This window comes from Parabacteroides sp. merdae-related_45_40, from assembly GCF_001915675.1.
In genome coordinates this window covers 1-49,013 of record NZ_MNQY01000033.1, presented here as the reverse complement: position 1 = coordinate 49,013, position 49,013 = coordinate 1, and the positions used below count along the sequence as shown (strand labels likewise).

Here is a 49,013-nt window from a genome sequence, read left to right as displayed (position 1 = left end):
ACTGTACGGGGAAAACGAGTTTCTGCTTTCATCTTTTTTTGATGACAAAGCTAAATACTCTTGTTTGAAGAACAATGGTAGCATCGCGGAGACGCTTACATAACTATCATGGGCAAAAGCAATAAAGCATTGTATATCAATATCCTGTCAAATTTCAGATATGTTCTGAAGCTGATACAAAATTTTTACCAAAAACAACTTGAAAAGTTTCTTCAGACCCGGGTGGAAGGGCATGGGAGATCCGGGTGTGGAGGAGGTGGAGACCCGGATCTTCGTGAAACCGGGACGGGGATGTGGAGCTGTTTATCTGCCTTGTTTGAGGAGATTTTATGCACTGTTTCTGATTAAAATAACCTTCATTCGCCCATTTCTCCTGTCTTAACAGTCTCCCGCATATTTACGGGGATAATTGAATGTGATAGCCAGCAAAGCTCCGACACCCAACAAATAAGGATAATATAAATACTGCATGATCTCGATGGGAGAGACATGCCCTAAACCTGCCGCCATCAATAATTGCGCGCCGTAAGGGATGATGCCTTGTACGAAGCAGGAAAAAATGTCCAGCAGACTGGCACTGCGTCTCGGATCGATTTTAAAACGATCGGCAATATCTTTGGCTATTGGGCCTGCCATGATCAAAGCGATGGTATTGTTTGCGGTGCAAAGATTTGCAAAGCTGATTAGTGCGGCAATACTCCCTTCGGCTCCTTTGGTGGAACGAATGCGGGAAGTGAGTTTCAAGATGATCCAATCGATACCTCCGTTATATCGTATCATTTCCAGCATTCCACCGGCCAATAAAGTCACGATGATAAGTTCGCCCATATTTGTGATGCCTAACCCCATTGATGCATTCCATCCCCAGATATCGAATCCGCCTGTAAGCAATCCGACGATACCGGAAAGAATGATCCCGGCTATTAGGACCATCATGACATTCACACCGCAGATAGCTGTTATCAGGACAACTAGGTAGGGCAGGACCTTGATCCATTCGATCGGCCCTGTTTCATATCCGCTCCCGACCCCACTCCCGATCAGTACATAGAGAAGACCGGTCAGGATGGCGATCGGCAGAGCAATTCGAATATTCACTTTGAACTTGTCGTTCATATTACAACCTTGTGTGCGGGTGGCGACGATAGTGGTATCCGATATGAAAGACAGGTTGTCTCCAAACATGGCTCCGCTTACTACGACACCCAGCATCAGGGCATCTGGCATTCCGGTTTTGTCGGCGATCCCTACGGCAACAGGAGCCAAGGCAACGATTGTTCCGACAGATGTCCCGACAGAAATGGAAATGAAACAGGCAGCAAGGAATATTCCGGCTGCCAACAAATTGCCAGGTAGGATGGACATGGCCAGATTCACGGTAGCATCGACTGCTCCCATCGCTTTGGCTGTTTGGGCGAAAGCACCGGCAAGAATGAAGATCAATACCATCAGCATGATATTGCTGTTGGCTGCCCCCCGGCAGAATTGCTCGATCCGATTGCTGATCTTACCCCCTTTGGACATGGCGATGGCAACAACTGAGGCGATAACAAAGGCTACGGTAATAGGCATCTTATAGAAATCGCCTGCGATGATGGACACTACAAGGTAAGACAATAAAAAAACAACCAAAGGTGTCAGTGCCCAAGGATTAGGGGCATGGTGTAAACGTGAACTGTTCAGATCTGTCATTCTTAATTAAACCGCATGTTAGAAAGTGAATCTTAATGCAATACGGATACCTCCCTTCTTAATATCAGGATGATCCAAATAAGTTAAGCGTCTGTAATAATCAATGCGCAGGATCTTGAATATATTTTCCAAACCGACGCTGCATTCCATATATGGAGTGCTACCTAATGGCTGCGTCCCATCTGGTAATAGGAAAAGTCCCGGCGTCAAGGTCGGATTATTTTTGTCCGTCAGTCCACCATAGATCATATTAAAGGATAGGACTTCACGCAGACGCAACCACTTGATGCCCGGAATACGGTTCAGAATCCACCCCTTCAGATAATAAGTAGCATTGAACGAGACATATTGGTCGGTCACGAACTCCAACGCGTTCATCATGTGGAATGCTTCCGGCTGGATTGTGACGGATTGGTTCGTATTCGGCAAAATCAACAGGGGGAAAGGTACCTTGTCCCAGACCTTGCCCGCTTTAACCTGTGCATCGATATGCCCAAACGAAGAAAGCCAGATACGTTTCTCGGCACTGATCTCCGTATGGTTGTAATTGTAATCACCGCCTAACACGCCTTTAATACCTAATTGATGGGAGAGCTTGAATACAGGGGCATCTTTAGACAGGTTGAATACGGATTCTTTCCCCGAACGCCCGTTATAAGCGCGTTCACCCGGAGCGAAACGTAACTGTGTCCCGATTTCGGATGTCGTAAAATCTTTTATATGGTATAAATTCCCGGATTCGTCCCGTTTAATATATTGAAGCGTTCCTGCCGCCTCGTTGTTCTGATTCATTATCCAGGACTTCCATGTCAGGCCGTTCAGCCATTCTTTTTCGTATTGCAATACGCTTTTGCGGATATACTGCATCTTGGTCACAGGTTCACCTACTTTCCAGGCAACGAATATGTTATCTTTGCTTGTGAAAAGGAAATCTTGGCCTGGGGTATACACGTCATATTCTTGGATGAACGACAGATTATTGACCGGATTTTCACCTTCGTGATATTCTTTTTTAGTGAAACTGTGTGTTAACTTCAAATTGTATTTGATCTTGCGGTCATTTGTACCGTAAGCCAGATAACCGCTTGCAAACCAATACGGATTGAGGTTGGCAGTCGTCATTCCTCCCACACGCATACGAAAACCTTCCAGATGGTTTGCACTGAAGGTCGTATTCATCGGACCGAAGTCGAATTTGGTCACCTTCTTGTCATTTGCTGTCGGGATATAGCCCGTTATCAGGATCTCTGCGGTTTTGATAATGGCATTGAAAGCCGGAACTTTCCGCAGTTGTCCCAATAAATCTTTTAGCGCATCTTCCTTCTCTTTCAATGGAATAGGGCGGTTGTGCGTCCAGAACGTATCCGGCTGTGCCGTCGCTTCCGGCAAGACATGCAATGCCCCTAAGAGCCCGAAAACGGAATCTGCATTTTGCACGTTGAAATTATAATTGTCATAATTCCTTAGCTGGTGCGCATAGAGCTGTTGCGTCCCCTTTACCACATAGAAATTGACGAAAGTATTCTCTTGGTCGAGCACCCAGGTACTATCTGACATCTGCTTGAATTCCTGCTCAATACGGAGTTTATCCACCCAATTTAGGTTGATGTTTGCAGGGGTGTTCAGCAATACTTTCTTGACCGCATAATTACCGTCAAGCGTGATATAAAGCCGTCCCGTAAAACCGTAGCTTTCGCTGTTTGCCGGAACGAAAGCCAGATCCACACATTTATCTCCTCCCACATCGAGCGTATCCATGATGTAGTAATGGTAATATGTGGTCGCCAATGTCGATGATAATGGGCTGACGAACCGATTCAATAGAATAGGAATATTGTTATCGAAAATATTGATACTCTTAAAAATCTCTTCCAGGTTGGAGGTTATGCCGCCACCGTCATCTAATGTTTTATCGATCCCCTGCATGCGCTTGGCTCTGACAATTGTCTTTTCCGCTTTGGGACTTTTCCGGTAGTAGAAGTCCGATAGGTTTTCACGCACGGAGACGGTCAGGATCGGTTTGCCGTTAAACTCGGACGTGTCCAGATAGTTTTTGATAAATTTGAACTTTTTCAGAAATTTGTTCTTGTCGAGATTCGGATTGAAATTATCCAGCGACAGACTTAGTTTTTCGTATACTTCCGTTTGATATTCCGGCTTTGCCTCGATCCGGTTGTCGTTCTTATGTGCAATTACTTTTTTGATAAGCTCTACAGCCGGATTATCCTTGCGGGTATATTTTTCTCTTTTGGGTTTGACCACGACTTCCGAAATCTCGAAAGCAGTCGGCTTCAACAATACTTCCAAATTGTCATTCTTTTTACCGGGCTTGAGATCGATGAATTTAGTATCGTATCCCAATGAGGCGGCGGCCAGTTTGGTATAGCCCTGATTGTTTTGAAGGGTGAATGTTCCATTGTCGTCTGTCATAGCTCCGATAGTCGACCCGTCAAAATAGACGGATACGAATGGGAGCGGTTCACCGGTAATAGAATCTTTGACAATACCGGATGCCGAGGTAAAACTCTGAGCGTGTGATAGAAAAATTCCTGCTACAGCTTGTAACAGAGCTATTAATATGATATAACGGATAAATCTTACCATGTATTTAACGTTGTTCCTTCTCGGATATGGACAACAAAGATAAGGTTTTTTTGGTTACAGTTTTACTGGCGATATTAATAATCTTTAATCGAAAGATAGTCTGCTGATTAAATGGGGGGGGCTAAATATCAATTATACGTACAAAATCCGAAACATATTTCTTTTTATTTGCTTTTAATTCCGCTAACGGTTTTTATCCTTATATTTGTTCTGCTTGAAAACGTAAAAAACAGGTCCTAAAGAAATGAAAGAACATATTAGAAAAAGAAAAATCATGGCTGTGACCTTGACCGGATCTCTTGCCAACTTTCTGCTATTGGTTTTCAAATTTGTAGCAGGTGTGTTAGGGCACAGTAGCGCCATGATCGCGGACGCCGTCCATTCGTTATCCGATTTTGTGACGGATGTAATTGTTTTGCTCTTCATTAATATATCGTCCAAACCGAAAGACGAAGGCCATGACTATGGGCACGGAAAGTATGAAACTTTGGCTACTACGATCATCGGGATTGTCCTGATGTGTGTAGGAGCCGGCCTTTTCTGGGATGGTGCGAACAAGGTATTTGGATTTTATTTTGGAGGCGAACAGTTGGAAAGTCCCGGCAAGATCGCACTTATTGCCGCCATTATCTCTATTTTGATAAAGGAAACCCTGTATCGTCTGACGCTATATGTCGGAAAAAAAGAAAATAGCCAGGCTGTTATCGCGAATGCCTGGCATCATCGTTCGGATGCTTTTTCTTCTATCGGGACGACGTTGGGTATTGGAGGAGCCATCCTCTTAGGTGATAACTGGCGTGTGCTGGATCCGATAGCAGCCGTGATTGTCAGCATATTGATTGTAAAGGTAGCCTTTCTGTTGGTCATACCTGCAATTAATGATTTGCTGGAGAAATCTTTACCGACTGAGGTCGAAGATAAGATTCTCTCTATAATAAATGAAACGCCGGAGGTCAGGAACCCGCATAATCTATGTACCCGCAGAATCGGTAATGATTTTGCAATAGAAGTGCATATCCGGGTCGATGGACAAATAACTGTAAGCCGTGCGCATGAGCTGACGAAGGAGATAGAAAGTAAGTTACGTTTGAAATTTGGGCCTGCAACCCATATCGTCTTGCATGTCGAACCGATAAAAGAGAAAAAAGATGAGTGAACTGACATTATACCGGGGAGAAGTTTTTGATTTTATCGATTCTCCGTTAAATAGAAAAGATGCTTACCGATATTTTCCCGATGGAGCATTGGTCGTACGGGAAGGAGAGATAGTCGATTGTGGGCCTTTTGAGGATATTAAAGGCCGTTATACCGATTATGAACTGGTTGATTATTCCGGTAAACTCCTGATGCCTGGATTTATAGATTCCCATATCCATTATCCGCAAGCTGAAATAATCGGGATGTACGGAAGGCAGTTGCTGGATTGGCTGGAGGACTATACCTTTCCAGCAGAACAGGCGTTTGTTTCTTCGGAACATGCGGATAGGATGGCCCACTTCTTTGTAGAGGAACTATTCCGGAACGGAACGACAGCTTGCATGGCTTATGCAACGGTACATCCAACATCCGTCACCGCTCTCTTCTCCGTTGCGTCGGAATATAATATGTGTATGCTGACCGGAAAAGTGCTGATGGACCGGAATGCTCCGGCAGGATTGACCGATACGGCGGAACAGGGGAAATCCGAAAGTCGTTCCTTGATCGAATCCTGGCATGGAAAAGGGCGGAACCGCTATGTCATCACGCCCCGTTTTGCCATCTCCTGTTCGACGGAACAACTGATTGCGGCTGGACGTTTGCACGAACAATATCCTGGCACTTATATACAGACGCATCTTTCCGAGAATAAAGACGAGATCGACAGCACGCTTTCCTTGTGTCCCGACTGCCAAGATTACTTGGAAGTATACGAGCGGGCAAGATTGGTTACAGACCGTTCCATCTTCGGACATTGTATTCATCTGTCTGATTCGGAATGCCGTCGGTTGGTCGAAGCTGGTTCTGTTGTAGCCCACTGTCCTACATCCAACCTCTTTTTGGGAAGTGGCCTGTTTGATATGCAACAAGCCAATCGTGTCGGTATGCAAACCGTATTGGCGACGGATATCGGAGCCGGAACCTCTTTTTCTATGCTGCGCACGATGGGAGAGGCGTATAAAGTGCAGCAACTTGGCGGATATCCGATGTCTGTATTCGAGTCATTATATAAATGTACGTTGGGAGCAGCTAAAGCACTTCATTTGGATGATGAAATCGGCTGTTTCGGGAAAGGTCGGAAAGCGGACTTCATTGTTATGGATTATGCCGCCACACCTTCCCAGCAGGTACGCATGGACTATCTGAAACGCCATGGGAAGTGGACGTTGGAAAATAAACTGTTCGGCCTGCAAACGGCTGGAGATGAAAGGAATATTCAAGCTACCTATGTGATGGGGAAAAGAGTATTTACCCTTGCTTAGAATACCTGCATCTCGTTCCTGACAGTCGTGACACCAATTAGCCGATCATAGCGAGCACCCATCGGACGATAATAAACATAGATGCTATATTCATTTTGTGTCTGGTAGTAATTACCTTCTATCGGACCTGTCTGACCGACAGAGGAACCGGTCGGGACAAACAAATACTGGTAATTGTAACTTCCCTGTTTGAGAAGTACGGCTTTTTCGTATTGCTTCGTCTCGAAGTTATAGCCCATTTTGCTCTTTTCATCCAATACATTATTAAATAGCTCACCGTTCAGATATACACTCCCATCGGGCAGCGGATCGCATGCAAGCGTAAAATGCACGATATAATAATCCGCTTCCGTATCCGGATCGTTACAGTCGCTGCAACGAATGAAGAAACGGCCGTCCTGATCCTGGTCATATTGGTAAGTGCCTTTATCCCGTCTGTAATCGGTCATAAGTTCCACATTATAGTAAGGATTGTGGAAGGAGATATTTTCGACGTGCATTCCATTATATTTGTTGCTTAGGAACTCCATGCGACGATACTCATTCCCAGCAGGGAAAATAAGGTTGCGGTTATATGTGTAAGATATTTGGTTTTCCAGAATGCTCATAGGTTGCAAGTCCGTTACGGCATTATCGCGCCGGTTGTCCTGGTAAACGAATATCTTCAGGTCCGTTTGCGGATAAGTGATCGGAAAATTTTTGTTGTTGATGTTGAAACTTACCTGCTGATGGCTCTGGTTGGTGTCGATGTCCGTGTTCCCGCTCACCGAAGCCGAGATATTGACAACCGGTTCTACCACAGAGAAACAGGCTGTAAAAATGATCTGGTCCGGCGTATCCTCGTTATAGACCTGGATGGCATAATTGCCGGAAACTTTAAACTGGACATCGTCGTTCGGAAGCAATAGCCGGTAGTTCGAATATTGAGTCGTAGTCCCGATGGAATTGGCAAAATCGTCGATTGTTGTTCCTTGGAAACCATTCATATATTCGATCGGATTCAACTGCGATTGTGTCCAGTCGGCGTTGCAATGCACCACGTTATAGGCATATCGTGTGTATCCACTCCCCAAACCGTCGAAATTGATTTCGATTTGCTCTTCTCCTCCCAACGCTATGTAAGGTTCGGATATCAACTCTCCGGCAACTTTCACCTGAAGCGTTTTTATCTGCTTGCTATTGACATCGGTGAAGAACTTTACCTGTGCGTTTACCCCGATGGAAAGGGCAAAAAGCATCATAAATAGTAAACTGTACACTCTCATTTTCATATTTCTTTCTTTGTCGGTGCAAAATTATGGAATTATTTCTTTAATTATTTTCCATTCCCTGCTTTAAAGCATAAAAAATTGCTTACTTTTGCGGGAAAATTACATATAAACAATTTTAGTTGTATCATGGCAAATGTGATTAAGATTAAAAAGGGTTTAGACATTAATCTGAAGGGCAAAGCTTCGGACGTACTGTTAAACGGAGGGAAAAGCGATAGTTACGCTATCGTTCCCGATTATTATAACGGTATTGTACCCAAAGTTGTTGCCAAAGTAGGAGAAAAAGTCAAAGCCGGTTCTGTATTGATGATCGATAAGAACCGCCCGGAGATCAAGTTTGTTTCGCCTGTCAGTGGCGAAGTAACTGCCGTAAATCGAGGAGAGAAGCGCAAAGTGCTTAGCGTGGTTGTCAAGCCGGAAGCGCAGATCGAGTATGAAGATTTCGGTAAGAAAAATGTAGCTTCCCTCAAAAGAGAAGAGGTGAAGGAGGCAATCCTGCACGCTGGTATGTGGCCGTTTATCAAACAACGTCCGTACGACATCGTCGCCTCGCCGGCTGACGAACCACGTGACATCTTTGTTTCTGCATTCTATTCCGCACCGTTAGCTCCGAACTTCGATTTCGTCGTGAAAGGACAGGAAGTTGATTTTCAGACGGGATTGGATGCGCTTGCAAAACTTACCGACGGCAAGGTGTATGTCGGCATCCGTAAAGGTTCTTCCGTTAGTGTGAAAGGTGTTGAAACTGTAGAAGTGGAAGGTCCGCATCCTGCGGCCAATGTGGGAGTACAGATTAATCACATTAAACCTATCAATAAGGGTGAAGTGGTCTGGACGGTAAATCCTGCCGACGTGATCGTTATCGGCCGTTTGTTCAATAAGGGCATCGCCGATTTCAGCCGCCTGGTTGTGATAACCGGTTCCGAAACGACAGAGAGAGGATACGTTAAGGCAATTGCCGGCTGTACGATCGCCAGTCTGGTTGACGGAAAGATCATGAGAGGTAACGAAGATATCCGCATTATCAGCGGTAACGTGTTGACTGGTACGAAGGTAGAAAAAAACGATTATTTGGGAGCCTATGACAATCAGATTACGGTTATCCCGGAAGGCGACGAAACACACGACTTCTTCGGCTGGGCGACTCCCGGTTTCGGAAAATTCAGTGTGAGCCATTCATTCCCCGCCTGGTTGATGGGTAAGAACAAGGAATATGTGATAGACGCCCGTATCAAGGGAGGCAAGCGTGCTATGATCATGTCCAACGAATACGATAGCGTGTTTCCGATGGATATCATGCCGGAATACCTGTTGAAGGCTATTATCGCATTCGATATCGATAAGATGGAAAACCTGGGTATATATGAAGTAGCGCCCGAAGATTTTGCCCTTTGCGAATTCGTCGATACGTCCAAACTCGAAATTCAGAAGATCGTTCGTCAAGGTCTGGATGTATTATACAAGGAAATGAATTAATAACATTAAAAATTAGAATACATTGAAAGCGTTAAGGAATTACCTCGACAAGATTAAGCCTAACTTTGAGGAAGGCGGAAAGCTGGCGATGTTCCGTTCTGTTTTTGAAGGTTTCGAAACATTCCTGTTTGTTCCGAGCACAACTTCCAAATCAGGCGTACACATTCATGACTATATTGACTCGAAGCGTACGATGACCGTGGTCATCATTGCTTTGTTGCCCGCTTTGCTTTTTGGTATGTACAATGTCGGTTATCAGCATAACCTTGCAATAGGAGCTGATCCGGGATTTCTCATGACTTTTATTTTTGGTTTTCTGGCTGTATTGCCTAAAATCATTGTTTCGTATGTGGTAGGTTTGGGTATCGAGTTTGCTGTTGCCCAGGTGAAGAAGGAAGAAATCCAGGAAGGTTTTCTGGTTTCGGGTATTTTGATCCCGATGATCGTCCCTGTTGACACTCCGTTGTGGATGATCGCCGTAGCTACTGCATTTGCAGTTGTTTTTGCCAAAGAAGTATTTGGCGGTACAGGTTATAATGTATTTAATGTAGCGTTGGTTACACGTGCATTCTTGTTCTTCGCATATCCGGCGGCTATGTCCGGTGACCAGGTGTTTGTTCGTACGGCTGATACGTTCGGTATCGGTGGCGGACAGGTGGTAGACGGCTTCTCTGGCGCGACTCCGCTGGGACAGGTTGCTATCGCAGGCAAGGAACTGATCGGTTCGTTCCAGGCAGTCGATGTTCTCGGACATCCGATTTCCACATGGGACATGTTCTTAGGTCTGATTCCGGGTTCGATCGGTGAAACATCTGTATTGGCGATCCTGATCGGGGCGGTTATCCTTCTTTTCACAAAGATCGCAAGTTGGAAAACAATGGTTTCCGTATTTGTGGGTGGTGCGGTCATGTCGCTTATCTTCAATATGATCGGAACGACGGTGGCCATGTGTGTATCTCCGTTGGATCATTTGTTCCTGGGTGGTTTCGCATTCGGTGCCGTGTTTATGGCTACCGATCCTGTCACTTCTGCCCGTACGGAAACAGGTAAGTACATCTACGGATTCCTGGTAGGAGCTATGGCTATTATTATCCGTGCATTGAATCCGGGTTATCCAGAAGGTATGATGCTCGCTATCTTGTTGATGAATGTATTTGCTCCGCTAATCGACTATTATGTAGTGGAAGCTAACATCAACCGCAGATTGAAACGTGTAATCAAATAAAGTAAGAAGGAGTATGGCAAAATATAAATGTAAAGTATGTGGATATATCCACGAAGGAAATAAAGCTCCGGATGTTTGTCCTGTATGTGCAGCTCCCGCTTCCGATTTCGAAGAAATGAAAGACGAGGCTGCTGCCGACAAGAAAAAGGGATTGGACAGAGACAGTAACGTGTATACTGTTGTTTATGCTTCCGTAATGGTTGTTCTGGTCGCAGTCGTGCTGGCCTTTACTTCGCAATCGCTTAGAACTTTCCAGCAGAAAAACGAGGAAAACGACAAGAGACAGCAGATCCTGCGCTCCATCAACGTGACGGTTCCGGCAAATGAAGCCGAAGCTAAATATTCGGAATTGATCAAAGAAGCATTTCTGGTAAATGAAAATGGTGAAAAAGTAGAAGGTGACGCTTTTGCCGCCGATGTGGTGAAGGCTGCTGCCGAACACCAGTATCCGGTTTTCGTTGCAAATGTAGATGGCCAGCCTAAATACATCATGGCTTTGCATGGTGCCGGTTTGTGGGGACCGCTGTGGGGATATATTTCTGTAGACAGCGATAGGAATACGGTTTATGGTGCTGATTTCAGCCACCAGGGTGAAACTCCGGGATTGGGTGCTGAAATAGCAAAACCTGCATTCAGCAATGAATTCAAGGGTAAGAAACTGTTCATGGACGGTACATTCAAGTCTATTGCGGTCGTTAAGCCTGGCAAGAGCGTTGCCGGTCAGGATTATGTAGACGGTATTTCCGGCGGTACGATTACAAGCCAGGGAGTACAGGCGATGTTATTTAATAGTTTGAATGGTTATGTTAAGTTTTTAACCTCACAAAATTAAGTAGAAAATGGGATTATTATCTGAAAAGAATAAAGAAGTTCTGTTAGGCCCGCTTAGCGTAAACAACCCGGTCATCGTCCAGATGTTGGGTATCTGCTCTGCGCTGGCTGTAACATCAAAACTGGAGCCGGCTATTGTAATGGGTATTTCAGTAACGGCTGTTGTGGCTTTTGCCAACGTGATCATTTCACTGCTGCGTAATACGATTCCAAACCGTATCCGTATCATTGTGCAGCTGGTGGTGGTGGCTGCATTGGTGACTATCGTGAGTGAAGTGCTGAAAGCGTTTGCTTATGACGTAAACAAACAGCTTTCAGTGTTTGTGGGTCTGATCATTACCAACTGTATCCTGATGGGACGTCTGGAAGCATTTGCACTGGGTAACGGTCCGTGGGAATCATTCCTTGACGGTATCGGTAACGGTTTAGGCTATGCATTGATCCTGGTGATCGTCGGTTTCTTCCGCGAGCTGTTAGGTTCCGGCACGTTGCTGGGATTCCAGGTTATTCCGCAGGCATTCTATGACTTCGGTTATGTGAACAACGGTTTGATGATCCTGCCTCCGATGGCATTGATCGTGATTGCCGTGATTATTTGGGTTCACCGTTCTCGTAACAAGGAACTTCAGGAAAATTAATGCTAACTATTAAAAAAATAATAGAATGGAAGAATTATTAAGCACATTTGTCCGCTCGATCTTTGTAGACAACATGATTTTCGCATACTATCTGGGTATGTGTTCTTTCCTGGCTGTTTCCAAGAACGTAAAGACTGCTTTGGGATTAGGTATGGCTGTGACGTTCATTCTGACATGTACGTTGCCGATCAACTATATGCTTGAAAATTATGTATTGAAGGAAGGTGCTCTGCAATGGCTGGGTGCTGAATTCGCTGGTGTAAACCTGAGCTTCCTTGCTTTCATTATCTTTATCGCCATCATCGCTTCGTTTACGCAGCTGGTGGAAATGGTAGTGGAAAAGTTTGCTCCGGCTCTGTACGCTTCTCTGGGTATCTTTTTGCCGCTGATCGCTGTAAACTGCGCTATCCTGGGTGGTTCTCTGTTTATGCAACAAAAGGCATTTCCTAACGTAGGTGTTGCAACTGTTTATGGCTTAGGTTCTGGTATCGGTTGGATGTTGGCTATCGTCGGTATGGCTGCCATCCGTGAAAAGCTGGCATACTCGGATATCCCCAAACCGTTGAAAGGTCTTGGTATCACCTTTATCATCACAGGTTTGATGGGTATGGCATTCATGTGCTTCTCAGGTCTTAAGATATAATATTAACGCATTAAACTTATTACAGAAATGACTTTATTAATGACGACTGGCAGTCTTACAATCGCAGCAGGTGCCGTGATCTTCTTGGTGATTACGCTGATCCTGGTGGGTGCGTTGTTGGCGGCCAAAGCAAAATTGGTACCGTCAGGAAATGTAGACCTGAAGGTAAATGGAGAAAAAGATATTGAGACTCCGATAGGAAGCACTTTGCTGGCTGGTTTGCAAAGTGGTGGTATCTTCTTGTCTTCAGCTTGTGGTGGTGGTGGTAAATGTGGCCAGTGCCGTGCACAGGTATTGGAAGGAGGCGGGGAAATCCTGCCGACAGAAAAGGGCTTTTTCTCTCGTAAACAGATTAAGGAACACTGGCGTCTGGCATGTCAGTGCAAAGTGAAGGAAGATATGGTCGTTCAGGTTCCGGACGAAGTTTTCGGTGTAAAGGAATGGGAATGCGAAGTCATTTCCAACAAGAACGTGGCTACTTTCATCAAAGAGTTTATCGTGGCGTTGCCTAAGGGTGAACACATGGACTTCCTGCCGGGTTCTTATGCCCAGATCAAGATTCCGGCATACGCAATGGATTACAACAAGGATATCGACAAGTCGCTGATCGGCGAAGAATATCTGCCGGCTTGGGAAAAGTTCGGTTTGTTCACGTTGAAATGCAAGAACGACACACCGACCATCCGTGCTTACTCTATGGCCAACTATCCTGCAGAAGGTGACCGCATCATGTTGACGGTTCGTATAGCCACTCCGCCGTTCAAACCGAAACCCGAAGTGGGCTTCCAGGATGTGATGCCGGGTATAGCTTCTTCTTATATCTTTACCCTGAAACCGGGTGATAAGGTGACGATGAGCGGTCCTTATGGTGATTTCCATCCGATCTTCGATTCGAAGAGAGAGATGATGTGGGTCGGTGGTGGTGCCGGTATGGCTCCGCTTCGTGCTCAGATCATGCACATGACGAAGACACTCAAGACTACGGATCGCAAGATGTCATACTTCTATGGCGCCCGTGCCTTGAACGAAGTGTTCTATCTGGAAGATTTCCTGGAAATCGAAAAGGAATTCCCGAACTTCACATTCCATCTGGCACTCGACCGTCCGGATCCGGCAGCCGATGCGGCAGGAGTGAAGTACACGGCCGGTTTCGTTCACCAAGTAATCTACGATACATATCTGAAGGATCACGAAGCTCCGGAAGATATCGAATACTACATGTGTGGTCCGGGCCCGATGTCAAAGGCAGTGGAAAATATGCTGGACAATCTGGGCGTGCCGCGTGAAATGTTGCATTTCGACGATTTCGGCGCGTAACAGATCATTCGAAACATGACAATAATAGAATCGGGGAAGGATATTTATTCTTTCCCCGATTTTTTTTGAACTATTCTGTGTATTAACCTGTTATCCATAAAAATCAAGGGATAAGGACGAGTTGTTACGAAAGAATTACAAAGAAAATACATTTCTTTTGTAATATAGTGCAGCGTTTTGCGTTTTGAATACATCATACTTATATATGATATTAAAATTGTAATAGAATATGAAAGCATTGATATTATCTTTTTTTGCAGTAATCTTAGGTTATTCACTAATCTTCGATGAGAAGAAAACAACTGACCAACCTGTCATAAAGGATAGTAATTCCGTGTATGTCGACAGACCGGCCAATATGCAGATGTCCGATTCCATTATGATATATAGGGATCAGACCGCATCCGTTCTGTAAGTTTTAGTTAGAGTTTTGTTGTTTACCCGTGTTGTTTTGCTTTTGTAGTATCACTCTATCACCCGGCCGGGCGTTGCCTTTGTTTTTCAATGGCGATAACAAGTGATACTATTTTGTTTTCTCTATCACACTTCTATCACACCCTATCACAAGACATCCGTTTCTTTTTTGAGAGAAATAAAGGGATCCGTTTGTAGAACTAACGGTCTTATTTTTAGTAAACTAACTACATTTGTCCGTAAACATCCGGGTGTAGGGAGGACGGACATCCGGATGTTCAAGGAGCCTACATCCGGGTGTACAGGCGTGAAGATGGGGATGCAGAGGATTTTTTCCGCCCTGTTTTGACAAAAAAGGTCCTGGCATTTGGATGTAAAGGTTTGTATATCGGATGTTAATATCGGTAAAAACGAGGTTTATAATTCGTTGTATGCGGGTATTCCTTCCAAAAAAGTGTATGCCCGGTTGTTATAGTCGATTTTGCAGCAATAGTGGTTTAAGCCATTGCTAACAATCAGGTATTCGACACGTAGCACCATGTTATAACGGGCTATTTGGTCGAAAACAGTGTTGGTAATGTTTATATGGGGAGCCTTGTACTCGACGATGACCAGAGGTTCAAGAAAACGGCTGTAAGCAACCGTATCGCAACGTTTGGAGGTTCCATTCAGCTTGACCAGCACTTCGTTTGCCAGCAGTTCTTTCGGGTAGCTTTTCCGAGTGATCAGATAATTGACAAAATGCTGACGTACCCATTCTTCAGGAGTGAGAGCCACATATTTTTGCCGTACGGGATCGAAGATCGTACGTTTTCCATCTTTTTCTGCTACTTTAGGCGCAAAACCAGGTAAGTTTAATGCAAGCATTTACTATATTTGTTCTTTTATTCTGTGAAAATAGACCATCAAAGGTAGTGATTTATGAAAACAAAACAAGAAATTGTCGAGAATTGGTTGCCGCGCTATACGGAGCGGAAGCTGGAAGACTTCGACAAATATATCCTGCTTACCAACTTCACGAAGTATGTGGAACTGTTTGCCGACCATTTTAACGTGCCGATCCTGGGACTGAAAAACTCCATGCCGAACGCAGCGGCCAATGGCATCACAATTATCAACTTCGGGATGGGGAGCGCGAATGCGGCGACAATTATGGATTTGCTATCGGCGATAAAGCCGACTGCCGTCCTTTTTCTGGGGAAATGCGGAGGATTGAAGAAGGCGAACAACCTGGGAGATTATGTCATGCCGATTGCGGCTATCCGAGGAGAAGGCACTTCGAACGAATATCTGCCGGCAGAAGTGCCGTCGCTCCCGGCTTTCTCGATGATGCGCGCCATCTCGTCCGCCATACGTGACCGGGGGAAAGACTACTGGACCGGGACTGTCTACACGACGAACCGACGGGTATGGGAATATGACAGCGATTTCAAAAACTACCTTCGCCGTACACACGCTACCGGTATCGATATGGAGACAGCAACCTTGTTTACGGCAGGCTTTGCAAACGAGATTCCGACAGGAGCTTTATTGATGATTTCCGACAAACCTATGGAAGAAGCCGGGGTGAAAACGGAAGCCAGCGATCGCGAGGTGACCCGGAATTTTGCGAAAGAGCATGTAATGTTGGGAGTGGAAGCGCTTCGCCAGATTATTGATGGAAAGAAGACGATCCGTCACATCCGTTTCAGTTGGTAATTTTAATTGAGATCGCACACAAATATGGCAAAAAAAGAATATACATACGAGGAAATATGTCGGGATATCGTTGCAAAAAAATTCGCTCCTGTCTATATAATGATGGGTGACGAACCGTTTTTTATGGATCAGATAACAGACTTGCTACTCGAAAATGTATTGGAAGAATCCGAACGGGATTTTAACCAAATTATCATGTATGGAGCAGATACGGATGCAGCATCTATAATTAACGCTGCCCGCCGTTTCCCGATGATGTCAAAATATCAGTTAGTGGTTGTCCGGGAGGCTCAATTAATTCGTGATATCGAGCTTCTGTCGAACTATGTTAAGAACCCTTTAATGTCGACAGTTCTGGTCATCAATTATAAATATAAAAACTTAGATCGCCGCAAGGCGCTGGCTTCCGCAACAGATAAAACCGGGGTGCTGTTCGAGTCCAAAAAGATTCCCGACTACAAGATGCCGGCATTTATCGCCTCTTTTATGCAGATGCGTTCCATAGGGATAGACGGAAAGGCGTCTCAGATGCTTTCAGACTTCCTTGGAAACGATTTAAGCCGTCTGAGTAAGGAATTGGACAAGCTGGCACTGATCCTGCCTGAAAAAGGCGCAAAACGCATCACGCCGGAACTGGTGGAGCAAAATATCGGAATCAGTAAAGAGTACAATAACTTTGAACTGATAAAGGCACTTGCCATGAAAGATATCTTGAAGGCGAACCGTATTGCCCAATACTTCGAGAAGAACCCGAAAAGTAATCCGATCCAGATGACCCTTCCTGTATTATTTAACTATTTCTCGAACCTCCTGATTTGTTATTATACGAAGGATCGTTCCGAAGCCGGCTTGATGACGGCACTCGGACTTCGGGGGACATTCCAGGTTAAGGATTATCTTTTAGGGATGCGAAACTATTCGGCGATGAAAGTGTTCAACCTGATCAGCGATATCCGTATGACGGATGCCCGTTCGAAGGGAGTGGAAAACGCTTCTGTTTCCGATGCCGAACTTTTAAAGGAATTACTCTACAAAATCCTGCATTAAACCGTTTTTTATACTTGATTGGCCTAAAGAAGAGGCTTTTTATCTGGAACAACAGAAAAATTGAACCGGATAAAAAGCCTCTTCTTATTGTTTCTCAATCTTTTATCGTTGATTTTACCCTACTTAGATTTTAATATTTGCCTTTTCCTGAATATCTGTTCACAAAAATCACAAAAATGGAGAGGGAAAACCTTAGCTGCATAAAAGTATGTTCGTCCATAAATCGTACAAGTACAAATTAGAGACACTTTGTCAGTTTATGAAATCAAGTATTTTTAGTTCGGTATTGAATTGTGAACGGAATAGTGCTTGTTAGAAATGTAAACAACCCTTTTTGTACAAAAGATAGCCATTATACGATTCTATTTTGTAAACATATAACAGGGGTGTAACATTTGTTTATGTTTACATTACTATCATAAACCGACAAAAGTAACAATTTTATCTCTACTTTATATTTTTAGCATAAGTAATCATATACCAAATGATTATACAGGATTATTAATTTAATGCATTAACTATTTTGTTACATATGCGTACAATTATGGCTAAATAGGCGTGTTATCTCAATCTCGTTTTCTATTAATTAAAAGATTAACAGTAAAATATATCCTATCTATTAAGTAATACTTTAATATGATTTTTACATTAAAACAACCTGTTCACAATCTTAACGGAAACAATTGTTATCCATGTGATACAAAAGTATTAGTTTAAGTTTATATAATTAAATTGTACAATTGAGAATCATTGTGTATATTTGTATCGTTATTGATTTGTATACATTCCTTCCATGTAAACAGACATAATGGCAGTATTTCTATAAACAAATTCGGATTTACAAAAATGATAGGACGTATTACTCAAATAATGGAGCGTGAAGGCTTGACCCCTTCTAAATTTGCAGAAGCAATCGGTATCCAGCGTTCAGCAATGTCGCATATTTTGAACGGAAGAAATAATGTAAGCTTGGATGTCCTTATAAAAATTCTGGATCGGTTCACTTATGTCGATTCCGACTGGCTCCTTTTCGGTAAAGGCGAAATGGTGCGAGATCATATGTCAACACAACCCGATTTGTTCTCAAATACGGCGATAAATCCGTCCGGAGGGCAAGCTGCTCTTGAATATCGCAAGGAAATGAGGGTTGATACACCTGTAAACACTGTAAAACCTACTGTTGTTGAGCAAATTATACAGCAAGAAACAGCAACCAGAAAAGTAAGTAAAATAATGGTATTCTATTCCGATAATACATTTGACACTTTTGTTTCTGAAAAAAATAAGAAAGAATAGCTTGTTTTGGTTTATATACCATATTCATGTATCTTTGTATAGAATTAGACTAATCATATTATATGAAGAAGTACATGCTTGACATGAAGGTGACTGAAAACTGTAGCCTTCACAAAAATTATTGCCTGCTCAAACTAACATCTGATCAGATCCTGCCGGAAATGTTGCCGGGACAGTTCGTACAGGTACGTGTGGATAACTCTCCTACAACATTTCTTCGTCGTCCGATCTCAATTAATTATGTCGACAGAGCGACCAATGAACTGTGGTTGCTCGTCCAGTTGGTCGGTGACGGAACACGCCGGATGGCTAAGTATAAACCGGGTGATGTTGTTAACATCATGTTGCCTTTGGGAAACGGTTTCACGCTGCCTGCCGATAAAGAACAAAAATTACTGCTGATCGGTGGTGGTGTCGGGACAGCCCCGATGTTGTATTTGGGATCCATCCTGAAAAAAGCCGGTTACGCACCTACGTTCCTTTTAGGAGCCCGTTCAAAGGAAGATGTGTTACAATTGGAACAGTTCGAACAGTTTGGAACAGTCTATGTTACAACAGAAGACGGCTCATTGGGCGAAAAGGGATATGTGACCAACCATTCCATCTTGAAAGATGTACATTTCGACCGGATTTACACTTGTGGACCTAAACCGATGATGGTGGCTGTTGCCAAATATGCCCATGCAAACTCTATTATATGCGAAGTCTCTCTTGAAAATACAATGGCTTGTGGTATAGGAGCTTGCTTATGTTGTGTGGAGAAGACCAAAGATGAGCATCATGTGTGTGTATGTACTGAAGGACCTGTATTTAATATTGAAAATTTGACATGGCTGAATTAAACGTAAACATTGGTAATTTGCAATTGAAGAACCCGGTCATGACGGCGTCGGGTACTTTCGGATATGGCATTGAGTATTCGGACTTTATGGATATCTCCCGCTTGGGTGGTATTTTTGTGAAAGGAACAACGATCCAGCCACGCGAAGGGAATTTGTATCCCCGTATGGCGGAAACCCCTTCGGGAATGTTGAATGCCGTAGGTTTGCAGAATAAGGGTGCACAATATTTCGTCGATCATATCTATCCGGAGATTAAGGATATCGACACGAACATGATTGTAAACGTGAGCGGTTCCTCTGTGGAAACGTATGTGGAATGTGCTGAGAAGATTGCAGATTTGGACAATATTCCGGCGATCGAACTAAATATTTCTTGTCCGAATGTAAAGCAGGGAGGTATGGCTTTTGGAGTGACGACTTGTGGGGCAAGTGAAGTGGTGAAGGCTGTCCGCAAGGTTTATCCGAAGACCCTTATTGTAAAACTTTCCCCTAATGTGACCGACATTACGGAGATTGCTAGAGCGGTCGAAGCCGAAGGAGCAGATTCCGTTTCATTGATTAATACTATGCTGGGGATGGCCATTGACGCGGAGAAGCGTAAACCGGTATTATCTACAATAACCGGTGGTCTTTCCGGTCCCTGTGTAAAGCCGGTTGCCTTGCGGATGGTATGGCAGACTTATAAGGCTGTAAAGATTCCTATTATCGGTTTGGGAGGTATTTCGAACTGGAAAGATGCGGTGGAGTTCATGCTGGCCGGAGCTACAGCAATCCAGATCGGAACCTACAATTTTGTAGATCCAGCTGTTGGTATAAAGGTTATCGAAGGGATGAACGACTATTGTGACAGACATGGTTTTTCGTCTGTCCGCGAACTGATCGGAGCTTTGGAAGTATAAAAACAGGATGAGATAATCCTTTTCGGAATAAAAATTAAAGAAAAGCCTGTAAAACGACTTATTTTATGCGTTTTACAGGCTTTTTCTTGTAATTTTTATTCGTTTGGACTATCATTATTCCAATAATTATAATATCTTTGTTCGTATATAAAATAAACCTTGAATTTGTAATATCTAAATTAATAAATTATAGAAGAAAAACATGAAGATCAGACATCTTTTTTTGCTATGTCTAATAGCGATATCAGCGACGCTGAGTGCAAATGGAAAAACTGTAATTCCAATTACAACCGATGACATTAGCCTTATTTATAAGGTTGATGATAAAAATGGCCGCCTGTATCAATCTTATCTGGGACAAAAACTGTCATTCGATTCGGATATCGTACAATTACCTCTCGGTAATGAAGCCTATCTGACACATGGCATGGAAGATTATTTCGAGCCGGCTATCCGTGTTTTGCATAATGACGGTAACTCGTCACTGCTCCTGAAATATATCTCCCACGAAAACAAACAGCTTCAGCCGGGAGTTGACGAGACGGTAATTCTTTTGAAAGATGATAAATATCCGGTCGAAGTGAAGTTGCATTTCATCGCTTATCCGAAGGAAAACATCATCAAGGAATATGCGGAGATCTCGCATCAGGAGAAGAAGCCTGTCACCCTTTATAACTATGCTTCCTCTTTGTTGCATCTGAACGGCAGCAAGTATTTTCTGACCGAATTTGCAGGAGACTGGGCACATGAAGTCAATATGAAGGAAACCGAGCTGGCTTTCGGTAAAAAGATGTTGGATACCAAGTTGGGGAGTCGTGCCAACATGTTTTGTTCTCCGTTTTTTTTGCTTGCTCTGGACAGGAAAGCGGAAGAGAATGCCGGAGATGTATTATTCGGAACTATCGGATGGACAGGAAATTATCGTTTTACGTTTGAAGTGGATAATGAAAATGGCTTGCGCGTACTTTCCGGTATCAACCCGTATGCATCGGAGTACTCGTTGAAACCGAATGAAGTGTTCCGCACACCGGAGTTCATTTTCACCTACAGCACGGAAGGTAAGGGGAAAGCCAGCCGCGATTTCCAGCGTTGGGCACGCAAATATCAGTTGAAGGACGGTGAGAAATCCCGTATGACATTGCTGAACAACTGGGAAGCGACCTATTTTGACTTTAATGAAGATAAACTGGTGAATATTATGGATGAAGCCGTTGCATTAGGAGTCGATATGTTCCTGCTCGACGACGGCTGGTTCGCCAATAAGTATCCTCGTAGCAGTGACCGTCAAGGCTTGGGGGATTGGGAAGAAACCGTAACCAAGCTGCCTAACGGTATCGGAAAGTTGGTGAAGGAAGCGACGGACAGAGGCATTAAGTTCGGTTTGTGGATCGAACCGGAAATGGTAAACCCTAAAAGCGAGTTGTATGAGAAACATAAGGACTGGGTGATTCATTTGCCGAATCGTGACGAGTATTACTTTAGAAATCAGATGGTTTTGGATTTGACTAATCCGAAAGTCCAGGATTATGTATATGGTGTGGTAGACAATCTGATGACGAAATATCCGGGTATCGCCTATTTCAAGTGGGATTGCAACAGCCCGATAACGAATATCTACTCTCCGTATCTGAAAGATCAGCAGTCCCATTTATACATTGAGTATGTACGCGGTCTTTATAATGTGCTGGAACGGATCAAACAGAAATATCCGAATCTGCCGATGATGCTGTGTTCCGGTGGTGGTGGACGTTGTGACTATGAAGCGTTGAAATATTTCACCGAGTTTTGGCCGAGCGATAATACGGATGCCGTAGAGCGCATTTTTATCCAATGGGGTTATTCTCACTTCTTTCCCGCTAAAAGTATGGCTGCCCACGTAACGAGTTGGGGTAAACAGCCGGTTAAGTTCCGCACAGACGTAGCCAGTATGTGTAAGTTAGGTTTCGACATCCGTATTCACGAAATGAACCAGGCAGATCAGCAATACTGTAAAGAGGCGGTGGCTAACTTCAAACGTTTGGATGATGTTATTTTAGACGGTGACCAATACCGTTTGCAGTCGCCTTATGAAAGCCAGCATGCTGCTGTTATGTATGCCAACGACAATGCAGACAAAGCTGTTCTGTTTGCCTTCGATATCCATCCGAGATACGCAGAGTCGATACAACCCCTTCGTTTAGAGGGCTTGAAGGAGGATGCCCGTTACGAATTGAAAGAAATCAACCTGATTCCGGGTACGCAATCCAGGTTGGCCTGCAACGGTAAAACGTTCTCCGGAGAGTTTCTGATGAATGTAGGCATTCCTGTGTTTTCAAGTCGGCCGACAAATAGTCATGTGATTGAAATTACAGAGGTCAAGTAATCAAACAAATGTTCATATTTGTGTGTTACTAAAGCAATAAGTATGTTAGAACAGATAAACGACATATTACAAAACACGGTTATTACTCCTTATACGGCAACTGTAAAGTTGTTGATCAGTTTTCTCTTGGGAGCTGTCATCGGGATAGAGCGCCAGTTCAGAAGACGGGAGGCGGGAATGCGTACCTTTACATTGATTTGTATGGGTTCGACTGCAGCTATGCTGGTCTCTATCTGGATTCCGCAATGTTATCCTAACTTCTTGAATGGCGATCCGGGACGTATTGCGGCACAAGTGCTTTCGGGTATCGGTTTTCTTGGAGCTGGAGCAATTATCCAAAGTCACGGAAGTGTTCATGGGCTGACGACGGCAGCTTGTATCTGGGTAATGGCAGTAATAGGTTTGGCAGTGGGAGCCGGAATGTATATTCCGGCTGCTATTGCAACTGTCATAACACTTTTTATTTTGGTCAGTCTGGAACGTTTGGAGAGAAGAATGTTCTTGAATGGTGTCAATAAGATCCTGACTATCACCTGTTCTACGGCGACCCCCGATTTGAAGGCTGTCCGGAAGATATTGGAAAGTAAAGGCGTTTTTATCGTAAGTGTCTCTTTCGAGACGTTTTATAAAGAGGATCGATCTGTTATCACATACAAAGTGAATGTAAAGGCGATCTCTTCCTATACGAACTTATTCAATGAAATACGGAGTTTAGGCATTGTTACACAAATCAGATTGATGGCATAAGCCATCAATCCAATTCTCCTTTCAGCATTCTTCCTGCAATGCGAGCCGAATCTCCAACGAATCTTCCGCAAGGGCGCTTCTTATAATATTCTTGCGTACGGGCGGCTGGTGCCGGTGTCGTAGCTGCTGCGTCTTCAGGAGGCAAAAGGTTGCGGCAGATGATTGTCCCGTTTTTCTCCTTGAACATGTCAGCCATTTTCTGTACCATTGCATAATTCCTGGTGCGGGCTTCCTGATCGGAAATGTCCTGAACCGGATATTTGAATCCCGCTAACATAGCCATTGCGCTGACTGTTCCGCAAATTTCGCGCATACGACCTACACCTCCTCCAAAAGAGACAGACATTTTCTTGGCTGTCTCCATATCCAATTCAAAGATATCCGAGTAAGCCAGAAAGACAGATTGTGCACAATTATAACCTGCTTCGAAATTCTGAACTGCACGGTTTACTCGTTCTTCAAGATCAAAGTCTTTCATGATACTCTTCGCTTGTTAATATTCATAATCGACGCAAGCTCTGTCTGCCTTGACGGGACCGATGATGCCCTTGGATACGGCTACATGTTCGGGATGGTTGGCATACGTTCCGACATCCTCAAGTGTATCCAGCTCCGTAGTAAGGATGATATCCCATGTCTCTGCCGGATTCACGTTAAAATCTACGCGGATCATGCGCAAGACGTCGATTTTGTCGATCAATGCTTCTAATCCTGTTTTGATTTCCTGCATTTTAGCCTGCTTGTCGGCCGGAGTTGCAAACTCCTTCAATTTAAACATTACGATGTGTCTGATCATTTTACTATTTATGATTATTTATCTATATAATAAATCAATGTCACATTTTTTCATCCAGATAGGAATCTTTATAGCCCAAGAAATACAGGATACCGTCAAGCCCGATCGTTGAAATGGACTGTTTGGCCGTAGCCTTTACTTTTGGTTTGGCATGGAAAGCGATTCCAAGACCGGCAATACTGATCATCGGCAAGTCGTTGGCTCCGTCTCCGACAGCGACCGTCTGGCGGATATCCACATTCTCGACTTGTGCAATAAGACGGAGCAGTTCCGCTTTGCGTTTCCCGTCCACGATGTCGCCGACATGACGTCCGGTCAGCTTTCCATTTTCCACTTCAAGCTCGTTGGCGTAGACGTAGTCAATGTTGTATTTCTGTTTCAGATAGTTGCCAAAATAAGTAAATCCTCCGGAAAGGATCGCAATCTTGAAGCCTACCTTTTTCAATATACGCATCAGACGGTCTACCCCTTCGGTAATCGGCAGGTTCTCGGCTATTTCCTGCATAACGGAGACATCCAAGCCTTTCAACAAGGCACAACGTTGACGGAAACTTTCGCAGAAGTCAATTTCTCCCCGCATGGCCGCTTCGGTAATGGCTTTCACTTGATCACCGACACCGGCTCGGATAGCCAGTTCGTCGATAACTTCCGTTTCAATCAATGTCGAATCCATATCGAAGCAGATCAGGCGACGCATGCGTCGATACATGCTTTCTTCCTGAAAAGATATATCCATCTCCTGCTCGGCAGAGAGTTTCATGAAATCGGCCTTCATCTGTTCCTTGTCCCTCGGTGTACCGCGCACGGAGAATTCTACACTGGCTTTCGGCGTCCGGGCATTCTCGTCCAAAGGGATACGTCCCGTCAAACGCTTGATGTCGTCGATGTTCATGTCCTGGTCGGCAACAATGCGTGTAACACCTGCGATTTGTCGGGCAGTCAGTTTCCGGCCCAGAATCGTTATTATATACCGGTTCTTGCCTTGCATGGAAACCCATTGGTTATAAGCTTCCTCGGTGATCGGGTTGAAACGGATATTTACATCAAGCTCATAACTTTTGAAGAGTAACTCTTTCAGAATATCCCCCGAATTGCCTTCGCTACTTTGAAATAAGATGCCTAAAGAGAGGTTGTTGTGGATATCAGCTTGACCGATGTCCAGGATAACCGCGTTGTTCTTGGCCAGTATCTCGGTAAGGGCGGCGGTCACCCCCGGACGATCCGTACCATTTATGTTTATCAGTATTATTTCGTCTTTTTGTCCCATACGATTGTAATTGTGAGGCGAAGGAACGAATAATTATTTTAAGTAAAAAGTGTTTTCTTAAAATAATACCGTTTTATCAGAGATATGGAACAATCGTCCCTCATGCCTTCGGTGCGCTTGTCCTGATCCTGCACGAATAGGCAGATCAAGGGATAAAAGTTGTAAAAAATCAGGCAGAAATGACGAGGATGTATCCCGTTAATACAACAGGGGCACTCTCGTCATTTCTGTTTTGTTTTTATTTTCTTATCGCTTCGACCTCTTCAGCACGGACGGGGATCTTTTTACCTAACAGGCGGGCGCCGTTTTCGGTGATCAAATAGTCCTCTTCGTTGCGGATACCGCTGAAATCTTTATATGTGAACAGCTTGTCGTAATTGATAAATTCGGTGAACTTGTTCTGGCTTCTCCAGAGATCCATCAGTTCGGGGATAAAGTAAACGCCCGGCTCGATAGTCAGGACAAAGCCCGGTTCCAACTTACGTCCGAGGCGGAGAGACTTGCGTCCGAACTCCGTGCTCTTCGGTTGGCCGTCATATCCGACGTAGACTTCGCCTAAGTTTTCCATATCGTGAACGTCCAGTCCCATCATGTGTCCCAGGCCACAAGGCATGAACATGGCATGAGCACCGGCTTTGACCGCTTCCATCGGATCGCCTTTCACGAAGCCCAACTCTTTCAGGCCTTCCATGATCACTTTGCAGGACAATTCATATACATCGACAAACGGGATGCCCGGACGCAAAGCTGCAACAGCCGCTTCGTGGGCAGCCACCTGGATATCATAGATCTCACGTTGGCGAGTTGTAAACTTGGCATCGGCAGGAATCGTTGACGACATATCGCCGGCATATCCCATCTCCGTTTCGGCGCCGGCATCGAGCAGAAGCATGTCGCCACTCTTGATCAAATTGCTATGATCATGGTTGTGCAACGTCTGCCCGTTGATCGTCGCGATGATCGGGAAAGAGAGTTCGTAATTGTTGGCATAAGCAACTTCGGCAACGGCGGCGGCCACTTCGCTTTCGCGGATGCCCGGACGAACGGTGCGCATGGCGGCCAGATGCATGTCGGCTGTCACGATACAAGCCTTTTCTATTTCGGCAATTTCTTCTTCGCTCTTATAGTTACGCTGGTTGACAACGCCCATAATAAAAGGTACGGAAGGTTTTTCGGCTCCCGGAACGACGCCTAACCACTGGAACAGCTTGATCTGGTGTTCGGCGCGGTAAGTCGGCAGGTAATGAATCGGTTGGCCTTTCTGCTGCGCATTCTTCAGATAGGTTTCGATTTCCTTGAACGGACGTACTTCGGTGATACCGGCTGCTTCGCTCTTTTCCTTCAGCGTCGGCTGTGTTCCCATCCAGACGATTGCGTCGATCGTCAGTTCGTCGCCGAAAATGATCTCACGGTTGTTGTCTATGTCGATGATGGCGGACAGCCCGGCGTAGGGAAGCCCGAAGAAATACAGAAAAGTGGAATCCTGGCGGAAATGGTATGTGTTATCGGCATAGTTCATGCCTGACTCATCGTTACCCAAAAATAACAGCAGGCCGGAACCTATCGTCTGTTTTAATTTAGCCCTGCGGGCGATATAAGTTTCTTTTGCGAACATGATATTATAAATTTAATTTAATGCAACCAAAGGTAAGCATAAATTGGAATCCTAACCTATTCGTATCCTATTATTTTTGTCGTTACTCGTATCTTTTTGTCAGCCTTTGGAAAGTTTCACCGATTTCCGCCTGCCGGCTTGCGGCGGGAACGAATTATCGTACCTTTGCTATGTAATCATTAAAATACAAGAACTATGATGAAAGACACATCTTATTCTAAAATTCCTTCTAATTACGGTTTATGTGCGGCAGACTGTCCTCGCGGCGACACTTGTCTCAGGCGGATCGCATACGACCGTATTCCGGCAAATGTTGTTTTTCCTCCGACATTGCATCTGAAAGCGATAGAAGCGATGGCGGGGAAGTGCAAGTATTACCGTTCCAACGAGAAAGTGCGTTATGCCAAAGGGTTCCTGTGTACGGCCGGAGCCTTGGCGGTCAGTGTGTCGGGTACGTTCAGGTGTCGTCTGATCGGTAGTTGGGGAGTCAGGAGATATTATCAGAAGCGGAAAGGAGAAACGTTGCTGTCACCGGCCGAGCAGCAGCAGGTGGTTGCGCTTGCCAGGAAGTTAGGCGTGCGGTTGGACGAATACTTTGACGGATATGTGGAGGAATACGACTGGTGACCGGGCATCTGCTGTCTTTTACATGCCCAGGTAAAAGACGTTACATGCCGACGTAAATGCTTTTACATGCCGATGTAAATCCTTTTACATGGGAACGTAAATGCTTTTACATCGGCATGTAAATGACATGTAAATGCAATGAGCTGACAGTTAACTGATAATCTTTTTACCGCTTTATTTGATCGGATGAATCGGTGCCCCGTCCATATAGGTGAGGGCGGCGCCTATGGCTGTCCTGTATTCCGAATATTTGGGGATTAGGAAACGGACGCCATACATTTCTTCCAGCTTAGGGAAGATATCCTTGCACTGGGGCAGTTGCGTCAGGTTGCCGATCAGGACGAAATCGCGGATCGGGCTGTTGAGAGCCGACAGGATGGCAGCCTGGCCGATCGATTGCAAGACCATGTGGATAATCCCGGAAGCAATGTCTTCGGGAGAGGCGTTGCCGTCCGCCTTTCCGAAGTTGGAGGCGGTGGCGTCCAGCGGTAGGTCGGGCAGGGGCCTGTTGCAGATGTCCTGTATCTGGAGGTCGATATTCGTCAGGGTCCCTTTCCGGGCCATTTCAGCGATCAGATGGATGTCCTGCGTTTTCAGGAGCAGGCGGGAGAGTCCGAGCAAGGTTCCGCCTCCGATGCCGATGCCGCCGATATGCTGGATATGCGGCCCTTCAACCTTTACGAAAGAAGTTCCCGTCCCCATACTTACGACAATCAGATTTTCCAGCGAAGCGGCATATTTGGCTCCGAGGCCGTTGGCTAGGAATTCATCGGTCTTGGCTGTCGGCAAGCCGTATAGCGGCTGGTCGATGAAAGCGCTTCCGACACCCGTCAGCATCACCATCTCGATCTCCGGCAAGGTGATCCCGTTGTCATAGATATACTTGCCGAAAGCTCCGAAGAGCGAGGTGACCGGATCGGTCGCCTTGACGAACATCGGCGACTGGATGCTCTTGTTTTCCACTCCGATAATCTTGGTTGTGCTTCCACCTACGTCAATACCTATTACTACGCCCATATTTTCATGATTTAGTTATAACTTTCCGTATCTTTTCGCTTGCAAAGTTATAACTATTTCTTACATTGTCCCGGCAAATATAACCTTTATATAATAATGAAGATACGGCAGATAATGGCACTTACCGGCGCGACAGTCGTGTGTGGTAACGGCCGGGAAGACCATGAAGTGCAGTGCGCCTTCGCCAGCGACCTGATGAGCGATGTCCTGACATTGGATTGCAACGGCGTGCTCCTCGTCACGGGTCTGTGCAACATGCAGACGATCCGGACGGCAGAGATGGCGGATGTTTCCTGCATCCTGTTCGTCAGGGGAAAGAAAGCGACTCCCGATATTTTACAACTGGCGGCAGAAAACGAGATGATCCTGATGGAAACGGATCACTCGATGTACCATACAGTCGGTGAACTTTATTGTAACGGCCTTCCGCCGATCTATTAAACAAAAGGAGGTGAAGATATGCAATTCAGATTTGAACTGGAAGGAGGCAACTTCTCAAAAGCCGGCTATGCTTCGAGCCAGATAAAGAAGGTGTTGAAGCAACTGTCCGTCGATCCGCGCATCATCAAGCGGGTGGTCGTCGCTCTTTATGAAGCCGAGGTCAACGTCGTGGCGCACGCCTGGCGGGGGACGGTTCTGGCCGATATCGAAGCCGACAGGATCAGCCTCCTGTTGCAAGACGAAGGTCCCGGCATTCCCGATATCGGACAGGCCATGCAGGAAGGTTTCTCCACCGCATCGGCAGCCGTCCGCGAGATGGGGTTCGGTGCAGGCATGGGGTTGCCCAATATGAAGAAGAATGTAGATGAATTAACGATCGAGAGCAAAGTCGGAGAGGGCACGGTTGTCCGTATGCTGACCTATTTCTCCGCAAACGACAGATAGCCATGGAAGAGACAAAGTTTTACCACGCATTGAAAATAGACAATGACCGTTGTGTCGGCTGTACCCACTGCATGACGAAGTGCCCGACCGGTGCGATCCGCATCCGCGAGGGGAAAGCCTCCATCCGTAAAGGTTGGTGTGTGGACTGCGGCGAATGTCTGAAAGCCTGCCCGACGGAAGCCATCTATGTGGAGCAGGACGACTTCCAGAAGATCTTCGACTACAAGGCCCGTGTCGTGCTGGTCCCGACGGTCTTTATCGGGCAGTTCTCCAAATATACGACGGAGGAAGAGATTTTCAGTGCGCTGTACGAACTGGGGTTCACGCATGTGTTCCAGGTCGAGTTTACGGCAGACATGATCCATCGCGAGATGCTCAGGCAGATGGAGCTGGCGGAGGATAAACCTGTCATCAGTTCGTTTTGCCCGGCTATCGTCCGGCTGATACAGGTGCGCTTCCCGGCCCTGGTCGATAATATCTTGTTGGTGAAGCCGCCGGTCAATGCGACAGCCACTTACTATCATAAGGTATTGGAAGAAGACGGTTTCTCGTCCGAAGAGATCGGTATTTTTTATGTGACGCCCTGTGCGGCGAAGATCGCCTCCCTGAAAGGTGCGGAGGGATATTCGTCCACGATCAAAGGCGTGATCAATATGGATACCCTATATAATAAGGTATATCATATCCTGAAAAACCGCCCGAAGAACTACACGCCCGAATGCGTCCTTCCGCCCTCCCTGACCAAGAAGGAGATGCGTTGGAGCCAGACGGGAGGCGAAGCCAAACATTTCTCCGGCCGCTGCCTGGCGATCGACGAGATACATAATGTCATCGAGTTTCTGGAACGGATGGAATCGACCACCGAAGTCCGCAATGTGGACTTCCTCGAATTGCGTGCCTGCGACCGGAGTTGTGCCGGTGGCGTGCTGGCAGTCGCCAACCGTTTCCTGACAGCCGAGCGGGTGATGAAGCGTTCGATGAAACGCGACAAAGCCCCGCTGATCTATTCCGACCGGTTGGAGGCGTTGTCCTATCTGAAACAACACATCACCATTCGTCCGCTTCAACCCAACCCGAAGTTGCGATACGAAGGAAATATAGAAGAAGTCCTGAAAAAGATGGAGCAGGTGCGCAAGTTGATGTGCTACCTGCCCGGCATCGATTGCGGGGCCTGTGGTTCGCCCAACTGCCAGGCGTTGGCGGAAGACATCGTTCGCCACGAAGCGCAGTTCAGCGATTGCGTCTTCATGCAGCGTAATATGGAGAAGCATGGGAAGCTGGACAAGGAACATGCTTTCCGCCTGATCGAAAAGACCTGGGGGAAAGACCGGTTGAATAAAGATTGTTATAAGAAAGGAGCCAAATATGAAGGTCAGTGATTTAGTGAAAGAATTGAACTTAACCGTTTTTTGCGGAGAGGCAGGACTGGACGCGGAGATTTCCGGCGGCTACACCAGCGACCTGTTGAGTGACGTAATGGGACATATAGACGAAGGAATGTTGTGGGTCACGATGCAGACACACCAGAACATCGTGGCGGTCGCCACCCTGAAAGATGCGGCTGCCGTCCTGATCGTGAACGGGGCTTCGCCGGACGAGGAGACGCTTGAGAAAGGAAAAGAGGAAGACGTGCCTTTGCTCGGAACGCCGCTTTCCGCATTCGAAGTAACGGGAAAAATATACAGCCTTTTGCTACAGGAATGAAAGAGTTCCGGGTAGATTTGCACCTGCACACCTGTCTTTCGCCTTGCGGAAGCCTGGAGATGAGCCCACAGCGGATTGTGGAAACGGCCCTCGAACGGGGATTGGATGCCATTGCTGTGACGGATCATAACAGCACGCTGCAATGTCCCGAAATCCAGGCTTTAGGGGAGGAGCGGGGACTCATGGTCTTTGCCGGTGCGGAGGTGACGACACGCGAAGAGGCGCACTGTGTGGCACTTTTTGCAGATGACCGGGCCCGTGCCGCTTTCCAGATGTGTCTGGATGACCATCTGCCGCCTGTCCCGAACGATCCTGAACGTTTCGGCGACCAGGTCTGGGTGAACGCCCGGAACGAGATCGTGGGGGAAGCCCCTTATCTGCTTATCTCGGCCCTCGACCGGAGTGTGGAACAGATTGCCGCAGTGGTGCATCGTCTGGGCGGGTTGTTCATTGCGGCCCATGTCGAACGTCCTTCGTTCAGCCTGATCAGTCAGTTGGGGTTTATAGATCCTTCGTTGCCGCTGGATGCGATCGAGTTCAAGGATGCTGCCCGCTATGAAAGGCTGTTGGCGGCACATGCTTATTTGAAGCATTACACGGTCTACAGCGCCTCTGATGCGCATGATCCCGGACAGATCGGCACGAAATATTCCCTGTTAAGAGCCGACCTGCTTGATTTTGAACATTTAGCAATGGCTTTCCGGAAGGAAAACGGTCATACGATTGTAACAGCATGAATAATCTATCTTTCCATATCACCGATATCACCGCAAACAGTATCCGGGCAAATGCTTCGGAGATAGGGCTGTCCGTAGAAGAGCAGGATGCCCGCATCGTCATCCGCATCACGGACAACGGCTCAGGGATGGATGCGGAAACCGCCCGGCGTGTCACGAACCCGTTCTACACCACCCGCACGACTCGCAAAGTCGGACTCGGCCTTCCCTTCCTGATCCAGAATGCGGAGCAAACCGGCGGCAGTGTCACTCTGACATCCGAGCCGGGAAAGGGAACGGATGTGAGGGCTGTCTTTCATTCGGATCATATCGATTGCCCGCCTTGGGGAGATCTTCCGGGTACAGTCGCCTTGTTGATCACCGGCAATCCGAAAATAAACGTTTGCTTTGAATACCGTTCGGGAGAAACCGGATATTCAATCAGCACGAATGAAATAAAAGAGATTCTGGATGGCGTCCCACTGAGCCATCCGAAGGTGATGTTGCTTATTAAGGAGATGATAAAAGAAAATATCCGGTCTTGAAAATAAGATGGTCCGATTGGTTCCAAGCAATAGGGTACCATTGGTTATAAGCAATACGCACCTCTTTATTTCTTTCCTGTTTTATGAAGATAATAGTTGTAACGCTCCATCACCTCGCGCACATAATTGAAGGTTTCCGAACCACGCAGGTAGCCGTGTTTGCAGACCGGATCATTGTAGTACTCCGGATCGTTCTTCATCCGGATATATTCGGCCACATTATCATCCCAGACGTATGGGTCTTTGCCGTATTTCTCTGCCAGTCGTTGGGCATCGTAGATATGCCCGATCCCGGCATTGTAAGCCGCTAAGGTGAACTTGATCTTTTCGACCGGATCCGTTATTTTTCCAAATCCCTGACGGAAACGGCGCAGGCAATCCACACCCGTACGGATTCCCGTGTCCGGATTTTTCAGTTCGTGAGGCGTTACCCCTAAAGCCTTTGCCGTGTTCGGCATGATTCCCATCAGCCCTTCTGCGCCGGCCCATGAGACGACGTTCGGATTGAAACGGGATTCCTGGTAGCCGATAGAAGCAAGTAGCTGCCAGTCCCAGCCGATGTTTTTGGCATGTTTGCGGAACAGCTCGTCGTAGGGCGATACATGTCCGTTTTTGACTTCCGGCAGTTCGGTCGTGACGGGTTGTTTGCTCAGTTCGAAATAGCGTTTCGTCAAAGCCTTGTAGACATGCGTTCCCGCCTTGTCAGATGCCCACGCGTCGATGGCCTTAGCCAGTTCGGGGCTGCTTTTGCGTACGACCCATGAGGAGCGTTGCATAAAACTGATCTTCAGTGAAACGTTCAGGTTCCAGAAATAAGTTTTGTTCAGGCGGGCTATATTCTCGTCGCTTACGGTGTAAGGGATTTCTCCTTGCGAAACCATGCCGATCAGATCCTCCGTTGTCACTGTGTCGGCATCCGCTTCATGAATCCGGATACCGCCTCCTAATTCGACATCGAGGTTCTTCAGCCGTTCGAAATATTTGGTTCCCGGCTTTACATAGACATCTTTTCCGAGCAGCTCCGTCACGTCGGTGATCACCTTGTCGCCTTTGTTGGCACGTTGGATCAGCACCTGGCAATCTTGCTCTTCCCGTCCGCAATAGATGAGTTTCTCTTTCGTGCGGTTGCTGATCTGGATCGGGTAGGCGACGACATCGGCTTCTCCCGCTTCCAACATTTCGATCAGTTTGGCAGGACTTTCGGCAACTTTAATATTCAGTTTAAGACCTTCCGAACGGGCGAAATCCTTGATCAGTTCGTATTCGTAGCCCATCGGCTGCATCTTATACTGAAAATAGGAAGTCGAGCTATATAGCGTGACGGCTGTTATTTCGCCTTGCGCTTTCAGTTGAGGCAGGTCGATTGTCACATCATCATCCTCCTGTCCTTGTTCCTGTCTCGCACGATTACAACCGGACAACAACAAAGCAAGTGAAAACAGGAGGATGATCTTGTTCATTATTTTCTTAAGCTTTTAATTCTTAACTTTTAATTTCTCCAGGAGGACGACATTTTCTACATGATGCGTATGTGGAAACATATCTACCGGCTGTACCTTTTTAACGGCATATTTCACCGAAAGCAGGCTTAGGTCGCGTGCCTGTGTCGCGGGGTTACAGCTCACGTAAACGATACGTTCCGGTTCCGCAAAAAGAATCGTGTTGATCACATCGTCATGCATACCGGCACGAGGCGGGTCTGTGATAATAACATCCGGACGGCCGTGTTGGTTGATGAAATCCTGTGTCAGGATATCCTTCATGTCGCCGGCGTAGAACAGTGTATTCTCGATCTTATTCAGCGAGGAGTTCACTTTGGCATCTTCGATCGCTTCGGGCACATATTCGATACCGATCACTTTCTTTGCCTGGCGGGAGACGAAGTTGGCGATCGTGCCGGTTCCGGTGTACAGGTCATAAACCATCTCGTTTCCGGTCAGTCCGGCAAACTCGCGGGCAACTTTATAGAGTTCGTAAGCCTGTTCACTGTTGGTCTGGTAGAACGATTTCGGCCCTACTTTGAACTGAAGTCCTTCCATCTCCTCGATGATATGGTCTTTTCCGCGGAACACAAGAACGTCCTGGTCGGTAATCGTATCATTGCATTTTTCGTTGATGACGTACATCAGTGAAGTGATCTCCGGGAACTGTTCAGCCACATAGGAGAGAAGCGCTTCGCGGCGTTCCACATCTTCATAGAAAAATACCAGCACTACCATCAGATCGCCTGTTGAAGCCGTACGGATCATTAATGTACGCACAAATCCTTCCTGATTGCGAAGGTCAAAGAACGGATAGCCTTCGTGTGTCAGGCAGTATTCTTTGACCGCCAGACGGATGCGGTTTGAAATATCGTTCTGTAGCCAACATGTATGGATATCGAGCACCTTGTCGAACATTCCCGGAATATGAAAGCCTACAGCATCCATGCAATCAAACTTGGCTCCGGTTTTCACTTCCTCTTCCGTCAGCCATTTCTTGTTGGAGAATGTAAATTCAAGTTTGTTACGATAGAAAGTCGTATGTTTGGAACCCTTGATCGGGAGTATTTCTTCCATTTCGATCTTACCGATCCGGGTCAGGTTGTCGATCACCTGCTTGTGTTTGTAGCGAATCTGTTCCTCATAGGGCAGATGTTGCCATTTACAGCCGCCGCATACGCCGAAATGTTCACAGAACGGAATGGCACGCTGGGAGGAATATTCATGGAAAAGTACAGCTTTTCCCTCCGCATAACTATGTTTCTTACGTGTCAATTGTATGTCTATGACATCTCCGGGCGCAACAAAAGGTACGAATACGACCATGTCATTAACGCGTGCGATAGCCTTTCCTTCTGCAGCTACATCTGTTATTGTTACCTTTTCTAATAAAGGCAACTGCTTCTTATTTCTTGCCAAGATGATTAATTTTTAATTTATGGCGCAAAGATAGAGATAAAAATATATCGTAAAATACTTCTGTGTAAAAGATTTTGACTATCCGCATGGTTGTCCGGCCTTTTCCCGGCTGTCGAAAATACCTGTCATATGCTCCAATGCCCAACCGACAAGACTCTCGATATGTGGTATCAGCGTTTTGCCGGTTTCCGTAAGTTGGTATTCGACACGGGGCGGAACTTCAGCATAGACTGTTCTTGAAACAAGTCCGTCGGCTTCCAGTGTGCGAAGCGTGACGGTCAGCATACGTTGTGAGATGTCGGAAATTGTTTTTTGAATGTCACTAAAACGAAGAGATCAGAAGACTTCTTCCGGAGCTTCACGTCTTGCCCGATAAGAGTATATGAGAAAGATTCAAAAGTCATAACGAGTTGATACAATATATGTATCAACTCGTTATGACTTTGATCAGCTAATTACGACCTCTTATTTATGTCGGGGTACCAGGATTCGAACCTGGGACCCCCTGCTCCCAAAGCAGGTGCGCTAACCGGACTGCGCTACACCCCGTTTTGCAATTTCTTTTATTTTTGATTGCGATGCAAAGGTAGGTATTTTTTTTTAACTACCAAATATTTCATTGTTTTTTTTATTTACGTACATTCGCATCAGTTTAGGAGATCATTACAACATGTATACCCCCTTTATCAACTTTTAGAATGAACATATTGCAAACCAATCTGTTATATATCAAATGATAAAACAAAATTTAAATAATAAAAAATATGACAATCGCTTATATACGTACATATTCAAATAAACAACAAACAGAGAGCCAGAAAAACGCAATCGAACAATTTGCAAAAGCAAAAAAAATTGAGATTGACAAATGGTTGAAAGATGCTAAAAATTCTTCCAAAGAGAAAAACCGACTCGAAGACGTAATAAAAAATTTACAAGAAGGCGATATTCTTATCGTCGCCGATGTCACTCGACTCAGCAGGAAACTAATGGAGATAATGCATTTGATTTTGTTGTGTATTGAAAAGAAAGTGGCACTTTACTGTATCAAGGAAGGTTATTCATTTGAAGATAACGTGAACAGCAAGACGTTGGCATTTACATTTGGGCTTGTTTCTGAGATTGAAAGCAAACTTATTTCTGCCCGTACGAAAGAAGCATTGACAGCCAGTAAAAACAAAGGAACAAAATTAGGACGTCCTTTGGGAAGCCCCAAAACCGAATTTCTCCTTTCCCAGAAAAGCCAGATCGAAAGAGAATTGAAAGAAGAAAATGCAACATATGCCGAATTAGCCGATTATTATAAGGTTTCTTTAAGCGGTTTCAAGCGCTTCATTCGGGAAAATATACCGAACTTACCTTCAAGAAGGAAAAAGAAAAACGATACCGAATAAATATAAAAAGCGGGATTTTTAGATATACTTAAAGATAATTACGATTATGTTTAATAAGATTGTTGAATTTCTTTTTTGCGCAGACATAATAAAAACCCCGAAAGTTTTTTGTCTAACTTTCGGGGTTCATTATATGACATATTTTCTTTTATCAAATAAATCTTATCCGATCTATTATTTATTCATTTCTGCTTCAATAGCTTCTAATTCCGGCCCCATGTTCAGATTGTAATAGATACCTCTCAAAGCGATCATGTTGTCCATTTTTTCAGGTTCAGCTTCATGAGCTTTTTTATAATAAGGAAGAGCTTTTTTGAACAAATCTTTTGCCATGCTTAATTCCTCCTGGTATTTCTTACTATCATTAATCATATTGGCTTCGCTTAATTTGTTCACTCCTTGATTGTAATAGATACGACCAATGTTAGAAAGCGCATCTGTCAAATTCGGATCTTTTTCTAAAGCAATCTGGAAATTCTTTTCAGCATTGGCATAATCTTTTAATCCGGTTTCATAAACACGTCCCATTACATTGTAAAGGTTTGCATCATTTGGATTTTTCTGGATTGCAACATTCAACATTTCCAATGCTTTTTCATTTCTATTGGAATAGATGTATGTATTGATCAAGTTATTCAAGAAGAATGCCGAATCTGGAAAAACCTGCATGCCTTCTTCGAATGTTTTTTCCAACATAACAGAATCCTGAGCAGTTCTTGCCTCTCCGTATTCGTAGCAAAGATACTGATAAACATCATATTGACGATAAGGAGTATTTTTAGCACGTTCCAAAGCGGCAATAGCCAATCTGGAATCTTTAGCTAAAGAAGCTGCTGCTGCTGCATAGAACTGAACTGTCATGAATGTAGAGTCTTTTTCCGCAGTCTGAGTCCCTGCGAACATTGGCAGTTCGGATATTTCTACATATTGGTTGAAGAAATCGTATGCTTTTTTATACTCTTGTTTATCGAAATAATATGCACCACCATTGAACAGATATACATGGTTTGCGCTCAAGATACTTTTGATATCTTTTGTGTATTTAGGTTTCACTTTACCTTTTTCATTAGGCAACTGATCCAGTTCGTAGGCTTTCTGGAAATAAGGTAAAATACCATACAAAGCTTCGTACATAACCGGCTCGTTGGGTTGCTGTCCCAGAATTTGTTTAGCTCTTTCAGCATTGAACTGCTGATCTTCGATAAAACCTGCTACATACCAAGTTTTAGCATCGTCTTTAGTTTCCGGATTTTCCAACGCTCCTTTGATCAAGGTTCTGGCTTCTCCGAAATCTGCGTTACTTCCTTTCGCAATACTCTGTGCCTCGTTCACAACTTTTTTCTGTGCGAAAGAGGCAGATGCTGCAACACATAGTGCAACTGTCAATAATACTCGTTTCATTTGTGATAGTGATTTGAGATTAATATTTCTATTTGTTTAAATTATTCCTCAGTTGTTCCTTCTGTATCGTCCGCATTTTCATTGCTTTCGACATCATCAGAAACATCTTCGAAATCGGTATTCTCTATTGGATGTTCATGAATTGCCGCATCTTCTAAAGCTTCACGCTGTGCTTTTTCTTCAGCGATCTCTTCTTCGGTCTGTGACAGCACTTTGCATACAGAGGCGATTTCGTCATTACGTTTTCCTAAATTAATCAGGCGTACCCCTTGTGTTGCACGTCCGATGACATTCAGATCGGATACCTTCATACGGATTGTGATACCGGATTTATTAATGATCATAATATCGTTTTCCTCCGTAACATTCTTGATGGCAACCAGTTTACCGGTCTTTTCCGTAATGTTGATGGTTTTGACACCCTTACCTCCGCGATTCGTAATACGATAATCTTCGATATTAGAACGTTTGCCGTAACCTTGTTCGGACACAACCAGTACAGTTTCTTTTTCTTTGTCCTTAATGCAAACCATTCCTACAACTTCGTCGTTAGAATCGTCATCAAGTGTCATACCTCTTACACCGGATGCTGTACGGCCCATAACGCGCACTGCATTTTCATGGAAACGGATAGCACGTCCGTTACGGTTTGCAATCAGAACTTCATTATTGCCATTTGTCATACAAACTTCGATCAGACCGTCGTCTTCACGTAATGTGATGGCATTTACACCATTCTGACGAGGACGAGAATATGCTTCCAGTAATGTCTTCTTGATCACACCTTTCTTTGTACAGAACAATAGATAGTGCGAATTAATAAACTCAGTGTCTGTCGTCAGCTTCTTTACGCGAATGAAAGCGTTGACCTTGTCATCCGGTTCGATGTTCAACAAGTTCTGGATCGCTCTACCCTTTGAGTTCTTCGCTCCTTCCGGAATTTCGAACACTTTCAACCAATAACATTTTCCTTTTGCCGTAAAGATCAGCAAGGTAGCATGCATGGAAGCCGGATAGATATATTCTACAAAATCTTCGTCACGCGTTTCAGAACCTTTGGCCCCTACTCCGCCGCGTCCCTGAGCACGGAATTCACTAAGCGGCGTACGCTTGATGTATCCCATGTGGGAGATGGTAATGATCATCTCATCATCTGCATAGAAGTCTTCAGGATTGAGTTCTTCGGAGGCATAAACGATATCTGTTTTACGTTCATCTCCGTACTTGTCCTTGATTTCCTGCAACTCGTCTTTGATGACTTTCATACAAAGATCGTCATTTTCTAGAATTTCCTTCAAATATGCGATTAATTTTTCGATTTCTTCATACTCTGCACGAAGTTTATCCTGTTCCAGGCCAGTTAACTGGCGAAGTCTCATTTCTACAATGGCACGAGACTGTATATCCGACAGGGAGAAACGTTCCATCAAACGTTCGATAGCTTCAGCAGGGCTTTTAGATGATTTGATGATTGCAATGACTTCATCAATATTATCGGAAGCAATAATCAGACCTTCTAAGATATGAGCACGTTCTTCGGCTTTCTTCAAATCGTATTTCGTACGGCGAATCACGACTTCATGTCTATGGTCGACAAACGCTTTGATCAAATCTTTCAGATTGAGCAGTTTGGGACGCCCATTCACCAGCGCGATATTATTGACGCTGAAGGAAGACTGCAATGCCGTCATCTTATATAGCTTGTTGAGCACAACACTCGAATTTGCATCCCTTTTTACATCCACGACGATTCTCATGCCTTGGCGGTCCGACTCGTCATTTACATTCGATATGCCGTCTATGCGCTTTTCATTCACTAAATCGGCAATATACTTGATCAGTTCGGCTTTATTTACACCATAAGGGATTTCCGAAATGATAATCTTCTCATGATTATTTTCCGTCTCGATTTCTGCTTTACCGCGTAAAACAATACGTCCCTTACCTGTTTCAAAGGCGTCTTTTACGCCAGCATATCCGTAGATAGTCGCACCTGTCGGGAAATCAGGAGCTTTGATATATTGCATCAAATCAGCTACTTCCATTTCTCCACGAGTATCAATGTAGGCCATACAGCCGTCCAGCACCTCGCTAAGGTTATGTGTTGGCATATTTGTCGCCATACCAACGGCGATACCAGATGCTCCATTTACCAGCAAATTCGGGATACGAGTCGGCAATACGGTCGGCTCTTTCAGTGTATCGTCGAAATTCAGCTGGAAATCAACCGTATCTTTGTCGATATCGCGAAGCATTTCTTCGGCAAGTTTACTTAATCTTGCTTCTGTATAACGCATGGCAGCAGGACTGTCACCGTCCACCGAGCCAAAGTTTCCTTGTCCATCCACCAACGTATAGCGCATAGACCATGTCTGTGCCATACGAACCATTGCGAAATAAACAGACGAGTCACCATGTGGATGGTATTTACCTAAAACTTCACCAACAATTCTCGCAGATTTTTTATAAGGTTTGTCGGATGTATTACCCAATTCATTCATTCCAAACAAAATACGACGATGAACCGGTTTAAAACCATCCCTAACATCCGGAAGGGCACGCGAAACAATGACAGACATTGAATAGTCAATGTATGCCGATTTCATTTCCTCCTCGATGTTAATCTTAATAATTCTGTCTTGATCAACCATTTAGTCTTATATTAATTACACTCAATATCTCACCTTTCAAAAAGTGCACTAAGGTAAGGCTTTTCCGTGTATCACGAAAGCTTTTGACTCGAAATTTTAGAATTTACTTGTCAAAAGGCATTCGGTTTCAAACCATCAAAATGAAACTGCCACCCTATGAAAATGGGATTAGTAGTACATGTATTTGGAATTACACTTACGGGTAATATTTTTTAATGTTTCTTTATAACAAGATAAAGCTGTTTTTTGTAATATATGACAAGCCTGCCTTCAATACTTTATTTTCTTTTAAGGAATAATGGCATGGATTTTGTTAGATATATGACGAGAGTTTATTACATTTGCACTATCATAGTACATTATTATAATATGAAAAATAACTATTCAAAGAGATTAATGGACGTTATTGAATATAGCCGTGAAGAAGCAGCTAGGCTTCAGAACAGTTATATTGGACCGGAACACTTAATGCTTGGAATTATCCGCGACGGCGAAGGGAAAGCCGTGCAGGCCCTGCGCGAACTAAATGTCGACGAATGGGATATCAAAAGAAAGATCGAACAGGAAATTAAAAATACAATCGATGCCGAAGATGCTGTCCAGCATGATATCGCTATTAGTAAAACAACCGAGCGCGTACTGCGTATGAGTATGCTTGAATCGCGCTTGTTCAAGAAAAAAGAAACCGGAACGGAACATTTGCTTCTGGCCATTTTGAAAGAAGAGTTTAATGTTGCGGCAAAGGTGCTGAACGAAGCGGGCATAACGTATCGCAGTATATATAATTACCTGATAAGCGGCACAGGTTTGAAGCACATGGATGATTTTATTGGAAAAGAAGATGCCGAACATTTTGAAGGAATCAGTGATGGCTACACCGATGATGATGAAGACGATGACGATGATTACTCTTCCCGCCGGGAGTCTCCCCGCTCCTCTTCCGGAGCCGGCTCTGCACAACCCAAATCACCAAACGACACGCCTGTATTGGACAACTTCGGTACAGATATGACGCGTGCGGCCGCTGAAAATCGTCTCGATCCGATTGTCGGACGTGAGAAGGAGATCGAACGCTTAGCTCAGATATTGAGCCGTCGCAAAAAGAACAATCCTGTCTTGATCGGTGAGCCAGGTGTCGGCAAATCGGCAATTGTGGAAGGTTTGGCACTGCGTATCATCCAGCGCAAAGTTTCCCGCGTTTTGTTCGACAAACGTGTGATCAGCTTGGATATGGCATCTATCGTGGCTGGAACCAAATATCGCGGTCAGTTTGAAGAACGTATCAAGGCGATTCTGAACGAACTGTCGAAGAACCCGAATATCATCCTGTTTATCGATGAGATCCATACGATCGTCGGTGCAGGTTCAGCTTCAGGTTCAATGGATGCCGCCAATATGCTGAAGCCGGCTCTGGCCCGTGGTGAGATACAATGTATCGGTGCTACGACATTAGATGAATACCGTAAAAATATCGAGAAAGATGGAGCTTTGGAACGTCGTTTCCAAAAAGTGATCGTCGATCCGACAACAGCGGAAGAAACTTTGCAGATCCTGCAAAATATCAAGGCCCGCTACGAAGAACATCACAATGTGATCTATACGCCCGAAGCCCTGCAAGCTTGTGTAAAACTGACAGAACGTTATATCAGTGACCGCAACTTCCCGGACAAAGCAATTGATGCGTTGGATGAAGCCGGTTCTCGCGTACATATATCTAACATAACGGTTCCGAAAAGCATTGAAGAACTGGAAGCCAAGATCGAGGCAACCAAAACAGAGAAGCTTGCTGCCGTTAAGTCACAAAACTTTGAATTGGCTGCCAGCTTCCGTGACAAGGAACGTCAGTACCTCTTACAGTTGGAAGCAGCCAAAGCCAAATGGGAGCAAGAATTGCAGGAGCATCGCGAAACGGTGGATGAAGATAAGGTGGCTGAAGTTGTAGCCATGATGTCAGGTGTCCCTGTCCAGCGTATCGCAAAAGCTGAAAACCTGAAATTACTCGAAATGGCGGAGAACCTAAAGAAGAAAGTAGTCGGCCAGGATGATGCCGTTCAGAAGATCGTAAAAGCAATTCAGCGCAACCGCGTTGGCTTAAAGGATCCGAACAAGCCGATCGGAACATTCATGTTCTTAGGGCCGACAGGTGTCGGTAAGACTCATCTGGCCAAAAAGTTGGCGGAATATCTGTTTGACTCGGCCGACGCTTTGGTCCGTATCGATATGAGCGAGTATCTCGAAAAGTTTGCGGTGTCCCGCCTGATCGGTGCGCCTCCGGGATATGTAGGTTATGAAGAGGGCGGTCAGTTGACCGAGAAGGTCCGCCGTAAGCCCTACTCTGTTGTCTTGTTGGATGAGATCGAGAAAGCGCATCCGGACGTGTTCAACCTGCTGCTGCAAGTCCTGGACGAAGGTCGTCTGACTGACAGTCTTGGCAGACGGATCGACTTTAAGAATACAATTCTGATCATGACGTCTAATATCGGTACACGCCAGTTGAAAGACTTCGGCCGTGGTGTCGGTTTCAGTTCGCAGGCTGCTGGCGAGCCAGATAAGGACTTCTCCCGCAGCGTTATCCAGAAAGCACTGAACAAGGCATTCGCTCCGGAGTTTTTGAACCGTGTGGACGACATCATTATGTTCGATCAATTGGATAAGGAAGCGATCCATAAGATCATTGATATCGAATTGCAAGGTCTTTACAAACGCGTGGCTGGTCTTGGTTATTCTCTGGAACTGACAGACGCCGCCAAAGATTTTGTTGCCACCAAAGGTTATGACATTCAGTTCGGTGCACGTCCGCTGAAGCGTGCCATCCAGAAATATCTGGAAGACGAAATGGCAGAAATGATTATCCGAGCGTCTGTCGGAGAAGGTGATACGATTGTTGTCGACTTCGACAAGGACAAACAGGAGATTGTTACGAATATAAAGAAAAGCGAGTCTGCTGCCGAAGCTTGATTTTCAAAAATGTGATAGGAGTGCCGCTGTGGTTTTTGCCACAACGGCATTTTTTATGTGATTTGCCATAAATCGAGACTTTTTTCTTAAGTTTGCCTAAACTTTTTATGCTATGACATTCTTCAGATGCCTTTGCTTGCTATTTATTTTATGCTGTTGCAATAGTAAACCGAAAACAGATGCGGGAATGATACGTGTATCAGTTCTGCGTGGTCCTTCCGCCATTGCCTTTGCACACTGGATGAAAGACACGCCCGTTATCGACGGCAAGCCGCTTTCCGTTCGGATAATCGATTCTCCTGACTTGATGCAAGCTACTCTGATAAAAGGTGAAGCTGATATAGCTGTTTTGCCGATGATCAGTGCTGTCAACTTGTATAATAAAGGCATTCGATATCATTTGGCAGGTTGTCCGATATGGGGTACCCTCTATTTGGTAGGTAGAAGCGACAAAGGTATATCCGGTGAGAACAAATCGGTTTTACATATTTTCGGAGCAGGAACGACACCTGACATTCTTACCCGTCATTATCTCCGGCAACATAAACTTAATTACACGTTGAATTATTCACTCACTACCGCACATGAAATCATGCAGGGACTGTTGGCCGGGAAAGTCGATTATGCCGTTTTAGGAGAACCGTTCTTGAGTATTGCGTTGCGGAAAGACAGCACGTTGCAAATATTGGCAGACCTAAACAAGCCTGATTCTGCCTCTTTAGGATTTGCCCAGACAGCCATACTCTATGTGCCTACCTTGAAAAAAAGTAAAGAAACGATGGACAGTCTTTTAAATGCTTCTTGCCGTTTTGCCGTAGAGCAGCCGGAACAGGCTATTTGTATATTGGAAAAGGAAAACATTTTTACATTTGGCATGTTGACGCCCGAAAGTATCGAACGTTGTAAGATTGACTATAAAACAGTCTCCGAAGCTCAAGAAAATATACTTCACTTCCTGCAACTGATTGAGCAATATGAACCTAAAGCATTGGGAGGAAAAATGCCCGATGAGCAATTCTATAAATAATCCGAAAATGAAGAAAAGCATCTTTACGATCCTGTCGATTACAATCCTCATATTGGCCTGGCAACTATTGACCATGCTGGTCCGTTTGCCGGATTTGGTTCCGTCCATACCTCACCTATTTAGCACGCTCGTTGCACTTTTCGCATCCGGTTCGTTCTATCAATCAGTCATGGCGACAGTGTTGCGCGGAACCATCGGGATGTCTATATCGTTAATGGCGGCTATGGGAGTTTCTCTCTTGTTCTACAAATGCGAGTGGATTTATGAACTATTTCGTCCGTTACTGGCCATCATGCGTTCCATTCCGGTCATTTCATTTATACTCTTGGCTTTGATTTTCCTGAATGCGGAAAGTATTCCTTTGATAATCGCTTTTCTGACCATGTTCCCACTCCTTACGGAAAACCTGACGAAAGGAATACGAGGACAGAGGAAAGAGTTTTCGATAATGGCTCGTCAATTTAGGATCGGACGCTGGAACAAGCTGACACAGGTGGTCTATCCGCAACTGAAGCCATTCCTATACAGCGGTCTTGCATCTGCTTCGGGTTTTGGTTGGCGTGCTATCATTATGGGAGAGGTACTGGCGCAATGTTCGCCCGGTATAGGCGGGGAAATGAAACAAGCACAAGTTTTTATAGCCGTTCCCGAATTGATCGCATGGACGATTATAGCAATTCTGATCAGTTATCTTTTTGATAGAGGAATCAGCTGGTTGGCGAAGCAACGATTCCCTATACATTACAACAAGCATTGCAGTAAACAACCTGTGCCAAAAGGAAATTGCGATATACGGATTCGTGATATTTCATATCGGTATGGTTCGGATACGGTCCTGTCCCACTTCAGCTATACTTTCGAAAAAGGATTCATATATGGCATAACAGCTCCGTCGGGAACCGGCAAAACGACCTTGTTGAACCTGATAGGAAACATTTTAAAACCCGCACAAGGGGAAATCGAAACAGATTTTAAAACCGGAATAGCTTATGTATTCCAGGAACCCGAATTACTCAGCCAGTTGACAATTGCCGAAAATATCGCCTTACCCTTGGCTGCCTATCTGAAAAAAGAAATTGCTTTCGAACAGGCGATTTCAATATTGCAAAAGATGGAGTTGGACGGCTTTGAGAACCGTTTTCCGAATGAACTGAGTTTCGGGCAGCAACAACGAGCAGCGATAGCACGTGCCTTGACTTACCCTTCTCCACTCCTGCTCATGGACGAGCCTTTTAAAGGTTTAGACGAGGCTTTAAGCCGCCGTATTATCAAGCGTATCCGTGAACGGCAAACAGAGAACGGGCAGACGATTCTCTTCACTTCCCATAATCCCGGAGAACTGCGTTTGTTTGCAGATAAGACAGTTCGTTTGGATCCAACCAGCCATTAAGAGACTTTTACCGGTGAGCAAGGGATGGTAAACCAAAAAGTAGAACCCCTTGCCTTCTTCCGATTCCACTCCTATTTCCCCTTTCAAGATAGAAATGATTGTCTTGCAGATGGAAAGTCCGAGACCTGTTCCCTGTTTGAACATATCCAACTTGACAAAGCGGTCGAATTTAGGTTGACAAAATTCTTGAATTTAAACGTGAATTGCAAATGTTTAGATAAAGAACTCGCCGGCTGGAGCAAAATAAATACCAAACAATTATCTTTGCGATTCAAATATAAAGAAACAACCCATATGGTAACATCATTTCATGCGCTGATTTCCCGTATCCTGAACATTCCTGCCGGACAGGTGGAACGAACCATCGGGCTATTGGGAGAAGGAGCGACAATCCCTTTCATCAGCCGGTACCGCAAAGAGGTGACCGGAGGACTGGATGAAGTTCAGATCGGCAATATCAAAGATCAGTTGGACAAGTTGACCGAACTGAAGAAGAGAAAAGAAAGTATCTTATCCTCCATAGAAGAACAAGGCAAACTGACTCCCGAACTGAAAAAGAGGATCGAGGATTCGTGGGATAGTACCGAAATAGAAGATCTTTATCTGCCTTACAAGCCCAAACGGATCACCAAAGCGGAAATTGCCCGTAAGAAAGGACTCGAACCTCTTGCCAGAATCGTGATGATGCAAAACGAAAGAGACTTGCCAGCCCGCGTGGCAGCCTTTATCAAAGGGGAAGTGAAGAACGCTGAAGAAGCGTTGCAAGGGGCACGCGACATCATCGCTGAATGGGTGAATGAGAACGAAGAGGCCCGCAATGTCGTCCGGAATTCTTTCTCACACACGGCAGTCATCACGTCCAAAGTCATCAAAGGAAAAGAGGAAGAGGGTGCTAAATACCTCGATTATTTCGAATTCAGTGAGACTCTGAACCGTATAAGTTCACATCGTCTGTTGGCCCTGCGCCGAGGTGAAACGGAAGGTATCCTGCGTGTAAGCATTTCTCCCGACACGACGGGCTGCCTGGACCGGTTGAAACGCCGTTTCGTGAAGGGACGGGGCGAAACATCCGACCAAGTATCGATAGCTGTAGACGATTCTTTCAAGCGCCTGCTGAAACCTTCCATCGAAACCGAATTTGCTAATTTGAGCAAGGCAAAAGCCGACGAAGAAGCGATCCGTGTATTTACCGAAAACCTGCGCCAGTTGTTGTTGGCTCCGCCATTGGGACAAAAACGTGTGTTGGGTGTCGATCCCGGTTATCGTACTGGTTGTAAACTGGTTTGCCTCGACGCGCAGGGGGCATTGTTACATAATGAAGCGATCTATCCTCACCCGCCCCAGAACGAAAAAAGCAAAGCGGCTGCCAAAGTGGCACAACTGGTCGCCACATACGCCATCGACGCCATCGCTATCGGGAACGGGACAGCAAGCCGCGAGACGGAACAGTTCATTACCAATATCCGCTATGATCGCAAAGTACAAGTGTTCGTGGTCAGCGAGAACGGAGCATCCATCTATTCCGCATCCAAGATAGCCCGCGACGAGTTTCCCGAATATGACGTGACGGTCCGTGGCGCCGTCAGTATCGGCCGTCGCTTGATGGACCCGCTTGCCGAGTTGGTCAAGATTGATCCGAAAAGCATCGGTGTCGGGCAATACCAGCATGATGTCGAGCAGGGTGCCCTGAAAAAGAGCCTCGACCAGACGGTGGAAAGCTGTGTAAACTTAGTCGGCGTGAATGTTAATACGGCAAGCAAGCACCTATTGACCTATATTTCCGGATTGGGCCCGACGTTAGCACAAAACATCGTCGACTACCGAACCGAACACGGACCTTTCCAGTCTCGTCGCGAACTCCTGAAAGTACCCCGCATGGGAGAAAAGGCTTTTGAACAAAGTGCTGGTTTCCTTCGTATCCAAGATGGTAAGAACCCATTGGACAACTCGGCCGTCCATCCGGAAAGTTATCCGATCGTCGAACTGATGGCAAAGGACTTGAAATGTACTGTCACCGAACTGATCAGCAATAAAGAACTGAAGAAAAAGCTCGACTTGAAGAAATACGTCACGGACAAAGTCGGAATGCCGACTTTGTTGGATATTATGGAAGAACTGGATAAGCCGGGACGCGATCCTCGCCAGACCATCCAAGTATTTTCTTTCGATCCAACGGTGAAGACGATCGAAGACCTGAAAGAAGGGCAAGTGCTGCCGGGTATCGTCACCAACATCACGAATTTCGGCTGTTTTGTCGATGTCGGCATCAAGGAGAATGGGCTGGTTCATATTTCCGAATTGGCAGACCGTTTTATCAGTGATCCGACACAAGTCGTCTCGATCCATCAACATGTGAAAGTAAAAGTGTTAAGCGTCGACCTCGTTCGCAAACGGGTTCAGCTTTCTATGAAAGGAATAGAAGAAACAGTTTCTTAATAGCGATGAAAATTAACAAAACAAACGTAGCACGCCTGCTGGATAAAGCCAAAGTGGCTTACCAGCTGGTTCCTTATGAAGTAGATGAAAACGATCTGAGCGCGACACACGTTGCCGACCAGTTAGGCGAGAATGTCGCGCAGGTATTCAAGACGCTTGTCCTCCACGGCGACAAAAGCGGCTACTTCGTCTGTGTCATTCCCGGCGCCGACGAGGTCGATCT

At 45.2% G+C, this 49,013-nt stretch carries 43 protein-coding genes, 1 tRNA gene and 2 pseudogenes; 30 read left to right on the top strand and 16 right to left on the bottom strand.

Annotation, left to right across the window (positions count from 1 at the left end; genetic code table 11):
- Positions 1–181: 181 nt before the first annotated feature.
- A complete protein-coding gene (locus BHV83_RS21710) occupies positions 182–382 on the top strand; it encodes a hypothetical protein (protein WP_353743771.1) in 201 nt (66 codons plus the stop codon).
- Here BHV83_RS21710 and BHV83_RS02530 read toward each other — a convergent pair.
- Complete coding sequence (locus tag BHV83_RS02530) at positions 379–1,692, bottom strand: Na+/H+ antiporter NhaC family protein (RefSeq protein ID WP_195489031.1); 1,314 nt, start codon at positions 1,690–1,692, stop codon at positions 379–381. The two genes, BHV83_RS21710 and BHV83_RS02530, sit on opposite strands and share 4 nt — an antisense overlap.
- 18 nt (positions 1,693–1,710) lie before the next feature.
- Entirely contained in the window at positions 1,711–4,296 is a 2,586-nt protein-coding gene (locus BHV83_RS02525) for a DUF5686 and carboxypeptidase-like regulatory domain-containing protein (RefSeq protein WP_286756050.1), read from the bottom strand.
- Between the two features lie 244 nt (positions 4,297–4,540).
- On the opposite strand from BHV83_RS02525, the gene BHV83_RS02520 reads away from it, so the two are divergent.
- Together BHV83_RS02520 and guaD are read left to right on the top strand one after the other, a co-directional pair.
- Positions 4,541–5,452: a cation diffusion facilitator family transporter gene (locus BHV83_RS02520; protein ID WP_286756048.1), complete on the top strand. Its 912-nt coding sequence runs from the start codon at positions 4,541–4,543 to the stop codon at positions 5,450–5,452.
- On the top strand, positions 5,445–6,755 hold the full coding sequence (guaD, locus tag BHV83_RS02515; RefSeq protein ID WP_005638008.1) for a guanine deaminase: 1,311 nt from the start codon (positions 5,445–5,447) through the stop codon (positions 6,753–6,755). The genes BHV83_RS02520 and guaD overlap by 8 nt, the downstream gene beginning before the upstream one ends.
- Here guaD and BHV83_RS02510 read toward each other — a convergent pair.
- Positions 6,752–8,020, bottom strand: coding sequence for a type IX secretion system plug protein (locus BHV83_RS02510; RefSeq protein ID WP_286756055.1), 1,269 nt, complete (start codon positions 8,018–8,020; stop codon positions 6,752–6,754). The genes guaD and BHV83_RS02510 overlap by 4 nt on opposite strands.
- Before the next feature lie 132 nt (positions 8,021–8,152).
- Between BHV83_RS02510 and BHV83_RS02505 the strand changes: the two genes are divergently transcribed.
- The 7 genes from BHV83_RS02505 to BHV83_RS02475 all read left to right on the top strand — a co-directional run bounded on the left by BHV83_RS02505 (position 8,153) and on the right by BHV83_RS02475 (position 14,571).
- The gene (locus BHV83_RS02505) at positions 8,153–9,502 is read left to right on the top strand and encodes a Na(+)-translocating NADH-quinone reductase subunit A (RefSeq protein WP_005638003.1); all 1,350 of its coding nucleotides are present in this window, start codon (positions 8,153–8,155) and stop codon (positions 9,500–9,502) included.
- A 22-nt stretch (positions 9,503–9,524) separates the two neighbouring features.
- Positions 9,525–10,727 carry an NADH:ubiquinone reductase (Na(+)-transporting) subunit B gene (locus tag BHV83_RS02500; RefSeq protein ID WP_005638001.1) on the top strand — a complete coding sequence of 401 codons (1,203 nt, stop codon included), beginning with the start codon at positions 9,525–9,527 and terminating at the stop codon, positions 10,725–10,727.
- Positions 10,728–10,740: 13 nt separating this feature from the next.
- On the top strand, positions 10,741–11,559 hold the full coding sequence (nqrC, locus tag BHV83_RS02495; RefSeq protein WP_005638000.1) for an NADH:ubiquinone reductase (Na(+)-transporting) subunit C: 819 nt from the start codon (positions 10,741–10,743) through the stop codon (positions 11,557–11,559).
- Positions 11,560–11,566: 7 nt separating this feature from the next.
- Positions 11,567–12,196, top strand: coding sequence for an NADH:ubiquinone reductase (Na(+)-transporting) subunit D (gene nqrD, locus BHV83_RS02490; RefSeq protein ID WP_005637998.1), 630 nt, complete (start codon positions 11,567–11,569; stop codon positions 12,194–12,196).
- A gap of 25 nt (positions 12,197–12,221) precedes the next feature.
- Positions 12,222–12,839 carry an NADH:ubiquinone reductase (Na(+)-transporting) subunit E gene (gene nqrE, locus BHV83_RS02485; protein ID WP_005637996.1) on the top strand — a complete coding sequence of 206 codons (618 nt, stop codon included), beginning with the start codon at positions 12,222–12,224 and terminating at the stop codon, positions 12,837–12,839.
- A gap of 27 nt (positions 12,840–12,866) precedes the next feature.
- On the top strand, positions 12,867–14,156 hold the full coding sequence (gene nqrF / locus BHV83_RS02480; protein WP_005637994.1) for an NADH:ubiquinone reductase (Na(+)-transporting) subunit F: 1,290 nt from the start codon (positions 12,867–12,869) through the stop codon (positions 14,154–14,156).
- A gap of 229 nt (positions 14,157–14,385) precedes the next feature.
- The gene (locus BHV83_RS02475) at positions 14,386–14,571 is read left to right on the top strand and encodes a hypothetical protein (RefSeq protein WP_005637991.1); all 186 of its coding nucleotides are present in this window, start codon (positions 14,386–14,388) and stop codon (positions 14,569–14,571) included.
- 416 nt (positions 14,572–14,987) lie between these two features.
- Here BHV83_RS02475 and BHV83_RS02470 read toward each other — a convergent pair whose 3' ends face one another.
- On the bottom strand, positions 14,988–15,437 hold the full coding sequence (locus tag BHV83_RS02470) for a type I restriction enzyme HsdR N-terminal domain-containing protein (RefSeq protein WP_005643227.1): 450 nt from the start codon (positions 15,435–15,437) through the stop codon (positions 14,988–14,990).
- 54 nt (positions 15,438–15,491) lie between these two features.
- Between BHV83_RS02470 and BHV83_RS02465 the strand changes: the two genes are divergently transcribed.
- The 7 genes from BHV83_RS02465 (at position 15,492) to BHV83_RS02435 (ending at position 23,461) form a co-directional block, all read left to right on the top strand.
- Positions 15,492–16,268 carry an AMP nucleosidase gene (locus BHV83_RS02465; protein WP_005637985.1) on the top strand — a complete coding sequence of 259 codons (777 nt, stop codon included), beginning with the start codon at positions 15,492–15,494 and terminating at the stop codon, positions 16,266–16,268.
- A gap of 24 nt (positions 16,269–16,292) precedes the next feature.
- Positions 16,293–17,315 carry a DNA polymerase III subunit delta gene (holA, locus tag BHV83_RS02460; protein ID WP_286756032.1) on the top strand — a complete coding sequence of 341 codons (1,023 nt, stop codon included), beginning with the start codon at positions 16,293–16,295 and terminating at the stop codon, positions 17,313–17,315.
- An 846-nt stretch (positions 17,316–18,161) separates the two neighbouring features.
- Positions 18,162–18,611, top strand: a complete 450-nt coding sequence (locus BHV83_RS02455) for a helix-turn-helix domain-containing protein (RefSeq protein ID WP_022321860.1) — start codon at positions 18,162–18,164, stop codon at positions 18,609–18,611.
- 62 nt (positions 18,612–18,673) lie between these two features.
- The gene (locus tag BHV83_RS02450) at positions 18,674–19,453 is read left to right on the top strand and encodes a dihydroorotate dehydrogenase electron transfer subunit (protein WP_122205928.1); all 780 of its coding nucleotides are present in this window, start codon (positions 18,674–18,676) and stop codon (positions 19,451–19,453) included.
- Positions 19,441–20,352 (top strand): dihydroorotate dehydrogenase, encoded by a 912-nt coding sequence (locus BHV83_RS02445; protein ID WP_046452588.1) that lies wholly within the window; start codon positions 19,441–19,443, stop codon positions 20,350–20,352. The genes BHV83_RS02450 and BHV83_RS02445 overlap by 13 nt, the downstream gene beginning before the upstream one ends.
- Before the next feature lie 202 nt (positions 20,353–20,554).
- Positions 20,555–22,714, top strand: coding sequence for an alpha-galactosidase (locus BHV83_RS02440; protein ID WP_286756027.1), 2,160 nt, complete (start codon positions 20,555–20,557; stop codon positions 22,712–22,714).
- Between the two features lie 42 nt (positions 22,715–22,756).
- A complete protein-coding gene (locus BHV83_RS02435) occupies positions 22,757–23,461 on the top strand; it encodes an MgtC/SapB family protein (RefSeq protein WP_005643232.1) in 705 nt (234 codons plus the stop codon).
- Positions 23,462–23,465: 4 nt separating this feature from the next.
- Here the strand turns inward: BHV83_RS02435 and BHV83_RS02430 are convergent, their stop codons facing one another.
- From BHV83_RS02430 to BHV83_RS02415, 4 genes are all read right to left on the bottom strand, one after another.
- On the bottom strand, positions 23,466–23,939 hold the full coding sequence (locus BHV83_RS02430; protein WP_005637969.1) for a C-GCAxxG-C-C family protein: 474 nt from the start codon (positions 23,937–23,939) through the stop codon (positions 23,466–23,468).
- 15 nt (positions 23,940–23,954) lie between these two features.
- Positions 23,955–24,257, bottom strand: a complete 303-nt coding sequence (locus BHV83_RS02425) for a Dabb family protein (RefSeq protein WP_005643234.1) — start codon at positions 24,255–24,257, stop codon at positions 23,955–23,957.
- 40 nt (positions 24,258–24,297) lie between these two features.
- Positions 24,298–25,524, bottom strand: coding sequence for a phosphoserine phosphatase SerB (gene serB, locus BHV83_RS02420; protein WP_005637964.1), 1,227 nt, complete (start codon positions 25,522–25,524; stop codon positions 24,298–24,300).
- 238 nt (positions 25,525–25,762) lie between these two features.
- A complete protein-coding gene (locus BHV83_RS02415) occupies positions 25,763–27,139 on the bottom strand; it encodes an aminopeptidase P family protein (protein WP_005643238.1) in 1,377 nt (458 codons plus the stop codon).
- Between the two features lie 195 nt (positions 27,140–27,334).
- Between BHV83_RS02415 and BHV83_RS02410 the strand changes: the two genes are divergently transcribed.
- Positions 27,335–27,766, top strand: a complete 432-nt coding sequence (locus BHV83_RS02410; RefSeq protein WP_122121016.1) for a DUF6078 family protein — start codon at positions 27,335–27,337, stop codon at positions 27,764–27,766.
- Between the two features lie 174 nt (positions 27,767–27,940).
- Here the strand turns inward: BHV83_RS02410 and coaW are convergent, their stop codons facing one another.
- Complete coding sequence (gene coaW, locus BHV83_RS02405; protein ID WP_286756018.1) at positions 27,941–28,783, bottom strand: type II pantothenate kinase; 843 nt, start codon at positions 28,781–28,783, stop codon at positions 27,941–27,943.
- Positions 28,784–28,879: 96 nt separating this feature from the next.
- Between coaW and BHV83_RS02400 the strand changes: the two genes are divergently transcribed.
- From BHV83_RS02400 to BHV83_RS02375, 6 genes are read left to right on the top strand one after another with little or no spacing between them, the layout of a single operon-like run.
- Positions 28,880–29,224, top strand: coding sequence for a DRTGG domain-containing protein (locus tag BHV83_RS02400; protein ID WP_005637954.1), 345 nt, complete (start codon positions 28,880–28,882; stop codon positions 29,222–29,224).
- Between the two features lie 18 nt (positions 29,225–29,242).
- The gene (locus BHV83_RS02395; RefSeq protein ID WP_005643243.1) at positions 29,243–29,668 is read left to right on the top strand and encodes an ATP-binding protein; all 426 of its coding nucleotides are present in this window, start codon (positions 29,243–29,245) and stop codon (positions 29,666–29,668) included.
- A 2-nt stretch (positions 29,669–29,670) separates the two neighbouring features.
- The gene (locus tag BHV83_RS02390) at positions 29,671–31,047 is read left to right on the top strand and encodes a [Fe-Fe] hydrogenase large subunit C-terminal domain-containing protein (RefSeq protein WP_005643245.1); all 1,377 of its coding nucleotides are present in this window, start codon (positions 29,671–29,673) and stop codon (positions 31,045–31,047) included.
- The gene (locus BHV83_RS02385; RefSeq protein WP_122205924.1) at positions 31,034–31,372 is read left to right on the top strand and encodes a DRTGG domain-containing protein; all 339 of its coding nucleotides are present in this window, start codon (positions 31,034–31,036) and stop codon (positions 31,370–31,372) included. Before BHV83_RS02390 ends, BHV83_RS02385 begins: the two co-directional genes overlap by 14 nt.
- The gene (locus BHV83_RS02380; RefSeq protein ID WP_122205923.1) at positions 31,369–32,109 is read left to right on the top strand and encodes a PHP domain-containing protein; all 741 of its coding nucleotides are present in this window, start codon (positions 31,369–31,371) and stop codon (positions 32,107–32,109) included. The genes BHV83_RS02385 and BHV83_RS02380 overlap by 4 nt, the downstream gene beginning before the upstream one ends.
- The gene (locus tag BHV83_RS02375; protein WP_122205922.1) at positions 32,106–32,633 is read left to right on the top strand and encodes an ATP-binding protein; all 528 of its coding nucleotides are present in this window, start codon (positions 32,106–32,108) and stop codon (positions 32,631–32,633) included. Before BHV83_RS02380 ends, BHV83_RS02375 begins: the two co-directional genes overlap by 4 nt.
- A gap of 65 nt (positions 32,634–32,698) precedes the next feature.
- Here BHV83_RS02375 and BHV83_RS02370 read toward each other — a convergent pair whose 3' ends face one another.
- The 4 genes and pseudogenes from BHV83_RS02370 to BHV83_RS02355 all read right to left on the bottom strand — a co-directional run bounded on the left by BHV83_RS02370 (position 32,699) and on the right by BHV83_RS02355 (position 36,082).
- Positions 32,699–34,093, bottom strand: coding sequence for an MltF family protein (locus BHV83_RS02370; protein WP_122205921.1), 1,395 nt, complete (start codon positions 34,091–34,093; stop codon positions 32,699–32,701).
- 15 nt (positions 34,094–34,108) lie between these two features.
- Positions 34,109–35,533, bottom strand: coding sequence for a 23S rRNA (uracil(1939)-C(5))-methyltransferase RlmD (gene rlmD, locus BHV83_RS02365; RefSeq protein WP_122205920.1), 1,425 nt, complete (start codon positions 35,531–35,533; stop codon positions 34,109–34,111).
- Between the two features lie 78 nt (positions 35,534–35,611).
- Positions 35,612–35,869 (bottom strand): annotated as a pseudogene (locus BHV83_RS02360) (winged helix-turn-helix transcriptional regulator); the annotation flags it as partial.
- A 138-nt stretch (positions 35,870–36,007) separates the two neighbouring features.
- Positions 36,008–36,082, bottom strand: a tRNA-Pro gene (locus BHV83_RS02355).
- A gap of 215 nt (positions 36,083–36,297) precedes the next feature.
- On the opposite strand from BHV83_RS02355, the gene BHV83_RS02350 reads away from it, so the two are divergent.
- The gene (locus tag BHV83_RS02350; protein ID WP_005637936.1) at positions 36,298–36,927 is read left to right on the top strand and encodes a recombinase family protein; all 630 of its coding nucleotides are present in this window, start codon (positions 36,298–36,300) and stop codon (positions 36,925–36,927) included.
- Between the two features lie 174 nt (positions 36,928–37,101).
- On the opposite strand, the gene BHV83_RS02345 is transcribed toward BHV83_RS02350, so the two are convergent.
- Together BHV83_RS02345 and gyrA are read right to left on the bottom strand one after the other, a co-directional pair.
- Positions 37,102–38,328, bottom strand: a complete 1,227-nt coding sequence (locus BHV83_RS02345) for a tetratricopeptide repeat protein (RefSeq protein WP_005637933.1) — start codon at positions 38,326–38,328, stop codon at positions 37,102–37,104.
- A gap of 41 nt (positions 38,329–38,369) precedes the next feature.
- Positions 38,370–40,979, bottom strand: a complete 2,610-nt coding sequence (gene gyrA, locus BHV83_RS02340) for a DNA gyrase subunit A (protein WP_005637931.1) — start codon at positions 40,977–40,979, stop codon at positions 38,370–38,372.
- Between the two features lie 369 nt (positions 40,980–41,348).
- Between gyrA and BHV83_RS02335 the strand changes: the two genes are divergently transcribed.
- The 3 genes from BHV83_RS02335 to BHV83_RS02325 all read left to right on the top strand — a co-directional run bounded on the left by BHV83_RS02335 (position 41,349) and on the right by BHV83_RS02325 (position 46,354).
- Positions 41,349–43,937, top strand: a complete 2,589-nt coding sequence (locus BHV83_RS02335) for an ATP-dependent Clp protease ATP-binding subunit (protein WP_195421878.1) — start codon at positions 41,349–41,351, stop codon at positions 43,935–43,937.
- Positions 43,938–44,049: 112 nt separating this feature from the next.
- Positions 44,050–44,964 (top strand): ABC transporter substrate-binding protein, encoded by a 915-nt coding sequence (locus tag BHV83_RS02330; protein ID WP_286755993.1) that lies wholly within the window; start codon positions 44,050–44,052, stop codon positions 44,962–44,964.
- 7 nt (positions 44,965–44,971) lie between these two features.
- Complete coding sequence (locus tag BHV83_RS02325) at positions 44,972–46,354, top strand: ATP-binding cassette domain-containing protein (RefSeq protein ID WP_122300452.1); 1,383 nt, start codon at positions 44,972–44,974, stop codon at positions 46,352–46,354.
- Here BHV83_RS02325 and BHV83_RS02320 read toward each other — a convergent pair.
- Positions 46,351–46,522: pseudogene (locus BHV83_RS02320) on the bottom strand (ATP-binding protein); the annotation flags it as partial. The gene BHV83_RS02325 and the pseudogene BHV83_RS02320 sit on opposite strands and share 4 nt — an antisense overlap.
- Before the next feature lie 126 nt (positions 46,523–46,648).
- On the opposite strand from BHV83_RS02320, the gene BHV83_RS02315 reads away from it, so the two are divergent.
- Positions 46,649–48,790 carry a Tex family protein gene (locus BHV83_RS02315; protein ID WP_122205939.1) on the top strand — a complete coding sequence of 714 codons (2,142 nt, stop codon included), beginning with the start codon at positions 46,649–46,651 and terminating at the stop codon, positions 48,788–48,790.
- 5 nt (positions 48,791–48,795) lie between these two features.
- The coding region (locus tag BHV83_RS02310) for a YbaK/EbsC family protein (protein ID WP_286755988.1) at positions 48,796–49,013 on the top strand (218 nt) is incomplete at its 3' end.

Excerpts from the sequence above, each read along its gene's own strand:
- BHV83_RS02530 (WP_195489031.1), bottom strand. The coding sequence starts at position 1,692 with ATGACAGATCTGAACAGTTCACGTTTACACCATGCCCCTAATCCTTGG.
- BHV83_RS02525 (WP_286756050.1), bottom strand. The coding sequence starts at position 4,296 with ATGGTAAGATTTATCCGTTATATCATATTAATAGCTCTGTTACAAGCT.
- BHV83_RS02520 (WP_286756048.1), top strand. The coding sequence starts at position 4,541 with ATGAAAGAACATATTAGAAAAAGAAAAATCATGGCTGTGACCTTGACC.
- guaD (WP_005638008.1), top strand. The coding sequence starts at position 5,445 with ATGAGTGAACTGACATTATACCGGGGAGAAGTTTTTGATTTTATCGAT.
- BHV83_RS02510 (WP_286756055.1), bottom strand. The coding sequence starts at position 8,020 with ATGAGAGTGTACAGTTTACTATTTATGATGCTTTTTGCCCTTTCCATC.
- BHV83_RS02505 (WP_005638003.1), top strand. The coding sequence starts at position 8,153 with ATGGCAAATGTGATTAAGATTAAAAAGGGTTTAGACATTAATCTGAAG.
- nqrC (WP_005638000.1), top strand. The coding sequence starts at position 10,741 with ATGGCAAAATATAAATGTAAAGTATGTGGATATATCCACGAAGGAAAT.
- nqrD (WP_005637998.1), top strand. The coding sequence starts at position 11,567 with ATGGGATTATTATCTGAAAAGAATAAAGAAGTTCTGTTAGGCCCGCTT.
- nqrE (WP_005637996.1), top strand. The coding sequence starts at position 12,222 with ATGGAAGAATTATTAAGCACATTTGTCCGCTCGATCTTTGTAGACAAC.
- nqrF (WP_005637994.1), top strand. The coding sequence starts at position 12,867 with ATGACTTTATTAATGACGACTGGCAGTCTTACAATCGCAGCAGGTGCC.
- BHV83_RS02475 (WP_005637991.1), top strand. The coding sequence starts at position 14,386 with ATGAAAGCATTGATATTATCTTTTTTTGCAGTAATCTTAGGTTATTCA.
- BHV83_RS02470 (WP_005643227.1), bottom strand. The coding sequence starts at position 15,437 with ATGCTTGCATTAAACTTACCTGGTTTTGCGCCTAAAGTAGCAGAAAAA.
- BHV83_RS02465 (WP_005637985.1), top strand. The coding sequence starts at position 15,492 with ATGAAAACAAAACAAGAAATTGTCGAGAATTGGTTGCCGCGCTATACG.
- holA (WP_286756032.1), top strand. The coding sequence starts at position 16,293 with ATGGCAAAAAAAGAATATACATACGAGGAAATATGTCGGGATATCGTT.
- BHV83_RS02455 (WP_022321860.1), top strand. The coding sequence starts at position 18,162 with ATGATAGGACGTATTACTCAAATAATGGAGCGTGAAGGCTTGACCCCT.
- BHV83_RS02450 (WP_122205928.1), top strand. The coding sequence starts at position 18,674 with ATGAAGAAGTACATGCTTGACATGAAGGTGACTGAAAACTGTAGCCTT.
- BHV83_RS02445 (WP_046452588.1), top strand. The coding sequence starts at position 19,441 with ATGGCTGAATTAAACGTAAACATTGGTAATTTGCAATTGAAGAACCCG.
- BHV83_RS02440 (WP_286756027.1), top strand. The coding sequence starts at position 20,555 with ATGAAGATCAGACATCTTTTTTTGCTATGTCTAATAGCGATATCAGCG.
- BHV83_RS02435 (WP_005643232.1), top strand. The coding sequence starts at position 22,757 with ATGTTAGAACAGATAAACGACATATTACAAAACACGGTTATTACTCCT.
- BHV83_RS02430 (WP_005637969.1), bottom strand. The coding sequence starts at position 23,939 with ATGAAAGACTTTGATCTTGAAGAACGAGTAAACCGTGCAGTTCAGAAT.
- BHV83_RS02425 (WP_005643234.1), bottom strand. The coding sequence starts at position 24,257 with ATGATCAGACACATCGTAATGTTTAAATTGAAGGAGTTTGCAACTCCG.
- serB (WP_005637964.1), bottom strand. The coding sequence starts at position 25,524 with ATGGGACAAAAAGACGAAATAATACTGATAAACATAAATGGTACGGAT.
- BHV83_RS02415 (WP_005643238.1), bottom strand. The coding sequence starts at position 27,139 with ATGTTCGCAAAAGAAACTTATATCGCCCGCAGGGCTAAATTAAAACAG.
- BHV83_RS02410 (WP_122121016.1), top strand. The coding sequence starts at position 27,335 with ATGATGAAAGACACATCTTATTCTAAAATTCCTTCTAATTACGGTTTA.
- coaW (WP_286756018.1), bottom strand. The coding sequence starts at position 28,783 with ATGGGCGTAGTAATAGGTATTGACGTAGGTGGAAGCACAACCAAGATT.
- BHV83_RS02400 (WP_005637954.1), top strand. The coding sequence starts at position 28,880 with ATGAAGATACGGCAGATAATGGCACTTACCGGCGCGACAGTCGTGTGT.
- BHV83_RS02395 (WP_005643243.1), top strand. The coding sequence starts at position 29,243 with ATGCAATTCAGATTTGAACTGGAAGGAGGCAACTTCTCAAAAGCCGGC.
- BHV83_RS02390 (WP_005643245.1), top strand. The coding sequence starts at position 29,671 with ATGGAAGAGACAAAGTTTTACCACGCATTGAAAATAGACAATGACCGT.
- BHV83_RS02385 (WP_122205924.1), top strand. The coding sequence starts at position 31,034 with ATGAAGGTCAGTGATTTAGTGAAAGAATTGAACTTAACCGTTTTTTGC.
- BHV83_RS02380 (WP_122205923.1), top strand. The coding sequence starts at position 31,369 with ATGAAAGAGTTCCGGGTAGATTTGCACCTGCACACCTGTCTTTCGCCT.
- BHV83_RS02375 (WP_122205922.1), top strand. The coding sequence starts at position 32,106 with ATGAATAATCTATCTTTCCATATCACCGATATCACCGCAAACAGTATC.
- BHV83_RS02370 (WP_122205921.1), bottom strand. The coding sequence starts at position 34,093 with ATGAACAAGATCATCCTCCTGTTTTCACTTGCTTTGTTGTTGTCCGGT.
- BHV83_RS02350 (WP_005637936.1), top strand. The coding sequence starts at position 36,298 with ATGACAATCGCTTATATACGTACATATTCAAATAAACAACAAACAGAG.
- BHV83_RS02345 (WP_005637933.1), bottom strand. The coding sequence starts at position 38,328 with ATGAAACGAGTATTATTGACAGTTGCACTATGTGTTGCAGCATCTGCC.
- gyrA (WP_005637931.1), bottom strand. The coding sequence starts at position 40,979 with ATGGTTGATCAAGACAGAATTATTAAGATTAACATCGAGGAGGAAATG.
- BHV83_RS02335 (WP_195421878.1), top strand. The coding sequence starts at position 41,349 with ATGAAAAATAACTATTCAAAGAGATTAATGGACGTTATTGAATATAGC.
- BHV83_RS02330 (WP_286755993.1), top strand. The coding sequence starts at position 44,050 with ATGACATTCTTCAGATGCCTTTGCTTGCTATTTATTTTATGCTGTTGC.
- BHV83_RS02325 (WP_122300452.1), top strand. The coding sequence starts at position 44,972 with ATGAAGAAAAGCATCTTTACGATCCTGTCGATTACAATCCTCATATTG.
- BHV83_RS02315 (WP_122205939.1), top strand. The coding sequence starts at position 46,649 with ATGGTAACATCATTTCATGCGCTGATTTCCCGTATCCTGAACATTCCT.